Source organism: Rhizobium sp. 18055 (assembly GCF_902706285.1).
In the GTDB taxonomy this organism is placed as follows: Bacteria; Pseudomonadota; Alphaproteobacteria; order Rhizobiales; family Rhizobiaceae; genus Rhizobium.
The window spans coordinates 57,190-114,860 of record NZ_CACSKD010000006.1; the positions used below are offsets into that span (position 1 = coordinate 57,190).

The following is a 57,671-nucleotide window of genomic DNA, read 5'->3' on the forward strand; positions in this document are numbered from 1 at the left end:
CTTCAGGGATTGGACGAATGCGGGAAAATCCTCTGGCGCCACCTCGTGGGTGCAGTAGCTTCCAGGCAAAGCAAGCGTCTTCAGCCAGTGGCCGTGGATGATGGGGGACCGTGAATGCTTGACGGGAAAGCCTGTAACGAAGGCGCGGGGCGCAAATGTTTCACGTGAATCATCCATCGATCGCACCCAGCTCTCTCAGCTTTTCCAATAGCGCCAACATCGGCAGGCCCAATATGGTGAAGTAGTCGCCATCGATTTTCGAAAACAGCTGCAGCCCCTCCCCTTCAAGCTGGTAGGCCCCGACGCTGCTCAGGGCCCGGTCTCCCACCCGCTTCAGATGTCGCGCGATGAAATCATCCGTAAGCGCGCGCATCGTCAACTCGGCATGCGCGACATACTCCCAGATGATATCGCCGTTATAGGAGATTGCCACTGCGCTGTTGAGCCGGTGCATATTTCCGGACAGAGCCTTGAGATGATCAGTCGCGTCATCGAAGTTTTTTGGCTTGTGAAACGTCCGGTGCCCGAGCGACATGGTTTGATCCGAGCCGATGACCATGACGTCAGGAAAGCGATCGCTCACTTCCTTTGCCTTGGCCTTGGCGAGCACAAGCGCAATCGCATCGGGCGTTGCGCCCTCCTGCTCGAGCGGTGCCTCGATCGCCCGCTCATCGACCTTGGCGGGATGAGCCTCGAATGACAGCCCTGCATTTTCCATGAGCATCCGGCGAAACGGACTTGATGATGCGAGAATGAGTTTGGGTATCATGGTTCCCTCGGCGCAGTTGATTGCCGCAGCGCTTAACGCAGCTTCGGGCGGAGAGCAACGATCGCGGCGGCGGTCTCCTCGATGGAGCGGCGGGTCACGTCGATCATCGGCCAGTTGTGACGCGCGCAGAGTGAGCGTGCATATTTGAGCTCTTCCGATATCGCGGCGCGATCGGTGTAATCGCCCCGATCAAAGCCGGGCGTCGCTCCGAGAATGCGATTTTCACGGACCTGCGAGATACGATCGGTCGTCGCGATAAGGCAGACGATCAGAGGCTTGGTGGTTTCGAACAGACTTTCAGGAAGCGGCACGCCATGGACGACAGGGATGTTGGCGGTCTTGATACCGCGATTGGCGAGATAGATGCTCGTCGGTGTCTTCGAGGTGCGGCTGATGCCGATGATGACGACGTCGGCGTCATTATAGTCATCCGGCATCTGGCCGTCGTCATGGTCCATGGTGAAGTTGAGTGCCTCGATGCGCGCGAAGTATCCCGCATTCATGACATGCTGGGCGCCGACGCGGCGAAGCGACGGCGCACCAAGATAAATCTGAAATGCGTTCAGCACCGGTTCGAGCACATTCACCGATGCGACGCCCATTTCGCGGCAACGCTCATCGATCAGGGTGGCGAGCTCGCGATCGACGATCGTGTAGAGAACGATGCCCGGTTCGCTGTCGATCGCCTGCAGGACGGTCAGGAGCTGCTTTCGATTGCGGATCAGCGGGTACACATGCTCGATCGGCTGCGAGGACTTGAACTGGGCCGATGCTGCGCGCCCGGCCGAGATCAGTGTTTCCCCCGTTGAGTCAGAAATCAGATGCAGATGGAAGAAGTTCGTTCGGTTCTCCACGCTATTTTCCGCTGCCTGTTGAAAACACTGGATGACGGAGAGCTACGGGAGCCGGCAGGGGTAAGGCAAGGGAAAACATGCCTAGTTTTCCACATTTCGGATTCTCGGGAGCGGACTGGAAGGGGGCTGTTGGTTCTGTGGAAAGCTTTCATCTCACTCTATGATACCCACAGCTTGTCCACAGGACGGGTGATTTCTCTGACCAGCGCATCGAATTGGAATCCTTGGCTGTTTTCGCGTGATCCACGATCTTTTGGAGATTGCGTCACTAACTCTCCCGCATCGGCGGCCTCTGAGTGACAAATGGTATCGGGCGTGGATGGATTTTAATCCTTGATAGTCACCGACTCTAAGAAATAGAAACCTTAGAAAGATCTTTGTTTTTTTATAGGGAAGAAGCGCTTGAGCGAAATGCGCCGGAAGGTAATCCAGGTTTTGGAGGGGGAAACTCTGAGCCCACCGCCAATCTGGCTGATGCGGCAGGCCGGTCGGTATCTGCCGGAGTATCGGCAGGTGAGAGCCAAGGCCGGAAGTTTTCTCGATCTCTGTTACACCCCGGATCATGCCGTCGAAGTCACGCTCCAGCCGATCCGTCGTTTTGCTTTTGATGCTGCCATTCTGTTTTCCGACATTCTGGTGATACCGGATGCTATGAAGCGCAATGTTCGTTTCACCGAAGGCCACGGACCTGAGATGGATCCCATCGACGTCGATGGGATTGCAGGTCTGGATGGAGACCGCGTTTTGGAGCACCTGGCGCCGGTGCTGGAGAGCGTCAGGCGTCTTCGTGGGGAGCTACCACAGGAGACGACCTTGCTGGGCTTCTGTGGCGCTCCCTGGACCGTTGCGACTTACATGATCGCCGGCCACGGGACACCGGACCAAGCCCCTGCCCGCTTGTTCGCTTATCGGCATCCGAAAGCTTTCGAAGATTTACTGATGTTGCTGGCCGATGTTTCGGCCGACTACCTGGTGGCGCAGATCGACGCCGGTGCCGATGCCGTGCAGATTTTCGATTCCTGGGCAGGCGTGCTCGGCGAACGTGAGTTCCAGGCATTTGCTGTCAAGCCGGTGGCGCGAATGATCGCCTCGGTCAAGGCCCGTCGGCCGAAGGCGAAAATCATCGCTTTTGCGAAAGGCGCTGGTTATCTGCTGAAGGATTACCGGCAGAAGACCAAGGCGGATGCCATCGGTCTCGATTGGTCTGTGCCGCTCGACTTTGCGGTGGAGTTGCAGAAGGATGGTCCTGTCCAAGGAAATCTGGATCCCATGCGAATGGTCGCTGGCGGTGTTGCGCTCGAGGAGGGTATCGACGATATCCTGCAGCGGCTTGGCAACGGGCCGCTGATCTTCAATCTCGGGCACGGCATTACCCCGCAGGCCGATCCCGAGAATGTCAGGCTGCTGGTCGAGCGTGTTCGCGGCGGAAGGGCCTGAAGATGGAACGACAGATCGACGAGAAACCGGGTGCCTATGCCCGCCGGCGCGCTTTTATCGCAATCGCATTCTTTGCGCTCCTCGCCGTTGGCCTTTTCGTCTGGAATCCGGATACGCTTTACCTCTGGATCAAGGCACTTCACATCATTGCGGTGATTTCCTGGATGGCCGGGCTGTTCTACATGCCCCGGCTGTTTATCTATCACACCGACGCCGAGCCCGGTTCCATCCAGTCCGAGACATTCAAGGTGATGGAACGCCGCCTGCTGAAGGTGATCATGAACCCCGCGATGATGCTGACCTGGATTTTTGGTCTGTACCTGTCGTGGTCGGTCTACGGTTTTCAGGGCGGATGGTTGCACGCGAAGATCGGGCTTGTGGTGCTGCTGACCGCCGTGCATGTGTTCTTCAGCCGTGCAGTGAAAGCATTCGAGCGTGACGAGAACCGACGTTCTGCGCGCTACTGGCGGTTCATGAACGAGGCGCCGACGGTTCTGATGATCGTGATCGTGATCCTGGTTGTTGTGAAGCCATTTTGACGCAGCCTGGCCGTCGGTTAAATTTGTTTCATTTTAAGCATCCCCCTTGCGGCGACGTGTGTGACTCGCTATTTTCCGTTCACTTCATCCTTGTGGCATGTATGTAAAGTTCAATCGTCTGCGGATTCCTCGCAGGACCGATTACCACCTCGACATCGCCTTTCCCCTCAAAATTATAGAGTAATGGTCACTTCATGTCTGAAATGAAGCTTCAGGAACTTAAGAGTAAATCCCCGACGGATATTCTGGCATTTGCCGAATCGCTCGAGGTAGAAAACGCCAGCACCATGCGCAAACAGGAGCTGATGTTTGCGATACTCAAGGTTCTTGCCAGCCAGGATGTGGAAATTATCGGCGAAGGCGTGGTTGAAGTGCTGCAGGACGGCTTCGGCTTCCTGCGCTCCGCCAATGCCAATTATCTGCCGGGTCCGGATGATATTTATATCTCCCCGTCGCAGATCCGTCGTTTCTCGCTGAAGACCGGCGATACCGTCGAAGGTCCGATCCGCGGGCCCAAGGAAGGCGAGCGCTATTTTGCCTTGCTGAAGGTCAACACGATCAATTTCGACGATCCTGAAAAGATCCGCCACAAGGTCCATTTCGACAATCTGACGCCGCTTTACCCGAATGAGCGCTTCAAGATGGAGCTGGAAATTCCGACGACGAAAGATTTGTCGTCACGCGTCATCGATCTGGTGGCACCACTCGGCAAAGGCCAGCGTGGCCTGATCGTGGCGCCGCCGCGCACCGGCAAGACCGTGCTTTTGCAGAACATTGCGCATTCGATTACCGCAAACCATCCAGAGTGCTATCTCATCGTGCTGCTGATCGACGAACGTCCGGAAGAAGTGACGGATATGCAACGGTCGGTGAAAGGCGAAGTGGTGTCCTCGACCTTTGATGAGCCGGCGACGCGCCACGTCCAGGTCGCCGAGATGGTCATCGAGAAGGCCAAGCGCCTTGTCGAGCACGGCCGTGATGTTGTCATCCTGCTCGATTCCATCACGCGCCTTGGTCGCGCCTACAACACTGTTGTTCCGTCGTCCGGCAAGGTGCTCACTGGTGGTGTTGATGCCAACGCTCTCCAGCGCCCGAAGCGCTTCTTCGGTGCTGCCCGCAACATCGAAGAAGGTGGTTCTCTGACGATCATTGCGACAGCGCTGATCGACACCGGCAGCCGCATGGACGAGGTCATTTTCGAAGAATTCAAGGGCACCGGCAACTCGGAAATCGTGCTTGACCGCAAGGTCGCCGACAAGCGCATCTTCCCGTCCATGGATATCCTCAAGTCCGGCACGCGTAAGGAAGATCTGCTTGTTCCACGTCAGGACCTGCAGAAGATCTTCGTATTGCGCCGCATCCTGGCGCCGATGGGGACGACCGATGCTATCGAGTTCCTGATCGACAAGTTGAAGCAGACGAAGAGCAACTCCGACTTCTTCGAATCGATGAATACCTAATCATTAGCCGGATTCCACCCGAAGAGCCGGCCTGTCATGGCCGGCTTTTTTCGTTCTGCCTCGTGTCTTCGACACGCCGAAGGTTTGTCGCGTCGTTCGCCAGATATCGTTCGGCAATCGATTCGGTCTCGTATCAATTGGAGCGTTCATTCATGGGTGCGTCTTCGCAAACCATCTTTGCCCTATCGAGTGGCGCTGTCCCCTCTGGTGTTGCCGTCATCCGGTTGAGCGGCCCTGATGTCAGGGACATTCTGGCGCGGATGGTGCCGGCGGCGGTTCCTCCCCGCCATGCCTGCCTGAGAAAGATTCGTAGCCGTAACGGTGAGGTACTGGATATTGGTCTGGTCCTGTTCTTTCCCGGACCACAGTCATTTACTGGCGAAGATGTTCTGGAGTTTCATCTGCACGGAGGTCGCGCTGTCGTTGATGCCGTCTACAGAGAACTCAGTTCCCATGATAACCTTCGGCAAGCGGCAGCGGGTGAGTTTTCTCGTCGCGCTTTCGACAATGGAAAGCTGGATCTCCTTGAGATTGAGGGCCTTGCCGATCTGATTTCCGCTGAAACGGAGATGCAGCGCAGGCTTGCCGTTGAGCATAGCTCTGGCGGACTCTCCGCAATGTATAATTCCTGGGCGGATCGTTTGACGCGCGGGCGGGCACTGATCGAGGCGGAGCTGGATTTTCCCGATGAGGATGATGTTCCTGGCTCTGTTTCCGATCAGGTCTGGTCGGACATGTCGCTACTTGCCCGGGAGATCCAAGAGCATCTGAAGCTGGGAACGGCGGGCGAGATCATCAGAGATGGCTTTAAGGTGGTGATTGCCGGACGTCCGAACGCCGGTAAGTCAAGCCTGATGAATGCGCTTGCCCGGCGAGACATTGCCATCGTCACGGATATCGCCGGAACGACTCGTGACGTATTGACCGCGGATCTGGATATCGACGGCTTCCTGGTCAAACTCTACGATACAGCCGGCCTGCGAGAGACCGCGGAAATTGTGGAGCGCGAGGGAATTCGCCGGGCGTATCATGCAATAGGCGAAGCGGATCTATTACTGTATGTCGAGGACTCGTCCGTCGCATCGTCTGATGAAGTGGTACCTAACGGGGCAGTATTGATCGGTACAAAGGCAGATCTGCATCGCGCTAGTTTGAGGCGCTATGATTTGTGCGTCTCAACGGAAACCGCTGACGGCCTTGATCAGTTGAGGCGAATGATCGGCGAACTGCTGCGGGCTAAGATACCGCCGCATTCATTGGCGATCCCGACGCGGGCCCGTCACAACGATTCGCTAACGGAATGTATAGCTGCGATCGACAGATCGCTTTCTGACCGCAAACGCGATCTGGCTCTCAGGGCCGAGGACTTGAGATCGGCCGGAATGGCGCTTGGCCGCATCACCGGCCGCGTGGATGTGGAGAGCCTTTTGGATGTGATCTTCGGCGAATTCTGTATCGGCAAATGATTCACGTGAAACACCCTGGATGGGCGAAACACTAGGTTTCACGTGAAACATCTTGACTCCAGCCTTGCCTTACCGCATCACCAACCGATCTCAGGAGCACTCGAATGAATACCTTCGATGTCATCGTCATTGGTGGCGGGCATGCGGGCTGTGAAGCTGCCGCCGCGGCAGCGCGAACAGGCGCCAGCACCGCTTTGGTCACCCACAGAAAAGATACGATCGGTATCATGTCCTGCAATCCTGCAATCGGCGGTTTGGGGAAAGGTCATCTGGTGCGAGAAATCGATGCCCTGGATGGTCTGATGGGCCGCGTCGCGGATTCCGGAGGCATTCAGTTCCGAATGCTCAATCGCAAGAAGGGTCCCGCCGTCCGTGGTCCTCGGACGCAGGCGGACCGAAAACTCTATCGTGAAGCGATGCTCGCTGAGATCTCGTCAATTCCGAACTTGACAATTATTGAAGGCGATGCTTTCGACCTCTCTATCAAAGACGGGCGCGTTGCCGCCGTCGTTATGAAAGATAGCCGGATTCTCAGTACGGGTGCGGTGGTTTTGACGACAGGTACATTCCTGCGTGGTTTGATCCATATTGGCGACCAGAAAATCCCGGCCGGCCGCGTGGGCGAAGAGCCTTCGCTCGGCTTGTCGAAGACATTGCTGGGCTTAGGGCTGCGACTGGGGCGTCTGAAAACGGGCACTCCCGCGCGCTTGAATGGCAAGACGATCGATTGGGCGGGCGTTGGTCGGCAGAGTGCGGACGAAGATGCTGTCCCCTTCTCGTTCATGACGGACCGAATTTCCAATCCGCAGATCGATTGCGGTGTGACGCGGACAACAGAGGCCACGCATCGGATCATTGTCGAAAACCTCAAGCGATCGGCGATGTATTCCGGGCAGATCGAGGGTGTCGGGCCGCGCTATTGCCCATCGATCGAAGACAAGTTGGTGAAATTTGGGGAACGTGACGGTCATCAAGTTTTCCTGGAGCCGGAGGGATTGGATGACGATACTGTTTATCCCAATGGTATATCGACGTCGCTCCCGGCTGAGGTCCAGGAACAGTTCATCCGTACAATACCGGGTTTGGAGCACGTTGATATTCTGCAGCCTGGCTATGCAATCGAATACGACCATGTCGATCCGCGCGAACTCAAGCCGTCTCTTGAAGTGAAAAAGCTTCGGGGTCTCTTTCTGGCAGGACAGATCAACGGCACCACCGGTTATGAAGAGGCAGCCGCGCAGGGTCTGGTTGCGGGGTTGAATGCAGCTCGGCTTGCGTCCGGTGATGAGGCGGTTCGTTTCAGCCGAACCGATTCCTACATTGGCGTGATGATTGATGATTTGACATCTCGTGGGGTCGCCGAGCCTTATCGTATGTTTACGTCGAGGGCTGAGTACCGGCTTTCGCTACGCGCCGACAATGCGGACGTCAGGCTGACGCCGATGGCCATACGATTGGGCATTGCGTCAGCGGTGCGGCAGGACAGGTTCGAACGTTATTCGACGGCACTCGATGCCGGGCGGGCCCTGTTGTCTTCTCTCTCGGTCACCCCGAATGAAGCACGTCGCGTTGGTTTGAAGCTCAATCTCGACGGTCAGAGGCGGACCGCCTATGAGCTTTTGTCGTTCCCCGACTTTGAACTGTCTGATCTGAAGGCCGCTTGGCCGGAGTTGGATGCGATCGATTCGCGGGCTGGGGAAGCTTTGGAGATCGAGGCGAACTATGCGGTCTATATGCAGCGGCAGCAGGCGGATGTGGCGCATATCAAGCGTGATGAGACCCGGCTGATCCCGTCGGACTTTGACTTCGATCGGCTGGCTGGACTGTCCAACGAGTTGAAGCATAAGTTGGAGAAGGTGCGACCTTATGATGTAGCACAGGCTTCACGTATCGACGGAATGACCCCAGCTGCCATTTCTCTGCTGTTGGTTCATCTGCGGCGAGCGGACGCTGCTGCCTGATTTTTTGCACTTACACGATTAGAGAGTCCCCCTATGGATTTGAACGGCCGGCGTGTTTCACGTGAAACACAGGAGCGTCTTGAACACTTTGTGACTTTGTTCCAGAAATGGAGCAAGGCGATCAATCTGACGGCGCCGTCAACCGTCGGAGATGCCTGGCGGCGTCATGTAGCCGATAGCGCTCAGATATTTCAGCTGCAGCCGGTCGGCAAAAGCTGGGTGGATCTGGGTAGCGGCGGTGGGTTCCCCGGTGTGGTGACGGCCATTTTCCTCGCTGAGCTCGGCGAAGGATGGGTCCATCTGGTGGAGAGCAACAATAAGAAGGCAGCTTTTCTCCGCGCTGCGTTGAGAGAGACCGGCGGCCGAGGCTCCGTTCATCCGATCCGGATCGAAGATGCCGCGGCTGCGGTCCCGGTCTGCGACTTTGCGTCTGCCAGGGCTCTTGCCGAGTTGGATCTGTTGTTCGACTATGTCGAGCCATTTGCTCAGCGAAACGCGGAAATGCGGTCGTACTTCCATAAAGGCAGGGACTACCGATCCGAGATCGCGAAAGCACATGGCCGCTGGCAGTTTGATCTGGTAGAGCATAAAAGCGCTGTCGAGCAGGATTCAGTCGTGCTAGAAGTATTTAATCTCCAGCGTTTGGTTTAACAGATCGGGCATTGCGACAATGGTTGCTGAACGAAATCGGATTATTACCATCGCAAATCAGAAGGGTGGCGTCGGAAAGACAACGACGGCCATCAACCTGGCGACTGCGCTCGCAGCCATCGGTGAACGGGTCCTCATCGTTGATCTCGATCCGCAGGGCAATGCAAGCACCGGGCTCGGGATTGACCGGAAGAACCGTAAGCTTTCATCCTATGACCTGTTGATTGGTGATCACGGCATTCTGGATGTTGTGCAGCAGACCGCGGTCCCCAATCTGTCTATCGTACCATCGACCATGGATCTCCTGGGGATCGAGATGGAGATCGCGCAACAGAGCGATCGTGTCTTCAAGTTGAAGAAGGCATTGGCTGAGAAGGAGGCTTTTCAGTTCTCCTATATTCTGGTCGATTGCCCGCCTTCTTTCAATCTGTTGACGATGAATGCCATGGCGGCGGCGCATTCTGTGCTGGTTCCACTTCAGTGTGAGTTCTTTGCGCTTGAGGGGTTGAGTCAGTTGCTGGAGACCGTCGATCAGGTTCGCCGGAGTGTCAATCCGCAGCTGGATATCCAGGGTATCGTTCTGACGATGTTCGACTCCCGGAATAATTTGGCGCAGCAAGTGGTGAACGATGTTCGGACCCATCTGGGTGAGAAGGTGTATCACACTCTGATACCGAGGAATGTCCGTGTCTCGGAGGCGCCTTCCTACGGCAAGCCTGCAATTCTATATGATTTGAAGTGTGCGGGCAGTCAGGCCTATCTGCAACTTGCATCCGAAGTGATCCAGCGAGAGCGCCAGCGTCTGGCAGCTTGAGTGACGTTTTTACCCGCAGTGTGAGTGTCTTGCGATGAATGATGATGTCTCGAAGAGAAGGTTGGGACGCGGGCTGGCTGCGCTGATAGGCGAGATGGACCAGCCGGTGCCGGTGGACGCCAATCAGCGGTCGGTCAGTGCCGACCGGCTGATTCCGATCGAGTTCATTACCCGCAACCCTCGCAACCCTCGGCGGTTTTTCGATGATGGCGAGCTGCACGACCTTGCGAGCTCGATCAGACAGCATGGTATCGTTCAGCCGGTCGTGGTCAGGACGCTTGCTGACAGCAGATACGAAATCATAGCCGGCGAAAGACGTTGGCGCGCGGCTCAGCTGGCTGGGCTCGTCGAAATCCCGGTCATCGTTCGCGATGTCGACGACAAGACAGCTCTCGAGATTGCAATCGTCGAAAACGTTCAGCGGTCTGATCTGAATGCTTTGGAAGAGGCGCTCGGCTATGAGCAACTGATCGCAGATTATGGATATACGCAAAACGACCTCGGCGAGATCATCGGTAAGAGCCGCAGCCACGTTGCCAATTCTCTCCGGCTTTTGAAGCTGCCGGAACCTGTACGCGACCTGCTGGCAGCCGGTAGTCTTTCTGCCGGGCACGCGCGCGCGCTCGTTTCCACCTCCGATCCGACCGTGCTGGCCCGCACGATCGTGTCCAAGGGTATGTCGGTACGCGATGCGGAACGTCTGGCGCAGAACGACATAAAGGCGCAGTCCGAGCCAAAGACGGCTGGGCACCAGCGTGACCAAAAGGACTCCGATACGATCGCTTTGGAGCGGACGCTGTCTGATACCCTCGGACTTGACGTTATAATCAATCACAAGGCCAATGGCGGGCAGATCCGAATTTCCTATAAGTCATTGGATCAATTGGAAGAAATCTGCCGATTGCTCGAGCGTCGTTAGGCGAAGCTATTTTCTGCCGGATTGCAGCGTGGTTGAGAGCAATGTCTGCAGGGCGATCGTGTCTTCCAATGCAGCGCGTCGTCTGGTTTGCAAGATGGCCGCTTGCAGGCGGTTTGTTTCACGCGCAAGAGCCTCTGCTGACCATGCGCGCAATGCCTGCTCAATGATGGGCTTGCGCTTGAAGTGAAGGTGACGGCCGAGCGTTTGCATCACCTGCGATGCAGGAACGCGTTTTTCTTCCATCTCAGCCCGCATAGTGTCCATCAGCTGAAACTGTCGTAGGCAGGCCTGTATAACAAGAAAGATGGACGTTTTGGATGCCGTGATTTTCTGCATGGCATGAAGAAAATTGCCGGTGTTGCCACCCAGGATCGCATCGACGGCATCATCGACAGATACAGCGCTGGCATCGCCAATAATCTCGGTGACGTGATGCTCCTCGATCAGTTCGAGGTTCAGGCAATAGAGCGCAAGCTTCTTCAGCTCATTCCTTGAGGCAATCCTATCGCCACCAATAAGCTCCAGGAGCGCCTGACGGGCTCCCGTTGATATCCGTAGGCCGGCGCCCGCAAGTTCGGCGTCTATGAGGCTGTTCAAGGCGCGGGTATCGTCGGCGTAGCAGGGGATCGCCATGATGCTGCGGGCGGATTCGCCTGCCTTGCGCAGCAGGGACCCCTTCTTCAGGTCGCCTGCTTCAACAATGATGAAGGTCGCCTCCGGGGGCTTCTGGGCCAGGGACTGCAGCGCCTCAACGAGGTACTTCTCGTTGGCGGCGCCACGGATCCAGATCAGCTTATCGCCGCCGAATAGCCCTATCGCACCTGCCTCATCGAGTAGGCGTCCCTGATCCTTTTGCAGATCACCTATATCAAGTTTTATCAGCGAAAAAGGGTCCGTCAGATCGACCCCGGTCTTCGCCGCTATGAGACCGGCGCGCTCGGACACCAGCCCTCGATCCGGCCCATAAACGACAAATATCTGATAGTGGCGGGAGGATTTCTCAAGAAACCCTTCGAATTCATGCGACTTTATCTCCGCCACCTAACCGCTCCTCAGCGGCCGAGTGCCGCAGCGATATCGGCGGCAACAAATTCGGCCACTTGACGAGCAGCGCGATCCTCAGAGTCACGAATGGCGCGTTGCTTGGCAAATTCCTGGGCCGGGAAATCGATCAGGGCGGTTGCGGATTGATGGCCTGCCCGGATCACATGACCATCCTTGTTGGACTTCAGCGTGTAGTCAACGCTGACCGTTGTGCGACCTGCGCGCGATTCGTCGGACGAAGCCACCAAGAGTGTATCGATGACGCTCGATCGGGCGTTCAACTCGACCTTGTAGTCCGCCTTGTCAGGTTCGCCGGCACCACGCGATGCGAGGAAGATCAGGCGGTTACGGACCTCCTGCTCGACGCGTGATCCAGCTTCGGAAAATTCGACCGACGCCAGCTTTCCTGCGACGCCGGACGCTTCGGAATAGAGTGGGCGCACTTGGCAGGACGCCAGAAGGACCGTGGTTGCCAGCATTGCGGCAATCCCCGCGCAGCGAGCCAGCTTGGGAGCGATATTAAACGACAATGTTCACAATCCTTTGCGGAACCACGATAATCTTCTTCGGCGCCTGGCCATTGAGCACACGCTTGACATCATCCAAGGCAAGAGCGGCATCGCTGACCGTATTTTGATCTGCGTCGCGAGAAATTGTCAATTCGGCGCGCTTCTTGCCGTTGATCTGTACCGGCAATACGACGTCGTTTTCGATGACCAGGCTTTCGTCATACTGCGGCCAAGGTGCCTGGGCGAGGAGGCCCTGGTGTCCGAGTACTGCCCAGCACTCTTCGGCAAGATGCGGCGTCATTGGCGCGACAAGCTGCACTAGGATTTCGGCGGCATCGCGCACTGCAGCACTGTATTGCGGAGTCGCTTTTCCTGCTGCCACGGTTGTCAGTGGTCCTGCAATGGCGTTCACAAGCTCATAGATACGCGCCACGGCCTTGTTGAACCACAGCTTGTCGTAGTCGTTCTGGACGGCTTTCAGCGTCCTATGTGCAAGCTGAGAGATCGCCAGCGCGTCCCCATCCTTAGCCGGCATCGCAACAACACCGCTCATGGATTGTGCAGCTTCCGAGATCAGGCGCCAGAGACGCTGGGTGAAGCGGTGGGCGCCCTCGACGCCGGACTCGGACCAGATGACGTCACGTTCCGGCGGTGAGTCCGAGAGTACGAAGAAGCGGGCGGTGTCGGCGCCGTAGGAGGCGATGATGTCATCGGGATCGACGACGTTCTTCTTCGACTTCGACATCTTCTCGATCGAGCCGATGGAAATCTCTTCATCGCTGGAGAGCAGGAACGCCTGGCGCTTCCCGTCCAGTTCTTCGATCCTGATATCTGCAGGAGCAACCCACTCGCGGGTCATGCCGGAGCCACGGCTGTAGGTCTCATGAACGACCATGCCCTGGGTGAACAGGCCCTTGAAGGGCTCCTTCACATCGACGTGGCCCGTCGCGCGCATGGCGCGCGTGAAGAAGCGCGAATACAGCAAATGCAGGATCGCGTGTTCGATACCGCCGATATACTGGTCTACAGGCAGCCAGCGATTTGCAGCGGCGAAATCGGTCGGCTTGTTTTCCCACGGCGCGGTGAAGCGGGTGAAGTACCAGCTCGAATCGACGAAAGTGTCCATCGTGTCAGTCTCGCGACGGGCATCCTTGCCACAATTCGGACATGCCACATGGCGCCAGGTCGGGTGCCGATCAAGCGGATTTCCGGGCTGGTCGAAGGTCACATCTTCGGGCAGCTTGACCGGCAGATCCTTCTTAGGAACCGGCACGACACCGCAATCCTGGCAATGGATGACCGGGATCGGGCAACCCCAATAGCGCTGGCGGGAAATGCCCCAGTCGCGCAAGCGGAAATTGACCTTCCGCTCGCCCTGAGGCGCATTGCCCAGCGAGGCTGACGAAAGACGATCGGCAATGATGCCGAACGCTTCATCGGTCGTCTTGCCGTCAAGGAAGCGCGAATTGATCATCACGCCGTCGCCATCGTAAGCGACGTCACTGACAGTAAAGGTTGCGGCGTCGCCATCCCTCGGCATCACGATCGGAACAACAGGCAGATCGTACTTGCGCGCGAAATCGAGGTCGCGCTGATCGCCGGCAGGGCAACCGAAGATGGCGCCCGTGCCATAATCCATCAGCACGAAGTTTGCGATGTAGACCGGCAATTCCCACGAAGGGTCGAGCGGATGCTTGACGCGGATGCCGGTGTCGATGCCCTTCTTCTCGGCAGTCTCCAGAGCAGCCAGCGATGTGCCGGCGCGGCGAACCTCGTCGCAAAAGGCTTCGATAGCCGGATTCTTCGCCGCAGCATCCTTTGCGAGCGGATGGTCAGCGGAGATCGCCAGGAAGGACGCGCCAAACAGCGTATCCGGCCGGGTGGTGTAGACCGTTACTTCTGTTTCGCCGGCGGGCGCCGTCTCTGCGACGATTTCCCAGCGGATCGTCATGCCCTCGGAGCGGCCGATCCAGTTCTTCTGCATCAGACGGACCTTTTCAGGCCACTGATCGAGATCGTCCAGAGCGTCCAGCAGATCCTGGCTGAAGTCGGTGATCTTGAAGAACCACTGGGTCAGTTCGCGCTGCTCGACCAGCGCACCCGAGCGCCAGCCGCGACCGTCGATGACCTGTTCGTTGGCGAGAACGGTGTTATCGACCGGATCCCAGTTGACCTTCGACTGCTTGCGATAGACCAGACCCTTTTCCAGGAAATCGACAAACATGTGCTGCTGGTGCTGGTAGTATTCGACGTCGCAGGTCGCGAACTCGCGACTCCAGTCGAGCGACAGGCCCATGGCCTTCAGTTGTGCCTTCATCGAGGCGATGTTCTGGTAGGTCCAGGCAGCGGGGTGAACATTGCGCTCCATGGCGGCGTTTTCGGCCGGCATGCCGAAAGCGTCCCAGCCCATCGGATGCAGCACGTTATAGCCGCGGGCGCGCTTGTAGCGGGCGACGACATCGCCCATCGCATAGTTGCGGACGTGGCCCATATGGATGCGGCCGGACGGATAAGGGAACATCTCCAGCACGTAGTACTTCTCGCGCGGATCGGCATTGTCGGTCTCGAAGACCTTCTCTTCGTTCCACTTTTGCTGCCAGCGAGGCTCGGAATCGCGCGGGTTATAACGTTCGGTAGCCATGGTATTGGTATTTCCGGAAAATCAAGGGAAGTTGGGGGTGACCTTCACCATGAAACCACCGTAGCGTCAAGTTTTGCAGCCGCTGTTCGCGTCCGATCCCGCTCGGAGTGTGATAATTTCGAGCCTGCGGGCCTTGGCAATCATAGACCGGCCGTTTAGGTCATTTTCATCTTTCGAAAATTTGCCGAGGCGCAACGATGGAACTTCAAGAGCGACTGGACGATGTACGCGCGCGGATCGCGGTTGCAGAGCGTGACGTTGGTCGTGCTGCGGGTTCAACGCAGCTTGTTGCCGTGTCGAAGACATTCGATGCCGAGCAGATTCGGCCGGCCATTGCGGCTGGACAGCGCGTGTTCGGGGAAAACCGGGTTCAGGAAAGCCAGGGCAAGTGGCCGGAGCTGAAAGCGGAGACGTCGGGTATCGAGCTTCACCTGATCGGCCCGCTGCAGTCGAACAAGGCTGCGGAAGCCGTGGCGCTGTTCGATGTGATCGAAACGGTTGACCGCGAAAAGATCGCGCGCGCGCTGGCCGACGAGATGAAGCGGCAGGGCAAGTCCCCTCGCCTCTACGTCCAGGTCAATACCGGTCTCGAGCCGCAGAAGGCAGGCATTGCGCCTGACGATACGGTTGCCTTCGTTGCCTTGTGCCGTGGGGAGTTAGGCCTCGGCATCGATGGGTTGATGTGCATTCCGCCCGCCGATGAAAATCCGGGGCCGCATTTTGCCCTGTTGGCGAAGCTTGCGAAATCATGCGGCGTCGAGAAGCTATCGATGGGCATGTCCGGTGACTACGAACTCGCCGTTGCGTTTGGTGCGACGAGCGTTCGGGTCGGATCGGCCATTTTCGGCACACGCTGATACGCTGCTTTCGTCGGGCTTCCTCAGTGGCACTCCCTCCCCTAGATTAACGTGATGACTTGCGTGTCCTGGGGAGGAGCAGATGCGAGGAAGCTACCGGCAGGTCTATGCCGACTGGTGCGACGATCCATTGGCCTTCTGGCAGAAGGCGGCAGACGACATCGCCTGGTCCAAGCCGCCTGAACAGGTGTTCGCATCCGATCAGGGTCCATATGGACGCTGGTTTGTCGGTGGCGAAACAAACACCTGTTACAATTGCGTCGATAGGCATGTTCTCGCCGGCCGCGGCGGTGACACCGCCGTCATTTACGACAGCCCCGTCAGCGGCATCAAGCAGACATTTACCTATGACGCTGTCCTGATCGAAGTGCAGGCGATTGCCGCGACCCTGCAGCAATGTGGGATCAGCAAGGGCGATCGGGTCATTCTCTATCTGCCGATGGTGCCGGAGGCGGTCTTTTCGATGCTCGCCTGCGCGCGCATCGGCGCTGTGCATTCTGTGGTTTTTGGCGGCTTCGCGTCGCATGAACTGGCAGCGCGGATCGACGATTCGGGTGCGAAACTAATCATTACGGCAAGCTGTGGCCTGGAACCCGGCCGGGTGGTTGCCTACAAGCCGTTGGTCGATGAGGCGATTTCGATCGCCGCGATCAAACCTGCGCATTGCCTGGTGTTGCAGCGACCGCAGCTAGCGGCGGATATGGTGGATGATCGCGATCAGGATTTTGCGGAAACGGTAGCGCGCAATCGCGGCGTCGAGGTGGCCTGTGCTCCGGTTCTGGCGACTGATCCACTCTACATTCTGTATACCTCGGGAACGACGGGCCAGCCGAAGGGGGTGGTGCGGGATACAGGCGGCCATATGGTTGCCCTGCTTTGGTCGATGAAACATATCTTCGGCCTTAAACGCGACGAAGTCTTCTGGGCGGCATCGGATATCGGCTGGGTCGTCGGCCACTCCTATATCGTTTATGCGCCGCTTCTGGCTGGCGCGACGACGGTTCTGTTCGAGGGTAAGCCGGTCGGGACACCTGACGCGGGGACCTTCTGGCGGATCATCTCCGAGTACAAGGTGCGGGTGCTGTTTACGGCGCCGACGGCGTTCCGGGCGATTCGCCGGGAAGACAGCGAGGGTCGGTTTATCCAGGCTTTCGCGATGCCTGATTTTCGCGCGCTGTTTCTGGCCGGGGAGCGTGCCGATCCGGAGACGTTGAAATGGGCCGAGAGCATGCTTGGCGTGCCGGTGATCGATCACTGGTGGCAGACGGAAACCGGCTGGCCGATGGTTGCCAATCCATTGGGTCTGGAGGCTCTTCCAGTGAAGCACGGCTCACCCTCCGTGCCGATGCCGGGATACGATATCCGGGTGCTCGACGATGGCGGCGATCCGCTGCCGGCCGGCACACTTGGCAATGTCGTCGTCAAGCTTCCTCTTCCTCCCGGGTGCCTGCCGACATTGTGGAATGCGGATGAGCGTTTTCGCGCTGCCTATCTCGATGAGTTCAAGGGCTTCTACAAAACGGCTGATGCGGGGTATATCGATGATGACGGCTATCTCTTCATCATGTCGCGTACCGACGACATCATCAATTGCGCCGGCCACCGGCTATCGACCGGCGCGATGGAGGAGGTTTGCGCGGCGCATCCCGATGTCGCAGAATGTGCGGTCGTCGGCATTGCAGATCCCCTCAAGGGTCAGGTTCCCTGCGGCTTTCTGGTTCTGAAGAAAAGTGTTTCACGGGAAACATCGGTCATCGAAGCGGAGGTGGTGGCGCTGGTCCGCAACAGGATCGGCCCCGTCGCAGGCTTCAAGACGGCTATCGCCGTGGAGCGTCTGCCGAAAACACGGTCGGGCAAGATCCTGCGGGGGACGATCCAGAAGATCGCCGATGGTCTTCCCTGGACAATGCCGGCAACGATCGAGGATCCTGCTGTGCTTGATGAGATCACGGCGGCGCTGCGCCGGCGTGGTTGCGGCTCACTGCCAATGTGACGCCAATAAAAAACCCCGCCGAAGCGGGGTCCTGATCTGTGACTATCCGATATCTCAGTAGCGGTCGTCTTCGTCTTCCTCAGGCGTGGAAGACTTCAGCGACTTCAGCTTTGCAAACACGGCGTCGGCGTCAATTTCTTTTTCTTCTTCGCGCTCATAGCTCGGTGTCAGGCGCTCGGTTTCCTGCGCAGACTGCAGGGTGGCCCCAAGTTCGGCAGCGGTCGGCAGCGGACGACCCTTAGCGGCCTTTTCGACTTCCATGTCGAGGTCGATCTGGCTGCAGAGGCCAAGCGTGACCGGGTCCATCGGTGCGAGGTTGGCGGCATTCCAGTGGGTGCGCTCACGAATCTGTTCGATGGTCGACTTGGTGGTGCCGACCAGACGCGAAATCTGGGCGTCCTTCAGTTCCGGATGGTTGCGGACCAGCCAGAGGATGGCGTTCGGACGGTCCTGACGCTTGGAAACAGGGGTATAGCGCGGACCGCGGCGTTTTGATTCGGGAACGCGGACCTTCGGCTCGGAGAGCTTGAGCTTGTGTTCCGGGTTCTTCTCGGCGCGTTCGATTTCGTCACGCGACAACTGGCCGGTCGAGATCGGGTCGAGGCCCTTGATGCCTTGCGCAGCTTCGCCGTCGGCGATTGCCTTTACTTCCAGAGGGTGCAGTCTGCAAAACTGAGCGATCTGGTCGAAAGACAGAGCTGTGTTGTCGACGAGCCAGATGGCGGTCGCCTTCGGCATAAGCAGTTGTTGAGCCATAGGTATAGTCCTTCTGTCGTCCGCGCCGGTGTCGCGGTCCGTGGGTTGTCGCCACTATGTCCGGGAAATTATGCCGGTATATAACCGGAGTGACGCAGAATTGCAATTGATCGCGCGTGAAATGACCTTTGTCTAATTGCCGGGTCAATGTGAACTGTTATGAATGCTTGAAACCACCTGCAGCGCAGCTTTGTTGCCAGGTGTCCGCGTGAGGAGGAAATTTATGTCGGAGAAGATCTACCCGGTGCAAAAACCGGTTCAAAGCCATGCACTTATCGACAAGGCCAAGTACGAGAAATGGTACGAGGAAAGCGTCGAAAATCCCGATAAATTCTGGGGAAAGCACGGCAAGCGGATCGACTGGTTCAAGCCTTACACGAAGGTCAAGAACACCTCCTTTACCGGCAAGGTGAAGATAAAGTGGTACGAAGACGGCCAGACGAATGTCTCATACAACTGTATCGACAGGCACCTGAAAACCAACGGCAATCAGGTCGCCATCATCTTCGAGGGTGACAATCCCTACATCGACAAGAAGATTACCTATAACGAGCTCTACGAGCATGTCTGCCGCATGGCGAACGTGCTGAAGAAGCATGGCGTCAAGAAGGGCGACCGCGTTACCATCTACATGCCGATGATCCCTGAGGCAGCCTATGCGATGCTCGCCTGCGCTCGCATCGGCGCTGTGCATTCGATCGTGTTCGGTGGTTTCTCGCCGGAAGCGCTGGCGGGTCGGATCGTCGATTGCGAATCAACCTTCGTCATCACCTGCGACGAAGGCGTGCGCGGCGGCAAGCCGGTGCCGCTGAAGGAAAATACGGATACGGCGATCCACATTGCGGCGCGCCAGCACGTCATCGTCGAAAAGGTTCTGGTCGTTCGCCGCACCGGTGGCAAGACCGGCTGGGCACCTGGCCGCGATCTTTGGTACCATCAGGAAATGGCGACGGTAAAAGCGGAGTGCCCGCCGGCCAAGATGAAGGCCGAAGATCCGCTTTTCATTCTCTACACGTCGGGCTCGACCGGAAAGCCGAAGGGCGTGCTACACACGACCGGCGGTTATCTCGTCTATGCGGCGATGACCCATGAATATGTGTTCGATTATCATCCCGGCGATATCTACTGGTGCACGGCCGATGTCGGCTGGGTCACCGGCCATTCCTACATCGTCTACGGACCGCTGGCGAATTGCGCCACGACGCTGATGTTCGAAGGCGTGCCGAATTTTCCGGATCAGGGACGTTTCTGGGAGATTATCGACAAGCACAAGGTCAATATCTTCTACACGGCTCCAACAGCGATCCGCTCGCTGATGGGCGCCGGCGATCAGTTCGTGACGCGTTCGTCGCGCTCCAGCCTGCGGCTGCTCGGTACGGTCGGCGAGCCGATCAATCCGGAAGCATGGGAGTGGTATTACAATGTGGTCGGCGACAAGCGCTGCCCTGTCATCGATACCTGGTGGCAGACGGAAACCGGCGGGCACATGATCACTCCTTTGCCCGGAGCAACCGATCTGAAGCCCGGTTCTGCGACCAAGCCGTTCTTCGGCGTGAAGCCAGAACTGGTCGATAACGAGGGCAATGTGCTTGAGGGACCGGCGGACGGCAATCTTTGCATCAGCGACAGCTGGCCGGGCCAAATGCGCACCGTCTATGGCGATCATGAGCGCTTCATCCAGACCTATTTCTCCACCTATAAAGGCAAGTATTTCACCGGCGATGGCTGCCGTCGTGACGAGGACGGCTATTACTGGATCACCGGTCGCGTCGATGACGTGCTGAATGTGTCCGGCCATCGCCTCGGCACGGCCGAGGTGGAGTCGGCGCTGGTTTCGCATAGTCTGGTGTCGGAGGCGGCAGTGGTTGGTTATCCGCATCCGATCAAGGGGCAGGGCATCTATTGCTATGTCACGTTGATGGCCGGCAATGAGGGGTCCGACGAGCTGCGGCAGCAACTGATCAAGCACGTGCGCAACGAGATCGGCCCGATTGCCGCGCCCGACAAGATCCAGTTCTCGCCGGGGCTGCCGAAGACGCGGTCAGGCAAGATCATGCGGCGTATCCTGCGCAAGATTGCCGAGGATGATTTCGGGTCGCTGGGCGATACATCGACGCTCGCCGATCCTGCTGTCGTTGATGATCTGATTGCCAACCGACAGAACAAGGCGATTGCCTGATTCATCAAGCCGCTTCGGGCAACCGGGGCGGCTTCAATTCTCTTCTGGGCAAGGCGTCTTCGGCTTGCGCCCGCCGTCATAGGCGACCGCGATCCCCTCGCCCAACATGTATTGAGCCGGATTCCGCCCGTCCGACAAAGTGACGTTTGCGAGAATACGGCCGAAATACTTGTCGCCTGAAATTTTTGTCAGCTGCACTTGCGGCGAGTCTGCCATCAACTGTTCCAGCGCCTGACGGGCATCGATACCCGCCCGTCTGACGGCGGCACATCTGGAGTGCATCTCGGGTGTGTCGATGCCGCGTATGCGGACGTAGACTTCCATCGTCTGCTGCGGCCATGGGCGGGCTTCCACCAGCAATGTGTCGCCATCGATCACCCGCAGGATTTCCGCCGCCACCGGGCCATCGATCTCATCGCGCGCAAAGCTCGATGCCGGCGCTGCGATGAGAAACAAAACTATCATGACGGTGCGTGTGATCATGAGAGGAATAAATTCCGATAATCACCCGAAGTCAATAGGAATATTTACTTAGAAATCGATCGCTCTGCCGTTGATCTCCCAGTCACCGAAGCGGGCAGGGTCAGCGCCCCCTCTCCCGCCGATCTCGGCAGGCATATCGCCCGGTTGCGCGCCGCGGCGACGCTCTTCGGCTTCGGCAAGGGCCCGCTTGGCGGCAGGCGACAGTACCTTGCCCGGCGGCTCGGTGGTTTCGATGGCCGCAGTTTCGGTGTTGTCGTTATCCGCTTCTTGCATCACGCTCGTCTGCCTGAAAATATTGAAAATGACTGATCAATAACCAAATTATAGTGCGCTGGCGCCGCGATTGAAACCCTTCGATATGCGAACTGCGCACTTGCCGTAGATGGAGATACCGATGAACCTTGTTCGTACTGCCATGTTGCTTGCCTTCATGACCGCGCTGTTCATGGTCGTCGGCTTTATGATCGGCGGTCGTAGCGGCATGATGATCGCGTTCGTGGTCGCTGCCGGAATGAACTTCTTTTCCTACTGGAATTCCGACCGGATGGTGCTCTCTGCGTACCGCGCCCAGGAGGTCGATGAGCGCAATGCGCCGGAGTTTTTCGCGATCATTCGCGATCTCTCCCACAATGCTGGCCTGCCGATGCCGAAGGTCTATCTCTACGACAGCCCGCAGCCGAATGCCTTTGCGACAGGCCGCAATCCCGAAAATGCGGCTGTAGCTGCATCCACGGGCCTGCTCAGTGCATTGTCGCCGGAAGAGGTGGCCGGCGTGATGGCGCATGAACTAGCCCACGTTCAAAACCGCGATACGCTGACGATGACGATCACTGCGACACTTGCCGGTGCGATCTCGATGCTCGGCAATTTCGCGTTCTTCTTCGGCGGCAATCGCGAGAACAACAACAATCCGCTTGGCTTCGTCGGCGTGCTTTTGGCGATGATTGTGGCGCCGATGGCGGCGATGCTGGTGCAGATGGCGATCAGCCGGACGCGCGAATATTCCGCCGACCGGCGTGGAGCCGAGATCTGTGGCAACCCGCTTTGGCTCGCTTCCGCGCTCGGAAAGATCGCTCGCGGTGCATCGGCCATTCCGAACTACGATGCCGAGCGCAATCCAGCGACAGCCCATATGTTCATCATCAATCCTTTGACCGGTGCCGGTATGGACAATCTGTTTTCGACGCACCCGAATACGGATAACCGCATTGCCGCGCTGCATGAAATGGCAGGAAATATGACGAATGCCTCGACGCCGTCGGTTCGTGCTGCTAATCCGGTGCGCAAATCGCGCTCAGTTCCGGATGCCGGCCTTGGCCGCGGTGGCTCGCAACCGCCAAAGGGTCCCTGGTCTTGAGTTCAGACGGTAAAAACAAGCCATTTCGTTCGCAGAAGCCTTCCGCATCGGCGGCAGTGCCTGGTCCGGTAAAGCCCGGCCTGCAGGCACGTGCGGCAGCGTCGAAAATTCTGGCTGCCGTTATAGACCGGAAGCTGCCGCTCGATGGTGCGCTCGACCATGAGCATGGCAATCCCGCCTACAAGGCGTTGCAGGACGACGACCGCGGACTTGTGCGTGCTATTTTGAACACCACGCTCCGGCATCTGCCGCGCATCGAAGCGGCCATCGGCTCGTTGCTGGATTCACCTTTGCCGGAGGGCGCACGCTCTCTGCAGCATGTGCTTTCCATTGCCGCCGCCCAGATCCTCTATCTCGATGTTCCCGATCACGCGGCCGTCGATATCGCTGTGGAACAGGCGCACCTCGATCCGAGAAGCCGGCGGTTTGCCAAGGTCGTGAATGCCGTGCTGCGCCGCATGGGCCGGGAGAAACAGGAGATCCTGCAGCAGATCGAAGGGATACCGTCGATGCCCGGCTGGTTTCTCAAACGGCTTGAAAAGGCCTATGGCCGCGACGCGGCGCAGGCGATCTCGGATTCGCAGCTGCAGCCGGCGGCGATCGATCTCAGCGTCAAATCGGATGCGCAGGCCTGGGCCGAGAAGCTCAACGGTATCGTGCTGCCCACCGGCGGTATTCGTCTTGCCGCTTTTGACGGTGGTATCCCGTCCCTCCAAGGTTTCGAAGAGGGTGCCTGGTGGGTGCAGGATGCGGCCGCCAGCATTCCGGCGCAGCTGTTCGGCGATCTCTCGGGCAAGCGTGTTGCCGATCTGTGTGCAGCACCGGGCGGCAAGACCGCGCAGCTTATTCTGGCCGGTGGCGACGTCACCGCCGTCGAACAGTCGGAAAATCGCATCAAGCGGTTGCGCTCCAATCTCGATCGCCTCGGCTTGGCTGCGGATACGGTCGCCGAGGATCTGACGAAATACGCACCCGAAGAACTTTTTGACGCGATCCTGCTAGATGCGCCTTGCTCGTCCACCGGCACCACGCGTCGGCACCCCGATGTGCTCTGGACAAAGGGGCCGGAGGACATTGCCAAGCTTGCTGCTTTGCAGGAGCGCCTGCTGCGCTATGCGCTGCGATTGCTGAAGCCAGGCGGTGTGCTTGTGTTTTCGAACTGCTCGCTTGATCCGAGCGAGGGCGAAGAGGTGGTGGCGCAGGTGCTTTCCGATACGCGCGGCTTCGAGCGCGTGGCGATCGACCCGAGCCGTTGGCCGGGGCTGGAGCAGGCGATCAGCCCGCTTGGTGCGTTCCGAACCACGCCTGACATGCTGAAACTGCCTGATGGTTTCGCGCCGGGCCTCGACGGTTTCTATGCCGCCGTGCTGCGCCGTGTTGCCTGATCGAAAAGCAACTGGCATAGTTAAGCATCCATGCAGAATCAGCGACGGTCGGTGCCGTTTCCGGACTTGTCCGGGCAATCCTAACGATATGGGTCAATAGACAATAGCAATGCGATCCGGACGTTTTTCAGGTCTTTACCTCAGGGAGGCTTGGCGGCGGGTACGTTGCCGTGCAGCACTCGTGCGCCTGCGTCTGTTCCGCCATACGGTCTACGTTCCCGAGCGGCTGATTGTGGCGCCGACGGATCTCAGACCTGTCGATTCGCATGTTGCCGAGGAGATTATCAACGGCCGTTTTCCGCTTGTCGGCCGCATGCTGGAGACAGGTGGAAGATCTCCGTTTACGTTTAGTCTTCCGTCGCGCTCATTCGCCATCAGGCTTCACGGCTTTGGCTGGTTGCGCCATATGCGCTCCAAGAAGAACGACCTTCATTCGAATGTTGCGCGTGCCATCGTCAACAGCTGGCTGACCATTCATGGCGGGCGAATGGAAGGCATTGCCTGGGAGATCGATGTCACGGCGACCCGCGTCATTGCCTGGCTGTCGCATTCGCCCGTCGTTCTGCAGAATGCCGACCGCGGCTTTTATCGCCGGTTCGTGCGCTCGTTGGCGTTTCAGGTGCGATTCCTGCGGCGGATGGCAAAGTATGCCCCACCAGGCGAGGTTCGGTTTCGCGTGCGTCTTGCGCTTGCCATGGCTTCGATCTCGATGCCGGTGCGCGCCAGTGTGATCCGCAAATCCTCGGAAGCGCTCGACGCCGAGTTCGATAGCCAGATTCTGCCGGACGGCGGGCATGTCTCGCGCAATCCGCGGGTCGCGTTGGAGCTTCTGCTCGACCTGCTGCCGCTGCGACAGACCTACATCAATCTCGGCCACGATCTGCCGCAGAAGCTGATCTCGGGCATCGACCGCATGTATCCGGCGCTGCGCTTCTTCCGCCATCAGGACGGTGATCTCGCGCTATTCAATGGCGCGACATCGACGTCGGCCAATGAGCTGGTTTCGCTGCTGCGCTATGACGAGACCGCCGGTGAACCGTTCAAGGCGATGCCGCATTCGCGCTATCAGCGGCTGGCAGCCGGGCGCACCGTGGTGATCGCCGATACCGGCCTCCCGCCTGCTGGCGGCTTGTCGCGGACCGTTCATGCAGGTTGCCTGTCTTTCGAGATGTCGTCCGGTCGGCATCGTTTCATCGTCAATTCCGGATCGCCGAAGTTTGCCGGCAACCGGTATGTGCAGATTGCCCGGACGACCGCAGCGCATACGACGGTGACGCTGAACGACACATCCTCCAGCCGCTTTGCCGCTTCCGATTTCGTGTCCCATGTGATCACGGATCCGGTGAAGACGGTGCATGTCGATCGTGTTGCGGCCGATGACGGCCGGGATGTCGTCAAAGCGAGCCATGACGGCTATCTCAAGGCCTTCGGCGTGATGCACGAGCGCGAACTGACCCTGAATGCCACGGGCTCAATCATGACCGGCCTCGATCGTCTTGCCGTTGCCGAAGAACGCAGGGGCGAAGGCGACCTGCGGGCGGTGGCGCGCTTTCACGCGCATCCATCGATCAATCTGAAGCAGATGGACCGGGAGTCGGTTTTGATGACGGCACCCGATGGCGAAAGCTGGTTGTTCTCGTCGCCGGGAAATACCGTGCAGATTTCGGAGGATGTGTTCTTTGCCGATGCCTCCGGCATTTGCGCTTCAGACCAGATGGAAATCAGCTTTGCCTATCCGGAAAAGCCGGAAATTCGGTGGTTTTTGTCGCGCAGGAGCTAGTGGCTGTTTGCGCGCGGGCAAAGCTGTGCTAACGCGGCGCCATATTCCGTGCACCCCTTGCCGGGTGTCTCCCGAACATCGAACGGAGAAGCCCGATGGCCGTCGTTTCCAAGAAAATCCCCGCCCCTGACAAGGTTTCCGTCAAGACCGCCTTGCTGTCGGTATCCGACAAAACAGGTATCGTCGAGCTTGCGCGCGCCCTTTCCGATCAAGGCGTCCGGCTTCTATCGACCGGCGGAACCCACAAGGCGATTGCTGCTGCCGGCCTCGATGTCACCGACGTTTCCGACGTTACGGGCTTTCCAGAAATCATGGACGGCCGGGTGAAGACGCTGCATCCCAAGGTGCATGGTGGTCTGCTGGCAATCCGTGACGATGCCGAGCACCAGGAGGCGATGAGGGCACACGGGATTGACGGGATTGATCTCGCCGTCATCAATCTCTATCCGTTCGAAGACGTGCGCGCTGCCGGCGGCGATTATCCGACCACCGTCGAGAACATCGACATCGGCGGTCCGGCGATGATCCGCGCTTCGGCGAAGAACCATGCCTATGTGGCGATCCTGACCGATCCGGCTGACTATGCGGAACTGCTCGAGCAGCTTTCGGCGGATGCCGGACAGACAAGCTATGCGTTCCGTCAGCGCCTTGCCGCCAAGGCGTATGCCCGCACGGCTGCCTATGACGCGATGATCTCCAACTGGTTTGCCGAAGCGCTGTCGATCGACACGCCGCGCCATCGGGTGATCGGCGGCGTTCTCAGGGAAGAGATGCGCTACGGCGAAAACCCGCACCAGAAGGCTGCTTTCTACGTGACCGGCGAGCAGCGCCCTGGCGTTTCGACGGCGGCTCTGCTGCAGGGCAAGCAGCTCTCCTACAACAACATCAACGACACCGACGCCGCCTACGAACTGGTTGCCGAATTCCTGCCGGAGAAGTCGCCGGCCTGCGCGATCATCAAGCACGCGAACCCCTGCGGTGTTGCGACCGGATCGAGCCTCCTCGAGGCCTATCAGCGGGCGCTTGCCTGCGACAGCACCTCGGCGTTCGGCGGCATCATTGCCCTCAACCAGATCCTCGATGCCGAAACGGCCGAAGAGATCATCAAGCTGTTCACCGAAGTCATCATTGCGCCCGGCGTGACCGATGAAGCCAAGGCGATCGTTGCCCGCAAGGCCAATCTACGGCTGCTGGCCGCGGGTGGGCTGCCTGATCCACGTTCTGCCGGTCTGACGGCCAAGACGGTGTCCGGTGGCCTGCTGGTGCAGAGCCGTGACAACGGCATGGTCGAAGACCTTGAGCTGAAGGTCGTGACCAAGCGCGCGCCAACGGCCCAGGAACTCGAAGACATGAAGTTCGCCTTCAAGGTCGCCAAGCATGTCAAGTCGAATGCTGTTGTCTATGCCAAGAACGGCCAGACGGCCGGCATCGGTGCTGGCCAGATGAGCCGTATCGATTCTGCCCGTATCGCCGGCCTGAAGGCCGAGGAAGCTGCCAAGGCGCTCGGTCTGGCTGTTCCGATGACGCATGGCTCTGCCGTTGCCTCCGAGGCGTTCCTGCCGTTTTCCGACGGCTTGCTGTCGATGATTGCTGCCGGTGCAACGTCGGTGATCCAGCCGGGTGGCTCGATGCGCGATCAGGAAGTGATCGATGCGGCCAACGAGCACAACATCGCCATGGTCTTCACCGGCATGCGCCACTTCCGCCACTAAGTCGGAAACGAATACCGGCTACGCCCTGTCCGCCGGATAGGGCGTCCGGATCAGCAGGATCAGCCCGCCCGCCAGAAACAGAACCAGTGTCGCCATGCCCAAGCGCGACGAGCCGGTTGCGTATGTCATCACCGAAAACAAAAGCGTCGCCATGAAGCTGGTGGCGCGGCCAGACAGGGCATAGATGCCGAAATAGCGTCCGGCCTCGCTTGGGCTGACACTGCGCGCCAGATAGGATCGCGACGAGGCCTGCACCGGCCCGAACGCCAAGCCGATGAGCAGGCCGTAGCCGATATAGGCTTTCTCCGCCGCGGTGCCGAACAGGCCGCCGGAATCGGCAGTGGGCAGGGATATCAAACCGAAGAGCGTGTAGCCGGGTCCGGTCGAGACGATGCCTGCGGTGGCAAGCAGCAGCAGCGTCAGGCTGATGAGGATGGTGACCTTCGAGCCGATGCGCGCATCGACACGGCCGGCAATGATGCAGCCGAAAATCGCCACGACATTGAGAATGATGCCATAGATGCCGATCTCGATCGTCGCCCAGCCGAACATGCCGGCTGCAAAGGCGCCGCCAAGGATCAGCAGGCCGTTGACCCCGTCCTGGTAGACCATGCGGGCGATGAGGAAGCGCAGCAGCGGTTTTCGGTGCTTCAATTCGCCCAGCGTATGCCTGACCTCGCGAAGACCGGAGCGGACGGCTGTGGCAAACGGCAAACCGCGTTTGGCATCGGGGGTGAAGAAAAACATCGGCAGCACAAAAATCAGATACCAGACGGCCGAGATCGGCCCGGTGATGCGGGCGTCCTCGCCGGTGTGTGGATCAAGCCCGAACAGCGGATCGAGGCCGAGGATGGTCTTGCCGGTTTCCGGGCTTCCGGCCAGCAGCGCGACCACCGAGATCAGCACGATCATCCCACCGAGATAGCCGAGGCCCCAGGCGGTATTGGAAAGCTTGCCGACCTCTTCCCGGCCAACCAGGCGCGGCATCATGGAATCGTTGAAAACGATCGAGAATTCGGCGGCGATCGAGGCCAGGATCATGAAGATCACCGGATAGATGATCGGCGAGCCGGGCGCTGCAAACCAGAGGCAGCAGAGGCTGGCGATCTTGATCACCGCGAAGAAGCCGATCCAAGGCTTGCGGGCACCGGACTGATCGGCGATCGATCCGAGGATGGGCGAGAGGATGGCGATGATCACCGATGAGATCGTCGCCATGTTGCTCCAGAGCGTCTGGGCCGATACCGGGTCTGCCGTCAGCCTAGCCACAAAATAGGGGCCGAAGATGAAGGTGGTGACGACGGTGAAGAACGGTTGCGCCGCCCAGTCGAAGAACATCCAGCCCCAAATTCCCCTGCGCGACGCGCGCGGGGGCTGTGTTCCCGTTCCCGTCCAGTCAATGCGATTCACCGGTCTGCTCCTGATTTCGGAGCGGACTGTCTCACCTCACCCCGTCTCGCGCAAGATCGGTCAGCAGGCCGGCCGCCACGGTGATGCGGGCGAGGTTCGGATCGCCGCCGTCGCTGAGGCTCGATAGCTCCTCGGCGATGCGATTGATCCTGATCCGATCGCTGGCGTGCCATGCCTGCACCGGCAGCTTTTCCTTGCCGTGGTTGGACAAGGCGGAGGTGACGATGTCGCGCCGGGCGCCGGCGATCTGGTCGAGGCTTCGCGCCAGTGCAAGGTTCTCGTAATGATCCGAGGTGATGATCCGGCCACCTGCGGCAAGCAGTCGACCCACGCGGAAGGTCTGGCTGACGGCAAAGTAGCTCTCGGCGGCGCGTACCAGCGGTTCGCCTGTGCGCTCGGCGATCTGCATGATCTCCGGCACCAGCGCAAAGCCCATAAGATGGGCGATTTCACCCGCCAGTTTTTCCGGTACGCCCGCGCCGTGGTATTCGGTCTGCCGCGCTTCGAGTTCGGGCACGATCTGCCCGGCAAAGATCGGCTGAAGCTTCTTGAAGGCGGTCCGCAACCGTTCGATGGTTTCGGCTATGTCGCCCTTCGCCATCTGCATCTTGAGCAGCAGTCGCGTCAGAACCGTAAAGATATGGCTGATCTCCTCGTAGAGCCGGTTCTGCTGCTGCCCCGAAATCTTGCCGTCCAGCGCATCGGTTTCGGCCCATAGCCGCGCGAGGTCGAAACCATCGCGGGCAATGATGGCTGCTCTTACCACCTCTGACGCCGAAGCGGCCGTCGCATCCATCATGCTGACGGTAAAGCTCGGGCCGCCGCGGTTGATCGCCTCGTTGGCCAGGATCGTCGCAACGATCTCGCGCTTCAGGCGATGGTTGGTAATGTCGGATGCGTTCGACTTGCGCATCTTGGCGGGGAAGTAGTGCGATAGAGTCGCCACGAAATACGGGTCGTCGGGCAGGTTGCTTGCGGCAAGCGCGTCGAAGAGGACGATCTTGGCATAGGACAACAGCACGCCGATTTCCGGCCGGGTCAAAGGCTTGTTGGCGGCATAGCGCTCGGCCATCGTCGCTTCGTCGGGCAGCGTCTCGACCTTGCGGTTCAGCTGCTTGGCCGTTTCGAGAACGGCCATGAAGCGGGCGAGCTCCAATCCATTGGCTGTTCCCTTTCGCTCGGTGAGCGAGATCGCCAGCGACTGCAGATAGTTGTTGCGCAGCACGAGCGTGCCGACTTCTTCCGTCATCGAGGACAGAAGCGTGTCGCGCTTCGGCCGGGTCAGACGGCCGTCATGCATGGCGGCTGCCAGGGCAATCTTGATGTTGACCTCGACGTCGGAGGTGTTGACGCCAGCGGAATTGTCGATGGCGTCCGAGTTGCAGCGTCCGCCCTTCAGGCCGTAGGCAATGCGGCCGCGCTGGGTGACGCCGAGGTTTGCCCCCTCGCCGATGACCTTGGCGCGTACTTCATCGGCGCTGATGCGGATCGGGTCGTTGGCGCGGTCGCCGACATCCGTGTCCGTTTCGGACGCTGCCTTCACATAGGTGCCGATGCCTCCGAACCAGAGCAGGTCAACCGGGCTCCTCAGGATCGCGGCGATGACCTCGAAGGGGGTGGCGACCGTCTTGTCGATCCCGATCGCTGCCGCGGCTTCCGTTGTCAGCGTGACTGATTTCGCCGAGCGGGAAATGATCATCCCACCCTTGGAGAGCAGGCTCTTGTCGAAATCCTGCCAGCTTGAGCGCGGCAGGTTGAACAGGCGCTGCCGTTCGGCCAGCGTCCTCGCCATATCAGGGTCCGGATCGATGAAGATGTCGCGGTGGTCGAAGGCGGCCAGCAGCCGGATCTTCGGCGACAACAGCATGCCGTTGCCAAAGACGTCGCCGGACATGTCGCCAACGCCGGCAACCGTGAATGGGGTCGTCTGGATGTCGATGTCCATTTCGCGGAAATGGCGCTTCACTGTCTCCCAGGCGCCGCGGGCGGTGATGCCCATCTTCTTGTGGTCGTAGCCAGCCGAGCCGCCAGAGGCGAATGCATCGTCGAGCCAGAAGCCAGCTTCCTGTGCCAGTGCGTTGGCGGTGTCCGAGAAGGTCGCCGTGCCCTTGTCGGCGGCGACGACGAAGTAGGGGTCGTCGCCGTCAAGCCGCACGGTGTTTTCAGGCGGTATGATATCGGCACCGGAGATGTTGTCCGTGATCGACAAAAGTGTGCGGATGTAGGTCTTGTAGGCTTCGCGACCTGCATTGAAGATCTCATCGCGATTGCCGCCGATGGGTAGCTTCTTCGGGTAAAAGCTTCCCTTGGCGCCAACGGGAACGATGACAGCGTTCTTAACCTGCTGGGCCTTTACCAGGCCGAGCACTTCGGTGCGATAGTCTTCCGCACGGTCCGACCAGCGAAGCCCGCCGCGGGCCACTCTGCCGAAGCGCAGGTGGACGCCCTCGACCTCGACGCCATAAACGAACATCTCCCGGAAGGGACGTGGCGCCGGCAGACCGTCGATCAGATACGGATCGAGCTTGAAGGCCAGCATCGCCTTGGGCGAGCCATCGGGATTGCGCTGGAAGTAGTTTGTCCGCAGCGTGGAATCGACGACATTGACGTAGCGGCGCAGAATGCGGTCGTCGTCGAGACTTGGAACGTCTGCAAGGGCTGCCTCAATCCTGGCGTGAAGCTCGGTTGCCTTGCGGATGCGCGCCTTTTCGGCAAGCTTCGGGTCGAAACCATCGTGGAACAGCTGGAAAATCAGCGCCGATATGGCCGGGTACTTATCCAGCGTCGTTGCGATGTAATCCTGCGAGTAGGGTATGCCAGCCTGGCGCAAATAGCGTGAATAGGCCCGCAGAACGCTGGTCTCGCGCGCAGAAAGTCCGGCCGAAATGATCAGTCGATTGAAATTGTCGTTGTCGATAATGCCCGAGAAAGCCGCCAGGAACGCTTCTTCGAGGGTCGCGCCGTGGCGTTGCAGGTCGATGTCCGCGCCGCCTTGGGCTTCCAGTTCCATGTCGTGCAGGACCACGAGCGTTTCACTGCCGTCGGCCAATGTCACGTCGATCTCGAAGGTGCCTTCGCTGATGACATTAAAGCCGAGGTTTTCAAGCAACGGGACACGGCGTGACAGCGCAAGCTGGCCGGCGGCGTGGAAAATCTTCAGGCAAAGAAGCGGCGTGCCATCCTTGATGCGGGTATAGAACTCGATGCGGATCTGCTCGTCGGCGGCACACGCCGTGATATCGGCGAGATCGGCGAAGGTTTCCTCAGGAGAGAAGAGATCCTGGTAGGCGTTGCTCACCCGGATTTCCGGCGCCTTCGGGCCGGCCAGCATTGTGAATCGATCATCCCACCGCGCCGTGATGGCCCGGATCGCCTCTTCGAGCTTTGCCTGTGGAATGCGCGGCGTCTTGCCACCGGATCGACCGATAATGAAGTGGACGCGGGCAACGCTGCCCTCCGGGAAAGCCGGGTAATAGGCGGAAACGCGGCCATCATAAATAGTCTTCAGGTAGGCGCCGATTTTCTCTCGGACGATCGAGTCATATTCCTCGCGCGGGACGTAGACGATCACCGAGACGAAGCGGTCGAAGTGATCGATGCGAGGCAGCACCCGGACCCGCGGCCTGTCGGTCAGGTCGTTGATCTGCTCGGCAAAGCTTGCCAACAGGGTGGTGTCGATCTGGAAAAGATCATCGCGCGGGTATGATTCCAGCGTGTTGTCGAGCATGCGCCCGGAATGGCTCATCGGGTCGAAGCCGAAATGCTCCTTCACCTTGTCGATCTTGGAGCGCAGCAGCGGAATCTCGGTCGCCATCGATGTGTAGGCAGTCGAGGTGAACAGGCCGACGATGCGCAGCTCGCCCGTCACGTTTCCATCGGCATCGAACCGTTTCACACCGACGTAATCCATATAGGCGCGACGATGGACGACCGATTTGACGTTGGCCTTGGTGACGATCAGGAAATCGGGGCCATCGAGGAAGGCCAAAATCTCCGGCGTGGTGGTGACGGCATCGCGACCGGTCCGCAGCACCAGCACCTCGGGGTTGGAGAGAATGCCAAGGCCGGTGCCCTTGTCGCGCTCGACCTTGGCGCCGGTGCCCTTGCCGGAATAGACATATTCGCGCATCCCCAAAAGGGTGAAATTCGCATCGCGCAGCCATGTGAGGAAGGCGATGGCCTCGTCGCGATCTGCCTTGCGGCGCCCGACGTTGCGTACTGATAGCTCGTCGATGGCCGTGCCAAGCTTGTCCAGCATCGGCTGCCAATCGGAGACCGCCAATCGGACCTGCTCCAGAACCATCTGGACACGGTTGATCAGAGCGGTGGATTGCCCAGCTGTCAGCGGCGCGAGGTGCAGCTGGATATGGCTGACGCGGTTAGCCGGCTCGCCAGGCATACCGGGAGTATAGAGTTCCGGTGGCTTTCCTTCGTTCATCACAATGATGGGATGTACCGCCATGTACAGATCGCGATAGCTGCTGGTGACCTCGCCCATCACCGATTCGTAAAGGAACGGCATGTTGTGGTCGGTGACGGATAAAACAGAGACGGCCACACCATCGGGCTCGACATTCTCAAGCGTTGTCACGGTGACGCGTGGTAACTTGCCGGTCCATGCAGCAAGCTCTGCCGCGCAATGGACGGCCGAGAGTGCCAGCATCTCAGGCGTGTAGGATTCAAGATCGTCTCCGCTCGCGCGCCCGAAGAGGATTTCAGGTGCGAGGTAGTGCTCACCGGTCGCAGCGGCGATCTTGCTCGCGCTTTCGATCTGCTTGTCCCGTTTCGGATTGTTTCGAGCAGCCATTGACGATGTTCCCCCATTTCCTTGATTGCGGGCAAGTTAGCAGATGGTTCTGGAGAAAAATCGCTAAAATAAGGATATCGATTGCAGTTTTCGTTCGTTTTTTACTGCTCGTCGATCAGTTTCGTAAACTGATCACCCTGATACTCGATTGTGTGTGTCATCTACGTGAACTTTGATCATGCCGTGACGAACGGCTGTTGACAGGCGAACAGCAAAAAGCCGATCAACGCGGGATCGGAATTCGGATCAGAAAATCATGTCGCAGAATGCAGCAGGAGCGGTCATCGTCATATCGAGCCATGTCGTTCGTGGTTCGGTCGGCAATCGCGCAGCCGTGTTTGCGCTGGAGACGCTCGGCCACCAGGTCTGGGCGCTGCCAACCATTGTTCTCCCGTGGCATCCGGGACATGGACGCTCGACCCGTCTGACCTTCGCCGAGGCCGATTTCGATACTGCGGTCGACGATCTCATCCGCGCCCCTTGGATCGGCGAGGTCAAGGCGGTGCTCTCGGGCTATTTCGGCAATGCAGCCCAAGCGCGCTCCGTTGCCCGGCTGGTCGCGGCGCTGCGTGATCGCAATCCCGACCTGTTTTATGTCTGTGATCCCGTCATGGGCGATCTGGGCGGCCTCTACGTGCCCGAAGCGACCGCCGAGGCCATACGCGATCATCTGATCCCGCTGGCGTCGCTGGCGACGCCCAACCGCTATGAGCTTGCCTGGCTCTCCGGAGCGCCGCTGGAGAGCAATACCGACATCATGGAAGCGGCGCTCGCATTGGGTCCGTCGCGGATGCTGGTGACGTCGGCGGTGCCGATGATGTCCGGCGGGACCGGAAATCTCTATCTCTCGGGACGGCATGCGCTGCTTGCCGAACATCGCCTGATCGAAAATCCGCCAAATGGGCTCGGCGATCTGCTGGCCGCGTTGTTCCTCTCGCGATTACAAACCGGTATGGACGATGAACGGGCGCTGCAGCTTGCGACCGCCAGCGTCTACGAAGTGCTGGCGCGCGCTGTAAAGCGTGGCAGCGACGAGCTGACACTGGCCAGCGACGCCTCCAGCCTGTCGACGCCGATGGCCATGGTTCAGATGCGGCATCTGATGCATCCCGCGCAGCGACGGAAGCGCTGATCGCCGCGCTGTTGCTGGATTGTGCCATGCGATATTGATCTTGGCTCGATCACGCTGTAATCGAATAGCATGCAGCGTTTTCCAGACACACTTCTCGACGGCTACCGGAACTTCATGAACGGGCGTTACGCAGACGCCCGCGATCGATACAGGACACTGGCCGAGAACGGCCAGAACCCGAGTACGCTGGTCGTTGCCTGTTCCGACTCGCGCGCCGCGCCCGAGCTGATCTTCGATGCCGGGCCTGGCGAGCTGTTCGTCATCCGCAATGTGGCCAACATGGTACCGCCCTATGAGCCGGACGGGCATTTCCATGCCACGTCGGCAGCACTGGAGTTTGCGGTGCAGGCCTTGAAGGTGACGGACATTGTCGTGATGGGGCATGGACGCTGTGGCGGTATCCGCGCGGCGCTGGACCAGGACGGCGAGCCTTTGTCGCCGGGCGATTTCATCGGACGCTGGATGTCACTGGTGCGGCCGGCCGCCGAGCAGATCCAGAGCAATGATGTGATGACGCCGGGCGAGCGGCAGACCGCGCTCGAGCGGGTATCGATCCGTAACTCGATCGACAATCTCAGGACGTTTCCGGAGATCAAGGCGCTCGAGGAAGCCGGCAAGATCCATCTTCACGGTGCCTGGTTCGACATTTCAACCGGCGAGCTCTGGGTGATGGATGCCGAAAGCCGTGATTTCATCCGGCCGGAAGTCTGAGCTGCCAGAACGCTCCAGCAAACGAAAAAGCGCCGAAGTTTCCCTCGGCGCTCCTCAAGCCTATTTGAATAAATCTCAGTTCGCGTCGATCTGCTTGCCGATGTAGGCGATCGCCTGCTGGTAGACCGTGGCGGCATTCCAGCCTGAAATGGCTGCAAAATTGGTTTCGCCGGGCTGATAACCGGCGCCTGGCTGCCATCCGTGGCCTCTCAGGAAGTTTGCGGTCGACGCCAGTGCATCGGCGCGGGAACCGACCATATCGACACGACCGTCGCCATCGCCATCGGCACCGAAGAGCACGACGTTGCGGGGAAGAAACTGCGTCTGGCCGATTTCGCCATGGGCTGCACCACGGGCCTGTGGGCTGAGGAAGCCTTCACCCACGAGCTGAAGGGCAGCGTAGAGCTGATCGGTGAAGTAGGCCGAGCGGCGGCAATCATAGGCAAGCGTGGAGACCGCTGACATGGTGTGCTGCGTTCCCATGTAGTTGCCGAAGCCTGTTTCCATGCCCCAGATCGCGATCAGCGGGCCGGCGGGGACGCCATACTTGCGCTCGATTGCGGCAAAGAGCGCCGCGTTGGCGCGCTTCATGCCCTTGCCGCGCGAAATGATCGTCTGGCCGCCGCGCTTCTGCATGAAGGCATCGAAGGAGAGCTTGAAGCTCTTCTGGCCGCGGTCGGCCGAAATTGTCGGCTTGTTGTAGACGACATTGGCGAAGGCGCGGTCGAGAACCGAACGGTTGACGCCGTTGGCTGCTGCTTCCTGCTTGAAGGCAACGACCCAGTCGTTGAAGCCTGCGCCGGTGTTGCCGCATTGCGGTGCGGCGTTGGCAATGGATGGAACTGCCTGGAAAATGGCGAGCGCTGCCGCTGCCGCCAGAAAAAGTCTTGTCATGCGCATCAAATACCCCGATCCCGATCAGCCTAGCCTTGAACCGGGCGGGAGCCCCGTTATCGGCGATATTGTTATGGTTATCCTTTTGGCAAGCGCGGGACGCCAAGATGGTACCCCGCGCTTTTGGATAAGCCTTAACTTAAGTAACGGGCTTAACAAGACATGGTTAATAAAATATTCAGGCGGCCTGCTTGCGTGGCTTCACAAGTCCGCGATTGATCAGCAATTCTGCGATCTGGATCGCGTTCAGCGCGGCACCCTTGCGCAGGTTGTCTGAAACCACCCAAATATTCAGGCCATTTTCGACCGTCGCATCTTCGCGAATACGCGAAATGAAGGTCGCGTCCTCGCCGGCAGATTCGTAAGGGGTGATGTAGCCGCCGTCTTCATGCTTGTCGATGACGAGGCAACCGGGTGCTTCGCGCAGGATATCGCGGGCCTGATCGGCGGTGATCTCGTTTTCAAACTCGATGTTCACCGATTCGGAGTGGCCGATGAACACGGGTACGCGCACGGCCGTGCAGGTGACCTTGATCTTCGGGTCCAGCATCTTCTTGGTTTCCGCCAGAACCTTCCACTCTTCCTTCGTGTAGCCGTCTTCCATGAAGCTATCGATATGCGGAATGACGTTGAAGGCGATCCGCTTGGTGAACTTCTTGGTTTCGACCGTACCGGCAACGAAGACAGCGCGGGTCTGGGTGAAGAGTTCGTCCATGCCTTCCTTGCCGGCACCTGATACCGACTGGTAGGTCGAGATGACGACGCGCTTGATCTTGGCGAAGTCATGCAGCGGCTTCAGCGCCACGACGAGCTGCGCCGTCGAGCAATTCGGATTGGCAATGATGTTGCGCTTGGTGAACTGGGTGATCGCATCGGGGTTCACCTCAGGCACGATCAAAGGAACATCCTGATCGTAACGCCATGCGGAGGAGTTATCGATGACGATGCATCCCTGGGCACCGATCTTTGGCGACCACTTCTTGGACACTTCACCACCAGCCGACATCAGGCAGATATCGGTGTCCGAAAAATCGTAGTTTTCGAGGTTCATGACCTTCAGCGTCTTGTCGCCATAGGAGACTTCGAGGCCCTGCGAGCGCGCGGACGCGAGTGCGACGACTTCATCGGCAGGAAAACCGCGTTCGGAGAGGATGTTGAGCATTTCCCGGCCCACATTTCCGGTCGCGCCCGCAACTGCAACTTTAAAACCCATTTCTCAAGCTCTCTTTCTCATCTCTCCTCTTGTTCGGTGAGGGGGGAAGGCGCGGAACGATCGCGGCTTCCTGTCCCCAGCCGAGCCGGGGAGAGAGCGGCAGGCCAGAGACGTCAGACGGTTTTCGTCGTCGTTTTGGCCTTGGTTTTGGAAGAAACCGGAACAAGGATTCCCATCCGGGCAACTGGTGCCTGGTCATTGCAAACAGCAATGGCGTGTTCTTGACGAACCATGGATTTTCCTTTTCCACCGCTGCTCATAAAAGGTTTTCGAGAGGAGTCAAGGTTTTTGAGTGAAAAGCCGCCCGTGGCGATGTCACAGGCGGCCTGCCTTCGGGTCTACTTTCGGTCCATGTTGCGTCCGCGATCCGCGCTCACGGTAACGGGGCGCATGCCGCCGCTTTGAGCAGCATTGGCGGAGCTTGCCTTGCCGAGCTTGCGCTTGCGTTCAAGATGATACGCATAGGCGAACTGGATGGCGACGCCGAGTGCAACGAAGATCGGTCCGACGATCTTGTCGCCATTGTTGATGTAGAGAACGACCTGACCGACCATCGCCAGAATGGTGCCGGCGACAAAGATGTTGAGCGAGTGGCGACCGAAAATCACCAGCGGATTGTCCTCCGGCCGACGCAGCAGGCTGGAGATGGCGTTGATGTTGAGAACCAGATAGGTCAGCGCGAGGACATGCAGCAGCCGTGGCAGCGACAGGAAGGTCTTGTCGAAGCCTGTTATGACCGGCGGCAGGCCGAGCGATGCCAGTGTGTTTCCTATACCCCACAGCTGGCCGACGACCCAGGCGAAGGAGAGGGCGACATAGCCTGCGGCCAGCGCCATCAGCAGGGGATGCTGCGGTAGCTTGCCGCCGCGACGGACATGCATCATGCCGACGATGCCGATCGTGAAGAGAAACTGCCACGACAGCGGGTTGAGGAACCAGTAGCCTTCGATCAGCATGTTGTGCGGGGCGATTTCAAAGATGCCCGACAGCAACCAGACGGCACCCGAAACGGCCAGCGCGAGCAGCGGGCTCCTGGCTTCCAGCAATAGGATGATCGGGATCATCAGCATCAGGGCGCCGTACATGGGCAGGATGTTGTTATAGCCGATCTGGTGTCCGAGCAGCAGTAGCGACGGAATCCCTGCCTGCGGATTTGTGAGGACCGCGAGGATATTGATCTCGCAGAGAAGTCCGGGCCGGTGGAACAGCCATGCACCCGTGAGAAACAGCGCCAGCGTCATGAATGTCGTGATCATATGGGCGAGGTAGAGCGTGAAGGCACGCTTCGTTGACTTCTTGGCGGTCTCGAACCAGGCGCCAATCTTGAAGCGTGACCCGTAGGCGATACCGACGGCGATCCCTGAGATCAGCACGAAGGCTTCGGCTGCATCCGAGAAGCCGTAATTCTTGGTGGTCAGATGCTCGAAGATCTGGCCGGGAACGTGATTGATGAAGATGGTGATCAGCGCCAACCCGCGCAGAACGTCCAAGCGCGTGTCACGTTTCGATGGTGCCGCGGTCGCAATCGTGCGTCCTGCACCGAACGTAATTTCGGGCGTCTTTACCATTGACCTCTCCATGCTTCCATTTTGCAAACGCAGTTGCGGCCAAAAGGTTTCCCCTTTGGCCGCAACGAATCGCCGGATGGCTTGCCTGAAAAGTGCTGTTATCCGACCGGATATCCCTCTTCGGGATCGGTGACTTGACGTCCGTTGACCGTCAGATCGTATCCTCTCGGATGGGACGATTTTGAGACCGAAATGAGGTATTTGCTCCCGGCGTGTTCCATTTCTGCGGAGAAGCCTTCCCAGGTGCTCGGCAGTGCCGGGCTGACATGGATGCGGCCGTTCTTGAGACGAATCCCGAGAATGCCCTCCACGGCTGCGCGGTAGAGCCAGCCGGCCGAGCCTGTATACCAGGTCCAGCCACCGCGACCGGTCAGCGCGCCGTCGCCATAGACGTCGGCGGCAATCACGTAAGGTTCGACACGATAGTGTTCGGCCGAGGCCGGGTCCTTGGCATGGCTGATCGGGTTCAGCAGGTCGAAGCAGCGCAGGGCGTCGTCGCCGCGATTGAGTTCGGCCAGCGCCATGACCACCCAGGTGGCAGCATGGGTGTACTGGCCGCCATTTTCGCGGACGCCGGGCGGATAGGCCTTGATATAGCCCGGGTCCTTGGCCGAGTTGACGAAGGGCGGGGTGAACAGGCGGATGATCCGCGCGTCGTTGTCGACCAGCTTTTCGAGAACCGAGTCCATGGCCATGGCGGCATGAGCCGGATCGCCTTCGCCTGACAGAACGCTCCAGGACTGCGCGATCGAATCGATCTGGCACTCAAGGCTTTCGGTCGAGCCGAGCAGGCTGCCGTCGTCGAAGGTGCCCCGGCGATAGTGGGCGCCGTCCCAGGCTGCCGTCTCGAGTGCCGCCTTGAGCTCGGTCAGGTGCTTGCTCCAGCGCTCGACACGAGCCGTATCGCCACGTTCCTGGGCGACAGTGGTGAATGAGCGCAGGGCGCCGGCCAGGAACCAGCCAACCCACACGCTCGTGCCCTTGCCGCCGATGCCGACGCGGTTCATGCCGTCATTCCAGTCTCCGCCGAGGAACAGCGGCAGGCCGTTTTCTCCCTTGCGGGCGATGGCGAGATCAAGCGCGATGGCTGCATGCTCGTAGATGCTGACCTTCTCCTCGGAGGTTTCCGGCCGGTAGAACGAGTCGTGCTGGCCCTGAAGCAGTGCTGGTCCCTCGATGAACGAGAGTTGCTCGTCAAGAACGCTCTTGTCTCCCGTCACCGTGCAATAGTGGTGCACGGCATAGGCCAGCCAGACGACATCGTCGGAGATCAGCGTACGGACACCGGCGCCCGTTCCCGGCAGCCACCAATGCTGGACGTCACCTTCGCGGAACTGACGCGAGGCGGCGTTGACGATCTGCTTGCGGGCGATAGACGGCTCGTGAAGCACGAATGCCAGCGTATCCTGCAGCTGATCGCGAAAGCCGAAAGCGCCGCTGGCCTGGTAGAAGGCGGTGCGTGCCATGATGCGGCAGCCGAGGCTCTGGTAAGGCAGCCAGGTGTTGATCATGGTGTTCATCGCCTGATCCGGCGTCGAGATCTGCAGCTTGCCGGTGAAGCCCTGCCAGAAGCTGCGGTTCGCCTGAACCGCGTCATCGAACTGGGTCTTGCGGATATCGGCAATCAGCGCGCGGGCTTCTTCCTTGGTTGCCGTGTCGCCGAGGTACAATACGATATCGCGCTCCTCGCCGGCGGCGAGATCGATATCGATCGCCAGCGCTGCCGCTGGGTCGCCATCCAGATCGACACTGCTCGACAGGTTGGAAGCCGGGCTGATGGCTGCTGGCGTCTGGATGTTGCCAGCCTTGCCGATGAATTCGCGGCGGCTCGCCGTATAGCCAGCGAGCGCTTCGCTGGCAGCAAAGAAAGCAACACGGCCGGAATAGTCGATGCTGTAATTGTTGCTGGCAAAGAGGGCGCCCGTCTCGGCGTCATGTTCGGAGAGGATGAACGGTGCCGTCTTCTGCGGGTTGTTGCCAAGCACCCACTCGACGTAGCCGTAGAGACGAAGCTTGCGTGCACCGCTGCCATTGTTGCGCAGCCGCAGGCGCTGCAGCTTCACCGGCCTCTCGCGATCGACCGTCTGGGTCAGTTCCAGATCCACATCGTTCTGGACGCTGGAGAAGACCGAGTAGCCGAGGCCGTGGCGGGCCTCGAACTGGATGTCAGACCGGTTCGACAGAGCCGCAAACGGGGTCATCACCGCGCCGCAGTCACGATCGACCAGGTAGATCGCTTCGCCCGGACGGTTGACCACCGCGTCGTTCGACCATGGCGTCAGCTGGTAGTCGCGCGAGTTGGTGCTCCAGGTGAAGCCGGCGCCTTCGGCCGAGACGTGGAAGCCGAACTTCTCATTCGAGATCACGTTGATCCACGGCTGCGGCGTTGCGTGGCCGCCTGGAATGCGCACGACATATTCGCGCCCATCGCCGGAGAAGCCGCCGATACCGTTCCAGAAGTTGAGATCGCCGTGTTCTTCGATCACCAGCGTGGACACGGACGCCTTGGCGACCGGCGCCGTGCGCTTGGAGCGGGACTTGGACGTATTGGTCTGCTCAAGCTGCAGCTGCTCTTCCTTGGTCGGGGCAAACAGTGCCACGGCACGGTTGATCTGATCGATGATCTTGCCGTTCTTGGCGTGGAAGGTGACACGCGAGGCGGAGATCAGCGCGTGATAGGTCGATTCCTCCATCAGATCCTTGCGGACGGTGAAGATGTGCTGGCGCAATCCATCGGCTTGGCCGAGACGGCGCACGTTTTCGGCCATCTGGTCGACGGCGTGCTGCATGTCCTGCGCATAGGATGAAGCGCGCTCGTTCATGATGACGAGATCGGCGGTGACGCCGCGCGAGCGCAGGTATTCCTGTGCCAGCAAGGCTTCCTTGGCGATGTCGAGATCCATGTCGTCGTTGATGCGCAGGGTGAAGATCGGGAAGTCACCCGAGATCGCCAGCGGCCAGAGAGACGATTGGGACTGCATGCCGGCCTGTACCGCGGCTGCATCCGCACGCAGATACATGTCGGGATAGACCAGGTGACGGCCGAGATGCTGGAAGGCGGATGCCTGCTGCGAGGTGACGCCGACGTGGCGCATCTGCACCTGCGTGCGTGTCCAAGCCTGGACGAGTTCGTGGTTGAAGGCGTCCGCATGGCGATAGCGATCGATCGCCTGATCAACTTCGTTGCGGGTCGGTGCGGCGATCGTCCAGAAGATGACGCTGACCTTCTTGCCGGCCGGTACACGCACGGTGCGACGGAGCGAAAGGACCGGATCGAGCGTGAAGCCGTCGGTGCCCGACAGCGTGGCGCCCTGATCGAATGCCGCAGCATTGCCCAGGGTGCGGCCACGGCCGAGGAACTTGCGGCGGTCGGTCTCGAACTCGGTGTGGCGGGTCGCGCCGGCGTTGTCGACGATCAGGTGGGCGACCGCCATGTTCGGCTCGTTGGCGTCGCGCTTGTTGCGCTCGACACGAATGACGTCGCCGCGCTTGCCGATCTCCGTCTTGACGAACATTCGGGCGAAGGCCGGATGGGCGTTGTCGGTATCGTCGCTGGCAAGAACCGGCTCGAGGTAGGAGGTCACTTCGATGAAGCGGTCTTCCGAACCGGTGTTGAGCAGCGTCAACCGGCGGCCTTCGGCATCGTGCTCGGTGGCAACGATGCATTCGACTTCGCTGGTCAGTTCGCCGACCGTCTTGGTGAACTCGGCCTTCTCATCGGCAAAGAGAACCCGGACCTGCTCGCCTTCAATGCTTTTCGGCTCGGCGGTGGCAGACCACCATTCGTTGGTGGTGGTGTCACGCAGGAAGATGAAGGTGCCCCAGCGGTCCTCGGTCGGGTCCGGCTTCCATCGGGAAACCGACTGGCCGTTCCAGCGCGAATAGCCGGCACCGGTGGCGGTCAGCATCAGCGAGTAGTGGCCGTTGGAGAGGAAGACGAGTTCGCGGTCGCGGGCTGCAGGATCGAAGATCTTGCGGATTTCCGGGCGCAACAGGTCATCCTGGATGCTGGCGGGTGTATCGGACTCGTGTTTGCCGCTCATCATCGGGATGTCGCGCGGCGCCTTTTCCTGCAGCATAAGTTCTGCCGCTTCGATCACCGGATCGGAGTGGAAGAGTTCGCGCAGATGGCCGTTGAAGGCGACGTTGGCGACCGCTGCAATCGACATGCCATGGTGGTGGGCATAGTAGTTGTAGACGATCGCGCAGGTCTTGCCTTCAGGAACGCGGGTCGGGGTGAAATCGACGGCGTCATGGAAGCCATACTTTCCAAGCGCGCCGAGCTTGCGCAGGCGCTCGAGGTTTTCAACCGCTGCCGGCGGGTTGTACTGGCTGGCGAGGATCGATGCGTAAGGCGCGATGACGGCGTTGTGGCCGAGGCCGCGCTTCAGGCCAAGCGTCGGGACACCGAAGTTGGTATACTGGTAGTTGAGGTTGTGGTCGCGGGCGTTGAACGCCGCTTCCGAGATGCCCCACGGGATACCCAGCTTGCGAGCGTAGTTCATCTGCTCGACCACGACCAGGTTATTGGTCTGGTTGAGGATACCACCGCCACGCTCCTGCATGACCAGAGGCGGCATCAGATATTCGAACATCGAGCCGGACCAGGAGACCAGCGCGCCGCGCGAGCCGACCGGCACGACCTGGCGGCCGAGGCGGTACCAGTGTTCTGTCGGCAGGTCGCCCTTGGCGATGCCGAACAGGCTGGTGAGGCGGCATTCCGATGCCAGCAGGTCATAGCAGGCCTGATCGAGCTCGCCGCTTTCGACGCGGTAGCCGATCGAGAGCAGGCGACGTTCCGGGCGGAACAGGAAGCCGAAGTCCATGGAGAAAGCGAGATCGCGGGCCTTGTCGCGCAGTGCCGTCAGGCGCGGGCGCAGGGCATCGATGTTGGCGAGGTCGAAGGTGCTGTCGGAAATATGCGCTTCGCAGACCTTGACCAGCGATTCGGCCCACTGGGTGACCTCGCCGCTGAGCGCCGACTTCACTTCGTGGTCGAGATTGGCCGCCAGCTTCTGGATGTCGCGGGCCAGCACCGAGAGGTTGATGATGCGGATGGAGGCGAACTCATGCTCGCGCTTGACGGCTGCGAGCGCGTTCTGGAAGCCGATGATGCGTTCCTCCAGACGGCGGCGCAGCGGGCGGACGGTCTTGCGATCATCCGGCAGTTCGGCCAGCACTTCGGCGAGAATGCCCGAGGTGTCGCCGACACCGTCGAGGTTGCCCTGCATATGCGCTGACGGTGCCTCGGCCCAGTTGCGGCAGGCCGACGAGATGGCGATCAGGTGGCCGGCGAGATTGCCGCTGTCAACAGCGGATACATAGCGCGGTCCAAGCGTCTCCAGGGTGTCGGTGTGGTACCAGTTGAACAGATGGCCGCGGAACTTTTCCATCTTGTCGACGGTGGCAATGGTTTGCTCAAGGCGCTCGATGGTTTCCTCGAACGAGAACCAGCCGAACTGCCGACCGGAGACGACCGAAAGCAGGTAGACGCCGATGTTGGTTGGCGATGTCCGTGTGGCGACGATGACGTGCGGGGTTTCCTGGACGTTGTCAGGCGGCAGGAAGTTCTGCTCGGCGGTGGTGAACGTCTCGAAATAGCGCCATGTGCGGCGGGCGATCTTGCGCAGGTCGTTGGAAACGGATTCTGCCACTTCCAGCCGGTCTTCGGTTTCGGCGGACTGGCTGACGTAATAGGCGACCAGCGGCGACAGGACCCAGAGTGCGGCGAAGGGAATACCGACCAGGAATGCCTTGTCGCCGGATAGGACTGCGAAAGCGAGGCCGAGCAGGGCCAGCACAGGTGCGTGCCACATGGCCCTGTAATAGGACCTGACGGTGCCCTGCTTGCCGGCCTGAACGCTGGCTGCTGTCTTCCACTGCAGCATCAGCTTGTGGCTGACAAACAGGCGGTAGAGCGACCGGCCGATGGCATCCGCCATCATGCAGGCACCGTCGGCGATGAAGACGATGCGGAGCGCGACCTGGGCGTTGGCTGCGCGGATATCGGACCAGACGGTGTAAAGGTGGGCGCGGGCAACGATATCGCTGGTGCGCGGGATAATGCCGTTGATAAGCGACAGCGTCGGAGCAACGAACAGGCAGAAGATCAGTACGATCTGCCAGATCAGGGCGCCGAGCGGATCCATGAAGTACCAGCCAAGTACGGATGCGAAGAACCAGGCGATCGGGGTCAGCGAGCGGCGCAGGTTGTCGAACATCTTCCAGCGGCCGAGCGCGGTGACGCCGTGCGTGGTGCTGAACATGTAAGGCAGGAGCTGCCAGTCGCCGCGCGCCCAGCGATGCTGGCGCGAGGTTTCGACTTCGTAGCGGGTCGGGAAATCCTCGACGAGCTCGAGATCGGTGACCAGCGCGCAGCGGGCCATAGAGCCTTCGAGAAGGTCGTGGCTAAGAACGGAGTTCTCCTCGATGCGGCCCTTCAGGGCAGCTTCGAAGGCATCGACGTGGTAGAGGCCCTTGCCGGTAAAGGTGCCCTCGCCTGCAAGGTCCTGATAGACGTCGGAGACGGTGAAGACGTACGGGTCGAGACCGCGGTTGATCGAGAAGACGCGCTGGAAGACGGAAGCGTCCTCACCCGTCGTCAGCGACGGCGTGACACGCGGCTGCAGAACGCCATAGCCGCTTTCGACGCGGCCGGTCTCCGGATTGATCACCGGGCGGTTGGTCGGGTGGTAGAGCTTGCCGACCAACTTGGTGACGGTATCGCGCATCAGGCGCGTATCGGCATCAAGGGTCATCACATACTGGACGTTCTCGGGCACGATGTTGGCGCCCGGTAGATAGGTGGTGTCGCGGTCGCCGCGCAGCAGCATGTTCAGCTCATGCAGCTTGCCGCGTTTGCGCTCCCAGCCCATCCACGCGCCTTCCGAAGGATTGTAGAGGCGGCGGCGGTGCAGGAGGTAGAAGCGGGTCTTGCCATCATAGGCATAGCGGGCCGAAAGGTTGGCGACTTCGCGGCGGGCGTAGTCGAGCACTTCGAGGTCGGCGGTCGTTTCCTCGACCTGGCTGTCCGGCCAGTCGCTGAGCAGCGCAAAGTAGATCTCGCCGCGCGGATTGGCGAGGTAGTGCACCTCGATGTTGCGGACCAGTTCGTCAACGCTGTCGCGGTTGGAAATCAGGCAGGGGACGACCAGCAGCGTGCGGGCGTCCTCGGGAATGCCTTCCTTGAACTCGTAGCCGACGAGGCGTGCCGGGGTGACGAAGAAGGACAGTACCGTATTGAACAGGCCGGTCGCGCCTTCGGAGGCCGGTAGCGAGAACATGATCAGCAAAAGGATGATTTCGGCTGCGCCCATGCCGGCGCCAGCCATGAAGCGTCCGACGACGACCATCGCAAGGACGGTCAGCAACAGCACTGGGACGGCGATCGACAGCCAGTTGAAGCGCCGCACGGCGCGGACGAAATGCTGCACAAGCGTCGGCCTGTAGGTCGCTCTCGCCTCCAGCTTCGGACGCTGAGCGCCGGCGAGGAAACCACCGACGTTCGGCTCATGCGGCTGGTCTTCGCCGGAGGCTTTCGCCTCTTCCGTCATGTCGAGCGCCAGCTGGGCGATCTCCATTTCGGTCATGGTCGAGCGTTTGGCGAGCTTTTCGATCTGCTTGCGGTACTTATTGCGCGAGCCGGAATCGAGAAGGCCGTAGTCGGAATTGTCCCATAGGAGCTTATCGACATGGCTGACCTGCTCGACCCAGACGGACCATTCGGTATCGTCGATCTCGCGCAGGCTGCGGATGATGTTGCCCATCGTCACGTTGCCGGAGGACAGGCGGCTGTGTTCAGCCATCGTCGTCGCTTCGGTGTCGCGGCCGAGCGCTTCCAGGCGCTCGTCGAGCCAGGAGATGGCAACGCTCGAGGTCTGCGAGCCGTCGCGCATGCGGTAGAGGAACTGCGTCGAGAAGGTGTTGTCTTCGGCGAGCGGTTCCAGGGTTCGCAGATATTCGGCGGCCTTTGCCGGGTCGGTCAGGCGGACCAGTTCATCGGCCGCCTCGTTGGCGCGGCGGCGCATGCGGCGGCTGCGTTCAACGCGGATGGAAATGCGGCGCAGGTTTTCGACCAGCACATAACGCACCAGCGAAGGCAGCGCCCATAGCTCGCCGATCCGCAGGGTTTCATGTTCCTGGAAGCCATCCACCAGCGCCGTCAGGCTTTCCTGCGAGATGGTGCTGTGGGTATGCGCGACATAGAGCCAGGCAAGTGCCAGCGTACGCGGGATCTGGGTGCCGTTGACATCGATCGTCGGCAGCTCGCGATAGAAGCGCTTGGGGAAGTCACGGCGGACTTCCTGGATCGCTTCCTCGACAATGTAGTGGTTATCCAACAGCCATTCGGCGGCCGGCGTGATGGTCTCGCCGGCCTCCACATCTGCCGCGGTCGTGCGGTAGACGCGCAGGATTTCCTTTTCGTTCTCCTTGTGCCGGGCGAAGAAGTCGAAAGGCGCAAAGGCGACCAGCGAATTAACGCCTGAGGTAGCAGCGGATGCGCCCATCGCCTTTATGTCTTCAATCGACATGTAGGTCGAGCGGATCGAGTCGTTATGATCGATCTGCTTGGTTTCGGACTCGCGGGACGGGCTCGGAGACGTGGGGGAAATAGACATGGGTTCGGTTCTGGATCCAAACAAAGTTATGGGTAATTAGGGCTGCCTTGTGCACTGCCAAATATGACTGCCGCATGAACAATGCCGGTCTTTCTCAGAGGGACCGGAAACATTGGCAGCAACGATCGAACGGCAATGCGAATCGATTTAGACGCAAAATGTCGAGCGGCAGGGCAAGAAGGTGATGAGATTGAATTGTGCCTCCCCGCAAAGCCAATCGGGAAAGTTGGACACTATTGCGACAATTCAAGTCAAGATGTTTCGACATGCCGTGCGCGCACGAAAAATCCGGCGCCTTTCGGACGCCGGATTTGTTTGATTTTGTTGGATTTAAGCGCGGCGCAGCAAGCGCGCCACAAGCGACACAACAAAAAGCACGAGGAAGATAAAGAACAGAACCTGGGCGATCGATGCCGAAGCGCCGGCGATGCCGCCAAACCCCAGAACACCTGCGATCAGCGCCACCACAAGAAATACGAGTGCGTAGTAAAGCATTGTGCCATCTCCTTGGTCGTTGCTGACCAGATAACGGCGGCTCGCCACATTTGTTCCGTCCTGGTGGAGAATGGCTGTCTCGACAACCTATCCGATGATCCCGCAGACCACGGCGGCCAGGAATACGAACGCAGCGACAACCAGCGCTGCATTGACGGCGAGATGAATACGGCTACGGGCCGTCGCCGGCTTCTTCGATCGTGCAGAACCGTACTGGTCCGCATGAGTATGCGAGATACCCAAGTCTGCCATGTTTGCCTCCGCCTGTTTGTTGCTCTTCTATGGAGCTTAGTTTCTTATATAGTCTATCTGGTTGGTAGAGATAAAATTCCACCAGATGCGTTCTGGTGAGAAAATCCATGCTGCCGTCCGAGCTAACAGATCGTGTGCCAAGCCCAGATCAGCGAGCGCTCGACGGCGCTATCCTTGTAGGGGGTATTTTTCTTGGCTTCGGCCTTGCGATTCCGCTTTGCCATTTTGAACAATGCACTTGCGCGCTTCGCGGACTTTGCCGGAGGAGCGAAGTAACCCATGGTCATGCCGCCGAGAAAGAACATGCTCATCTCCATGATCACGAAAGCTAACAGACGTTAACAGGATCATGACAGAAGCAAGGCAGCTGTCAATAGTCTAGTCGATTGGTCGTGTTTTAACGGAGCGTTATTGTTAACGCTCCGCCGATTGTTAAAAGTTTCAATAGCTTGAAAAGGCTGGCCGTTCAGGCTTTCACGAAGCCCTTGCTGGCGATCATTAAACTTCTCGTGTAGTCCTCGTGAACCTCGGCCCTGGCGAGCTCGGAGGCGGTCAGACGTTCAACGACGGCCCCGTTGCGCATCACGGCGAGGTTCTCGCACATATGGGTGATGACACCGAGATCATGGCTGACCATGACGAATGTCAGCTTTCGATCGCGCCGCACCTGCTCCAGGAGGTTCAGCACTTCGGCCTGCACGGAGGCATCGAGCGCCGAGGTGGGCTCGTCGAGCAGGAGGATTGCAGGTTCAACGATCAGTGCGCGGGCGATGGCCACGCGCTGGCGCTGGCCGCCGGAAAGCTGGTGCGGATAGCGGAAACGGAAACCGTTGCCGAGACCGACCTCGTCCAGCGCGCGAGCGATGCGTGTTTCACCATCCGAGATGCCGTGGATTGCCAGCGGTTCCAGCAGCAGGCGGTCGATGGTCTGGCGCGGGTGCAGCGAGCCGTAGGGATCCTGAAAAACCATCTGGACCTTGCGGTAGAAGGCCTTGCTGCGCTTCGAGCCCGTCAATTGTTCGCCATGGATGCTGATGCCTCCGCTCTTCACCGGTGCGAGCCCAGCGACGGCGCGCAACAGGGTCGATTTTCCTGAGCCGGATTCGCCGACGAGGCCGAAGGACTGGCCCTCGGCGATCTCGACGCTGACGTCCTTCAGCGCGTGGAAGTGGTCGTAGATGACGGTGATGTTGTCGATGGAGAGTGCAGCACTCATAGCGCCCACTCCGGCTTGCGATCCAGCACCGGCAGCGGGTGCCTGTTTTCACCGATCAGCGGCATGCAGTTCAAGAGCCCTTGCGTGTAAGGATGCTGTGCGTTTTTCAGCTCGGAAGCCTTCAGTTCCTCGACGACCTTGCCGGCATACATGACGATGACGCGGTCGCAGAAGGAGGAGACGAGGCGCAGGTCGTGGGAGACAAAGATCAGCCCCATGCCGCGATCGGAGACCAGCCGGTCCATGATGCGCAGCACATCGAGCTGGACGGTGACGTCGAGTGCGGAGGTCGGCTCGTCGGCGATCAGCAGTTCCGGATCGGCGATCAGCATCATGGCGATCATGGCGCGCTGCCCCATGCCGCCGGAGACTTCATGCGGATAGAGATCGAAGACGCGTTGCGGCTCGCGGATCTGTACGGCTTCCAGCATGGCGAGCGCCCGGTCGCGGGCCTCGCCCTTGCCGATCTTCTCGTGGGTGCGCAAGGTTTCGCAGATCTGCTTGCCGATGGTCATGACCGGATCGAGCGAATATTTCGGGTCCTGCAGGACCATGGCAATCCGTTTGCCGCGCAGCAGCCGTCGCTGCTTGGGCGAGGCAGACAGCAGGTCCATGCCGTTGAAATCAAGCGTATCGGCGGTGACGACGCCGTGGCCGGGGGTGAGGCCCATGATGGCGCGGCCGGTCTGGGATTTTCCTGAGCCGGATTCGCCGACGATGCCGAGACGTTCCTTGCCGAGCGTGAAGGAGACGCCGCGCACCGCCTCGATGACGCCGGTTCGGGTGGGATAGCTGACCTTGAGGTTCTTGACGGTCAGGAGATCGGTCATTGTCCGCTCTCCTTCGGGTCGAGCGCGTCACGAAGGCCATCGCCGAGCAGGTTGAAGCCGAGGCTGACAACGAGGATGGCGATGCCGGGCATGGCGGCAACCCACCATTGATCGAGGATGAAGCGACGACCCGAGGCAATCATCGCGCCCCATTCCGGCAGCGGTGGCTGGGCACCAAGGCCAAGGAAGCCGAGGCCGGCGGCCGTCAGGATGATGCCGGCCATGTCGAGCGTGACGCGCACGATCAGCGAGGAGATGCAGAGCGGCATGACGTGGCGCACGACGATGCGGAGCGGCGAGGCGCCCATCAGTCTCACGGCAGAGATATAGTCGGAACGACGTACCGTCAGCGTCTCTGCGCGGGCGATGCGGGCGTAGGGCGGCCAGGATGTGATGGCGATGGCGATGATGGCGTTCTGGATACCGGGGCCGAGTGCGGCAACGAAGGCAAGTGCCAGCACCAGCTTCGGGAAGGCGAGGAAGATATCGGTGATGCGCATCAGCACGGCATCGACCCAGCCGCCGGCATAGCCGGAGACCGTGCCGACCAGCAGGCCGATCGGTGCGGAGATGACCGCCACCAGCACCACGACCATCAGCGTCAGCCGCGAGCCGTAGATCAGACGCGAGAAGATATCGCGGCCCTGGTCGTCGGTGCCGAGGATGAAGCCTTCGCTGCCGGGCGGCAGCAGCCGTGAATTGCGGAGGTCACCGATGACGGGAGAATGGGTTGCCAGCACATCGGCGAAGGCTGCCATCAGCAGCAAGGCGATGATGATGACGAGGCCGACGACGGCGAGGCGATTGGCGGTAAACTGCCGCCAGGTGACATAGGCGCGGCCGAGACGGGCCTGGGTGCGCGATTGCGGCCGATCGGAGAGCAGCCAATCGCGGCGGCTCATCGGGGCTGTGGGGTCTGCTTGAATGCTCATCGGCTCCGGGTCCTGGGATCGAGGGTCCGATAAAGAAGATCAGACAAGAGGTTGATGCCGATGAAGACGGTGCCGATGACGATGGTGCCACCGAGAACGGCGTTCATGTCGGCATTCTGCAGCGAATTGGTGATGTAGAGGCCGATGCCGGGCCAGGAGAAGACCGTCTCGGTCAGAACCGAGCCTTCGAGCAGGCCGGCATAGGAGAGCGCGATGACGGTGACCAGCGGCACGGCGGCGTTGCGTAGCGCGTGGCCCCAGATGACGCGCGTTTCCGACAGGCCCTTGGCGCGGGCGGCGACCACATATTCCTGGCTGAGTTCGTTCAGCATGAAGCTGCGGGTCATGCGGCTGATATAGGCGAGCGAGAAGTAGCCGAGCAACGAGGCCGGCAGGATGATGTGGCGGAAGACGTCGTAGAACACGTCCCACTGCCCCTGCATGGCACTGTCGAGCAGGTAGAAGCCGGTGACCGGTGTGAAGCTGTACTCGAAAACGATGTCGATGCGGCCGGGGAAAGCCACCCAGCGCAGCTTGGCATAGAAGATGACCAGCGAGATCAGCGACAGCCAGAAGATCGGCACGGAATAGCCGATCAGGCCGATGACGCGGACGATCTGGTCGACGAAGCTGCCGCGCTTGACGGCCGCAAGCACGCCCAGCGGTACGCCGATCACCGAGCCGATGATGGTGCCGAGTGTGGCAAGCTCGATGGTTGCCGGGAAGACGCGCTTGATATCGACCATCACAGGATTGGTGGTCAGTACCGAGGTGCCGAAATCGCCGGCGAAAATGCCTTTGAGGTAGAGGTAGAACTGCTCGTAGAGCGGCAGATCGAAGCCCATTTCACGGCGCACGCGTTCAACCACATGGGCCGGCGCGCGGTCGCCGAGGATGGCGAGAACCGGATCGATGGGCACGACGCGGCCGATGAAGAATGTCACGGCCAGGAGGCCGAGATAGGTTGTGACGGCGGCAATGATGAAGCGGCCGACAGCCTTGGCGAAAGGAAGAGCACGGCCGGGTTTCGGCCGTGCTTCCGTCTTTGTTTCGACGATGCTCAATCTATCAATCCTGCCGGATCATTCCTTGCCGATCGTGCCGACATAGTTGGTGTCGAAGCTCGGCCCGAGCTTGAAGTTGGTCACACCCTTGCGGTAGCCGGCGACTTCGGTCTGCTGGAAGATGAACACGAACGGGCTGTTGGCCAGGTACTTCTTCTGAATGTCCTGGTACATCGCCGCACGCTTGGCACTGTCACGCTCAAGCAGGGCAGCCTTGGCTTCCTTGTCCAGCTCAGGCGCTTCGAAGGTGTTGCGCCATGCGAGTGTCTTCACCGTGCCGGCGTCCGAGTTGTCGGGGTTGCTGGTGAAGGTGTCGGCATTGGAGTTCGGGTCGAAATAGTCCGAGCCCCACTGGCCGATGTAGATATCGTGCGTGCGGGCGCGGAACTTGGTCAGCGTCTGCTTGCCGTCGCCCGGGATGATGTCCATCTTGATGCCGGCCTGTGCGACCGACTGCTGGATGGATTCGGCAATGCCGGTCACCGGCTGGGTGTTACGGACGTCGATGGTGACAGAGAAGCCGTCCTTCAGGCCTGCCTTGGCGAGCAGTTCCTTGGCCTTGGCAACGTCGAGCTTGTAGGGGTTCTCGTCGAGTGCGCCGAGCTGGCCCTTCGGCAGGAAGGTCTGGTGGATCTCGCCGATGCCCTTGATCAGCGTTGCGCCGATCGCGTCGTAATCGACCAGGTATTTGAAGGCTTCCTGGACTTCCGGCTTCTTCAGGTTCTCGTTCTTGGAGTTGAGGCTGATGAAGTAGACGGTGCCCTTCGGCGCGCTTTCGCTGGCGAGATCGGCATTCTTGGCAACGGCGTCGAGGTCGCCGGGCTCGAGGTTGCGGGCAATGTCGATATCGCCGGCTTCAAGCGCCAGGCGCTGGGCCGAGCTTTCCTTCATGAAGCGGTAGATGACGCGGTTGAGTTTGGCCTTGTCGCCATAGTAGTTGTCGTTGCGCTCGAGCACGACCACTTCGTTGGCGCGCCATTCGCGCAGCTTGAAGGCGCCGGAGCCGGCATAGCCGGTCTTCAGCCATTCATTGCCGAAATCATTGTCGTACTTGTAGTCGGCAGATGGCGTCACCGGCTTGACGTGGTCGAGAACCAGCTTCTTGTCGACGACGGAAGCGACCGTTGCCGTCAGGCAGTTCAGCACGAAGCTCGGCGCGTAAGGCTTGTCGACCGTGAAGGTGAAGGTGCTTTCGTCGGTTGCCTTGGCCTTTTCGGTGACATTGTCGCCGGTGATGCCGAACTGGGTGATGATGAAGGCCGGGCTCTTGTCGAGCTTGACGGCACGCTCAAACGACCATGCGACGTCTTCGGCGGTGATCGGGTTGCCGGAGGCGAACTTCATGCCGGACTTCAGCTTGAAGGTATAGGTCAGGCCGTCGTCGGACACCGTCCAGCTGTCGGCGAGGTCACCCTTGACCTTCGACGTGTCGGTCATGTCGAGGCGCACGAGCAGGCTGTAGGTGTTGCTGGTGACTTCGGCGGTCGACAGCTCGAAGGCTTCGCCCGGGTCCATGGTGATGATGTCGTCGATGGCGAAGCCTTCGACGAGCGTGTCCTTCGGGGTTTCAGCGAAGGCGGCAGGTGCTGCCATCATCAGGATGGAAATTGCGGCGCCGGCAGAGAGCGCGCGGAAATTGCGGTTAAATTTATTCATCGTCATAATTCTGGTCCCCTGTTCATTTTTTGAATTTGATCGAAGCACGTCAGCAGTCTCAGGCGCCCTCTTCTCCCCACGCCGAAGACAGGATTCGAAGCCAGTTTTCGCTGGCCATTTTTTCAAGATCCGCGCCACCATATCCAGCACCTCGAAGTGCATCAATCAGCTTCTGGTTGCCGGCAGCGTCGCCGATCTCGTCAGGGATGGTAGCGCCATCGAAATCCGATCCAAGCGCCACGCAATCGATGCCGACGCGTTCCACGAGGTAATCGATATGGCGGATCATGTCGCTCAGCGGCGTGTTGCCATCGGAGCGGGCGTCGTCGCGCAGCATGGCCGTCGCGTAGTTCAGGCCGACGAGGCCGCGGCTTTCCTTGATCGCGTCGAGCTGCTTGTCGGTCAGGTTGCGCGCTACGGCTGTCAGTGCGTGGGCGTTGGAGTGGCTTGCGACCAGCGGCTGATCGGTGGTCCTGGCCACGTCCCAGAAGCCCTTCTCGGTGATGTGAGCGAGATCGAGCATGATGCCGAGGCGGTTGCACTCGCGCACCAGTTCGAAGCCGGCGTCGGTCAGGCCAAGACCGGTGTCCGGCGACATCGGAAACGCGAAAGGAACGCCATGGCCGAAGATATTGTGCCGGCTCCAGACCGGGCCGAGCGAACGCAGGCCGGCCGCGTAGAAGACTTCGAGTGCCGCCAGATCAGCGCCAATCGCTTCGCAGCCTTCCATGTGCATGACAGCGGCGAACACGCCGTCTGATATGGCCTTGCGAATATCCTTCACCGTCCGGCAAAGCCGCCAGGCGCCGGCGCGATCAAGCCGAAGGGCGATGGCGGCCATTTCATTGGCGATCCGCAGCGATGGCAGCGGATCGAGCGGGGCTGCGAGCGCGGTGAGGTAGTGGCCGTTCTTGTCGGGATCGGCGAAGACCAGATCGCCCGACGGGATGTAGATCGCGCAGAGGCCGCCAACGAGACCGCCAGCCTTGGCGCGGGGCGCGTCGATGTGGCCCGTCTCAATTCCGTTTGCGAACTCGGCGACGGGATCGCCGCCCTCCCGCTCATTTGACCAAAGCCGGAGAAGAACGTCGTTGTGACCGTCGAATACGAATTGCATGTCAGTTCCTGTGAGCCCGGTTCCTGTGAGCACGGGCGGGCGATATGAAGCGGGCAGAATAGAAAGGCTGGGAAAATACGCCACCCCTTTTTTGAGAATATTTCTGATTGCAGCCGGGTGGTTAACGCGTCTGCAATTCCCGGCCGTTGACGAGCCAATGCGCTTTGGCAATAAACGCAGCCGAAGCGGCCCGGCCCGATGAAAACAGCTTTTGTGCTGACTATATCATGCCGCAGAAAAGGCAGCCGATCGGTTGCCTCTGGTGGAGAGCGTGATGTCTATTTCAATGTATCGCCTGACAGTTCCTGTGTTTCAGCGTGGCTTGACCACGTTGAGTGCTTATCTCGACAAGGCCGAGAAATTTGCCGCCGAGAAAGCGATCGATCCGGTGGAACTGGTCGCGACGCGGCTGGCACCCGATATGCTGCCGTTGTCCGGCCAGTACCAGCGTGCGACCGACAGCGCCAAGCTCGCCGTTGCGCGGCTGACCGGGTCCGAGGCTCCGAAATTCGAGGACAACGAGACGACGATTGCCGAGCTTCGCGCACGGGTGGCGAAGACGGAAGCCTATCTGGCGACCGTTGCAACAGAGGCATTTGAGAATGCCGAGACGCGCGAGGTGATCATTTCGTCCGGCGGCAACAAGGTGGTGTTCCGCGGTGACGACTATGTGATGAACTTCGCGCTGCCGAATTTCTATTTCCACGTTTCGATGGCGCACGCGATCCTGCGCAATCGGGGTGCGCCGGTCGGCAAGCTGGATTATCTCGGCAGCTTTTCCTGAGGCTCTTCAGGGCCGGTAACGCACCGGCCCTTTTTCCGTCAGTTCGGTATAGGCAAGCGTCTGGTCGAGATGGCGTGCGCGCAGAGACAGCAGCTTCTCCGCATAGGCAAGCCGGGTTGATGCGTGCGCCGGCTCCTCAGCGATGTTTTGAAGCTCCATCGGGTCGTTCTTCAGATTGAAGAGCAGCGGCGGCAGCCCGTTAAAATGCACGAATTTGAAGTTCTCATCCCTGATAACGGCGAGATTGCATGCGTTTGATCGCAGGCCGAAATGGCGTTCGGCTCGTTGATTGGCGATATCGCGGAAGTCGAACTCCCAGAATACTGCATCCCGCCAGTTCGCTGGCTTGATGCCCTGCGTGAACGGCAGCAGAGACCGGCCATCGAGCCCGTTGCCCGGTTCGATGTTCAGGCGATCGCAGAGCGTCGGAAAAATATCCGCGGCACTGGTGAACTGCTGCGCGGTCGTTCCGTGTGACGACGATTGCGGATCGCGGATGATCAGCGGGATATGGTAGCTCCCGTCGAAGAAGCCGCCCTTTCCGAACGTCCAGTGATCGCCAGCCATCTCTGCATGGTCAGAGGTGAAGACGATGACGGTGTCTTCCCAGGCGCCGGCTTCCTTCAGCGCCTGCCAGATCCGGCCAAGCTGGGCGTCCACCTCGGCGATCATTCCATAGTAGATGGCGCGGATGGCGGAGATGTCGTCGGCACTCCAGTCGCTCACCGGGCCGGTCGCGCCGTGGATGAAGCTGCGCTTGTCGTTCGAAGGCATGGCATAGGAGACATAGGGATGCGACTGCGCCTCGGCCTCACGACTTTCTGCACGCGCGAATCGAGGGCCATCGGCCGGTGCGACCATATCGTTGAACGGGGCCGGGGCTGAAAATGGCGGATGCGGACGAAGGAAGGACACATGCGCGAACCATGGCGAATCCTGCTCGCCGAGCCAGCGGATGAATTCGCCCGTCAGGAAAGCCGTTTGCGTTTCGTCCTTCGAATAGGCGGTCGGTGCATTGGAGATCTTGCCGGGCTCCGCGCCGACGGGCGTGTGGATATCCCGGCTGGTGGCGTTTTCATGGCCGCGAGCGCGCAACCAGGACAGCCACTGCTTTTCATGCTCGGGCAACAATTGTCTGGCGGTGAAGCCCGGCAGCAGGCCCTCATAAGTGGCCAGGTGCGGGTCGTTGGGATCGAGGCCACGCGGGTCGGGCGCGGTATCCGTGTAGCCGAACAATGTCGGTTCGTAGCCGGCGCGCCGAGCCGCCAGGGCAAGGTTGTCGAAGCGGGCATCCAGCGGCGAGCCGTTGCGGCAGACCCGGTGGTTCATCTGGTAGAGGCCGGTGTATAGCGTGGCGCGCGCCGGCGAACAGGGCGCAGCACCGGCATAGTGGCGGGCAAATAGCG

At 59.9% G+C, this 57,671-nt stretch carries 44 protein-coding genes (2 of these 44 only partly in view); 18 read left to right on the forward strand and 26 right to left on the reverse strand.

The genetic code is table 11. The features are described 5' to 3' along the window. The 3 genes in view from GVL52_RS12665 to GVL52_RS12675 are tightly spaced (at most 32 nt apart) and all read right to left on the reverse strand, a layout consistent with a single transcriptional unit that may run on beyond the window. Nucleotides 1–177: the start of a shikimate dehydrogenase gene (locus GVL52_RS12665; protein WP_160007536.1), read on the reverse strand. It extends 681 nt beyond the left edge of the window; 177 of the gene's 858 nt are visible here — the first part of the coding sequence; it begins with the start codon at nt 175–177; the stop codon falls past the left edge of the window. After that, nucleotides 170–769, reverse strand: a complete 600-nt coding sequence (locus tag GVL52_RS12670; RefSeq protein WP_160007538.1) for a Maf-like protein — start codon at nt 767–769, stop codon at nt 170–172. Before GVL52_RS12670 ends, GVL52_RS12665 begins: the two co-directional genes overlap by 8 nt. Nucleotides 770–801: 32 nt before the next feature. Continuing rightward, nucleotides 802–1,623: a pyruvate, water dikinase regulatory protein gene (locus GVL52_RS12675; protein ID WP_160007540.1), complete on the reverse strand. Its 822-nt coding sequence runs from the start codon at nt 1,621–1,623 to the stop codon at nt 802–804. Between the two features lie 402 nt (nt 1,624–2,025). On the opposite strand from GVL52_RS12675, the gene hemE reads away from it, so the two are divergent. The 8 genes from hemE to GVL52_RS12715 all read left to right on the forward strand — a co-directional run bounded on the left by hemE (nt 2,026) and on the right by GVL52_RS12715 (nt 10,870). After that, complete coding sequence (gene hemE, locus GVL52_RS12680; protein ID WP_160007542.1) at nt 2,026–3,060, forward strand: uroporphyrinogen decarboxylase; 1,035 nt, start codon at nt 2,026–2,028, stop codon at nt 3,058–3,060. A 2-nt stretch (nt 3,061–3,062) separates the two neighbouring features. After that, nucleotides 3,063–3,599: a protoporphyrinogen oxidase HemJ gene (gene hemJ / locus GVL52_RS12685; protein ID WP_160007544.1), complete on the forward strand. Its 537-nt coding sequence runs from the start codon at nt 3,063–3,065 to the stop codon at nt 3,597–3,599. A gap of 194 nt (nt 3,600–3,793) precedes the next feature. After that, nucleotides 3,794–5,059 (forward strand): transcription termination factor Rho, encoded by a 1,266-nt coding sequence (gene rho, locus GVL52_RS12690; protein WP_160007546.1) that lies wholly within the window; start codon nt 3,794–3,796, stop codon nt 5,057–5,059. Between the two features lie 152 nt (nt 5,060–5,211). Beyond that, nucleotides 5,212–6,525 carry a tRNA uridine-5-carboxymethylaminomethyl(34) synthesis GTPase MnmE gene (gene mnmE, locus GVL52_RS12695; protein WP_160007548.1) on the forward strand — a complete coding sequence of 438 codons (1,314 nt, stop codon included), beginning with the start codon at nt 5,212–5,214 and terminating at the stop codon, nt 6,523–6,525. Between the two features lie 104 nt (nt 6,526–6,629). Next, nucleotides 6,630–8,486, forward strand: coding sequence for a tRNA uridine-5-carboxymethylaminomethyl(34) synthesis enzyme MnmG (mnmG, locus tag GVL52_RS12700; RefSeq protein ID WP_160007550.1), 1,857 nt, complete (start codon nt 6,630–6,632; stop codon nt 8,484–8,486). A 33-nt stretch (nt 8,487–8,519) separates the two neighbouring features. Further along, nucleotides 8,520–9,137: a 16S rRNA (guanine(527)-N(7))-methyltransferase RsmG gene (gene rsmG / locus GVL52_RS12705; RefSeq protein ID WP_160007552.1), complete on the forward strand. Its 618-nt coding sequence runs from the start codon at nt 8,520–8,522 to the stop codon at nt 9,135–9,137. Nucleotides 9,138–9,156: 19 nt separating this feature from the next. Next, nucleotides 9,157–9,951, forward strand: a complete 795-nt coding sequence (locus tag GVL52_RS12710) for a ParA family protein (protein ID WP_160007554.1) — start codon at nt 9,157–9,159, stop codon at nt 9,949–9,951. A 34-nt stretch (nt 9,952–9,985) separates the two neighbouring features. Then, the gene (locus GVL52_RS12715; RefSeq protein WP_160007556.1) at nt 9,986–10,870 is read left to right on the forward strand and encodes a ParB/RepB/Spo0J family partition protein; all 885 of its coding nucleotides are present in this window, start codon (nt 9,986–9,988) and stop codon (nt 10,868–10,870) included. Between the two features lie 6 nt (nt 10,871–10,876). Here the strand turns inward: GVL52_RS12715 and holA are convergent, their stop codons facing one another. From holA to leuS, 3 genes are read right to left on the reverse strand one after another with little or no spacing between them, the layout of a single operon-like run. After that, complete coding sequence (gene holA / locus GVL52_RS12720) at nt 10,877–11,911, reverse strand: DNA polymerase III subunit delta (protein WP_160007558.1); 1,035 nt, start codon at nt 11,909–11,911, stop codon at nt 10,877–10,879. Nucleotides 11,912–11,922: 11 nt separating this feature from the next. After that, nucleotides 11,923–12,444, reverse strand: coding sequence for an LPS assembly lipoprotein LptE (lptE, locus tag GVL52_RS12725; protein ID WP_160007560.1), 522 nt, complete (start codon nt 12,442–12,444; stop codon nt 11,923–11,925). Next, nucleotides 12,434–15,064, reverse strand: a complete 2,631-nt coding sequence (gene leuS, locus GVL52_RS12730) for a leucine--tRNA ligase (RefSeq protein ID WP_160007562.1) — start codon at nt 15,062–15,064, stop codon at nt 12,434–12,436. The genes lptE and leuS overlap by 11 nt, the downstream gene beginning before the upstream one ends. 197 nt (nt 15,065–15,261) lie before the next feature. Between leuS and GVL52_RS12735 the strand changes: the two genes are divergently transcribed. Both GVL52_RS12735 and GVL52_RS12740 read left to right on the forward strand, forming a co-directional pair. Then, a complete protein-coding gene (locus tag GVL52_RS12735) occupies nt 15,262–15,921 on the forward strand; it encodes a YggS family pyridoxal phosphate-dependent enzyme (protein WP_160007564.1) in 660 nt (219 codons plus the stop codon). 82 nt (nt 15,922–16,003) lie between these two features. Continuing rightward, on the forward strand, nt 16,004–17,914 hold the full coding sequence (locus GVL52_RS12740; protein WP_160007566.1) for a propionyl-CoA synthetase: 1,911 nt from the start codon (nt 16,004–16,006) through the stop codon (nt 17,912–17,914). A gap of 54 nt (nt 17,915–17,968) precedes the next feature. On the opposite strand, the gene GVL52_RS12745 is transcribed toward GVL52_RS12740, so the two are convergent. Next, nucleotides 17,969–18,670 (reverse strand): DUF1013 domain-containing protein, encoded by a 702-nt coding sequence (locus GVL52_RS12745; RefSeq protein ID WP_160007568.1) that lies wholly within the window; start codon nt 18,668–18,670, stop codon nt 17,969–17,971. A 223-nt stretch (nt 18,671–18,893) separates the two neighbouring features. Between GVL52_RS12745 and acs the strand changes: the two genes are divergently transcribed. Next, a complete protein-coding gene (gene acs, locus GVL52_RS12750) occupies nt 18,894–20,849 on the forward strand; it encodes an acetate--CoA ligase (protein ID WP_160007570.1) in 1,956 nt (651 codons plus the stop codon). Between the two features lie 33 nt (nt 20,850–20,882). Here the strand turns inward: acs and GVL52_RS12755 are convergent, their stop codons facing one another. Both GVL52_RS12755 and GVL52_RS12760 read right to left on the reverse strand, forming a co-directional pair. Then, nucleotides 20,883–21,332, reverse strand: a complete 450-nt coding sequence (locus GVL52_RS12755; RefSeq protein WP_160007572.1) for a thermonuclease family protein — start codon at nt 21,330–21,332, stop codon at nt 20,883–20,885. A gap of 48 nt (nt 21,333–21,380) precedes the next feature. Next, nucleotides 21,381–21,605: a DUF1674 domain-containing protein gene (locus GVL52_RS12760; RefSeq protein WP_160007574.1), complete on the reverse strand. Its 225-nt coding sequence runs from the start codon at nt 21,603–21,605 to the stop codon at nt 21,381–21,383. Nucleotides 21,606–21,726: 121 nt separating this feature from the next. Between GVL52_RS12760 and htpX the strand changes: the two genes are divergently transcribed. The 4 genes from htpX (at nt 21,727) to purH (ending at nt 27,566) form a co-directional block, all read left to right on the forward strand. Beyond that, on the forward strand, nt 21,727–22,689 hold the full coding sequence (gene htpX, locus GVL52_RS12765) for a zinc metalloprotease HtpX (protein ID WP_160007576.1): 963 nt from the start codon (nt 21,727–21,729) through the stop codon (nt 22,687–22,689). Further along, entirely contained in the window at nt 22,680–24,074 is a 1,395-nt protein-coding gene (locus GVL52_RS12770) for an RsmB/NOP family class I SAM-dependent RNA methyltransferase (protein WP_200847816.1), read from the forward strand. Before htpX ends, GVL52_RS12770 begins: the two co-directional genes overlap by 10 nt. 109 nt (nt 24,075–24,183) lie before the next feature. Then, complete coding sequence (locus GVL52_RS12775) at nt 24,184–25,854, forward strand: heparinase II/III family protein (protein WP_160007580.1); 1,671 nt, start codon at nt 24,184–24,186, stop codon at nt 25,852–25,854. Between the two features lie 95 nt (nt 25,855–25,949). Beyond that, the gene (purH, locus tag GVL52_RS12780; RefSeq protein ID WP_160007582.1) at nt 25,950–27,566 is read left to right on the forward strand and encodes a bifunctional phosphoribosylaminoimidazolecarboxamide formyltransferase/IMP cyclohydrolase; all 1,617 of its coding nucleotides are present in this window, start codon (nt 25,950–25,952) and stop codon (nt 27,564–27,566) included. Between the two features lie 18 nt (nt 27,567–27,584). Here the strand turns inward: purH and GVL52_RS12785 are convergent, their stop codons facing one another. Together GVL52_RS12785 and GVL52_RS12790 are read right to left on the reverse strand one after the other, a co-directional pair. Next, nucleotides 27,585–28,976 (reverse strand): MFS transporter, encoded by a 1,392-nt coding sequence (locus GVL52_RS12785; RefSeq protein ID WP_160007584.1) that lies wholly within the window; start codon nt 28,974–28,976, stop codon nt 27,585–27,587. Between the two features lie 31 nt (nt 28,977–29,007). Beyond that, nucleotides 29,008–33,783 carry an NAD-glutamate dehydrogenase gene (locus tag GVL52_RS12790; RefSeq protein WP_160007586.1) on the reverse strand — a complete coding sequence of 1,592 codons (4,776 nt, stop codon included), beginning with the start codon at nt 33,781–33,783 and terminating at the stop codon, nt 29,008–29,010. Nucleotides 33,784–34,039: 256 nt separating this feature from the next. Between GVL52_RS12790 and pdxY the strand changes: the two genes are divergently transcribed. Together pdxY and GVL52_RS12800 are read left to right on the forward strand one after the other, a co-directional pair. Beyond that, nucleotides 34,040–34,915: a pyridoxal kinase PdxY gene (pdxY, locus tag GVL52_RS12795; protein WP_160007588.1), complete on the forward strand. Its 876-nt coding sequence runs from the start codon at nt 34,040–34,042 to the stop codon at nt 34,913–34,915. A 69-nt stretch (nt 34,916–34,984) separates the two neighbouring features. After that, complete coding sequence (locus GVL52_RS12800) at nt 34,985–35,626, forward strand: carbonic anhydrase (RefSeq protein ID WP_160007590.1); 642 nt, start codon at nt 34,985–34,987, stop codon at nt 35,624–35,626. Nucleotides 35,627–35,701: 75 nt separating this feature from the next. On the opposite strand, the gene GVL52_RS12805 is transcribed toward GVL52_RS12800, so the two are convergent. The 14 genes from GVL52_RS12805 to GVL52_RS12865 form a co-directional block, all read right to left on the reverse strand. Further along, a complete protein-coding gene (locus GVL52_RS12805; protein ID WP_160007592.1) occupies nt 35,702–36,526 on the reverse strand; it encodes a lytic transglycosylase domain-containing protein in 825 nt (274 codons plus the stop codon). A 172-nt stretch (nt 36,527–36,698) separates the two neighbouring features. After that, the gene (locus GVL52_RS12810; protein WP_160007594.1) at nt 36,699–37,733 is read right to left on the reverse strand and encodes an aspartate-semialdehyde dehydrogenase; all 1,035 of its coding nucleotides are present in this window, start codon (nt 37,731–37,733) and stop codon (nt 36,699–36,701) included. Nucleotides 37,734–37,846: 113 nt separating this feature from the next. Continuing rightward, a complete protein-coding gene (locus GVL52_RS12815) occupies nt 37,847–38,047 on the reverse strand; it encodes a hypothetical protein (protein ID WP_160007960.1) in 201 nt (66 codons plus the stop codon). Nucleotides 38,048–38,071: 24 nt separating this feature from the next. Next, a complete protein-coding gene (locus tag GVL52_RS12820) occupies nt 38,072–39,301 on the reverse strand; it encodes an OpgC family protein (RefSeq protein WP_160007597.1) in 1,230 nt (409 codons plus the stop codon). A gap of 98 nt (nt 39,302–39,399) precedes the next feature. Next, nucleotides 39,400–47,919: a glucoamylase family protein gene (locus GVL52_RS12825; protein ID WP_160007599.1), complete on the reverse strand. Its 8,520-nt coding sequence runs from the start codon at nt 47,917–47,919 to the stop codon at nt 39,400–39,402. 330 nt (nt 47,920–48,249) lie between these two features. After that, the gene (locus GVL52_RS12830; protein WP_160007601.1) at nt 48,250–48,414 is read right to left on the reverse strand and encodes a DUF1328 domain-containing protein; all 165 of its coding nucleotides are present in this window, start codon (nt 48,412–48,414) and stop codon (nt 48,250–48,252) included. Between the two features lie 87 nt (nt 48,415–48,501). Beyond that, on the reverse strand, nt 48,502–48,666 hold the full coding sequence (locus GVL52_RS30395; RefSeq protein WP_200847810.1) for a hypothetical protein: 165 nt from the start codon (nt 48,664–48,666) through the stop codon (nt 48,502–48,504). Between the two features lie 122 nt (nt 48,667–48,788). Further along, nucleotides 48,789–48,971, reverse strand: coding sequence for a hypothetical protein (locus GVL52_RS12835; RefSeq protein ID WP_160007603.1), 183 nt, complete (start codon nt 48,969–48,971; stop codon nt 48,789–48,791). 161 nt (nt 48,972–49,132) lie between these two features. Then, a complete protein-coding gene (locus GVL52_RS12840; RefSeq protein ID WP_160007605.1) occupies nt 49,133–49,882 on the reverse strand; it encodes an ABC transporter ATP-binding protein in 750 nt (249 codons plus the stop codon). Then, a complete protein-coding gene (locus GVL52_RS12845) occupies nt 49,879–50,712 on the reverse strand; it encodes an ABC transporter ATP-binding protein (RefSeq protein ID WP_160007607.1) in 834 nt (277 codons plus the stop codon). The genes GVL52_RS12840 and GVL52_RS12845 overlap by 4 nt, the downstream gene beginning before the upstream one ends. Beyond that, nucleotides 50,709–51,644 carry an ABC transporter permease gene (locus tag GVL52_RS12850; RefSeq protein WP_160007609.1) on the reverse strand — a complete coding sequence of 312 codons (936 nt, stop codon included), beginning with the start codon at nt 51,642–51,644 and terminating at the stop codon, nt 50,709–50,711. The genes GVL52_RS12845 and GVL52_RS12850 overlap by 4 nt, the downstream gene beginning before the upstream one ends. Further along, on the reverse strand, nt 51,641–52,708 hold the full coding sequence (locus GVL52_RS12855) for an ABC transporter permease (RefSeq protein WP_160007611.1): 1,068 nt from the start codon (nt 52,706–52,708) through the stop codon (nt 51,641–51,643). The genes GVL52_RS12850 and GVL52_RS12855 overlap by 4 nt, the downstream gene beginning before the upstream one ends. An 18-nt stretch (nt 52,709–52,726) precedes the next feature. Continuing rightward, a complete protein-coding gene (locus GVL52_RS12860) occupies nt 52,727–54,370 on the reverse strand; it encodes an ABC transporter substrate-binding protein (RefSeq protein ID WP_160007613.1) in 1,644 nt (547 codons plus the stop codon). 52 nt (nt 54,371–54,422) lie between these two features. Beyond that, entirely contained in the window at nt 54,423–55,481 is a 1,059-nt protein-coding gene (locus GVL52_RS12865; RefSeq protein ID WP_160007615.1) for a dipeptidase, read from the reverse strand. Between the two features lie 274 nt (nt 55,482–55,755). Here GVL52_RS12865 and GVL52_RS12870 point away from each other — a divergent pair, with 274 nt between their 5' ends. Beyond that, nucleotides 55,756–56,265 carry a DUF1993 family protein gene (locus tag GVL52_RS12870; protein ID WP_160007617.1) on the forward strand — a complete coding sequence of 170 codons (510 nt, stop codon included), beginning with the start codon at nt 55,756–55,758 and terminating at the stop codon, nt 56,263–56,265. A gap of 6 nt (nt 56,266–56,271) precedes the next feature. Here GVL52_RS12870 and GVL52_RS12875 read toward each other — a convergent pair whose 3' ends face one another. Beyond that, nucleotides 56,272–57,671: the 3' portion of an alkaline phosphatase family protein gene (locus GVL52_RS12875; protein WP_160007619.1), read on the reverse strand. It continues 121 nt past the right edge of the window; only the last 1,400 of its 1,521 coding nucleotides appear in the window; its start codon lies off the right edge, out of view — the gene reads right to left on this strand; its stop codon occupies nt 56,272–56,274.

Excerpts from the sequence above, each read along its gene's own strand:
- GVL52_RS30395 (WP_200847810.1), bottom strand. The coding sequence starts at position 48,666 with ATGGCAGACTTGGGTATCTCGCATACTCATGCGGACCAGTACGGTTCT.
- GVL52_RS12845 (WP_160007607.1), bottom strand. The coding sequence starts at position 50,712 with ATGACCGATCTCCTGACCGTCAAGAACCTCAAGGTCAGCTATCCCACC.
- GVL52_RS12840 (WP_160007605.1), bottom strand. The coding sequence starts at position 49,882 with ATGAGTGCTGCACTCTCCATCGACAACATCACCGTCATCTACGACCAC.
- GVL52_RS12870 (WP_160007617.1), top strand. The coding sequence starts at position 55,756 with ATGTCTATTTCAATGTATCGCCTGACAGTTCCTGTGTTTCAGCGTGGC.
- GVL52_RS12740 (WP_160007566.1), top strand. The coding sequence starts at position 16,004 with ATGCGAGGAAGCTACCGGCAGGTCTATGCCGACTGGTGCGACGATCCA.
- GVL52_RS12800 (WP_160007590.1), top strand. The coding sequence starts at position 34,985 with ATGCAGCGTTTTCCAGACACACTTCTCGACGGCTACCGGAACTTCATG.
- GVL52_RS12850 (WP_160007609.1), bottom strand. The coding sequence starts at position 51,644 with ATGAGCATTCAAGCAGACCCCACAGCCCCGATGAGCCGCCGCGATTGG.
- GVL52_RS12775 (WP_160007580.1), top strand. The coding sequence starts at position 24,184 with ATGCGATCCGGACGTTTTTCAGGTCTTTACCTCAGGGAGGCTTGGCGG.
- GVL52_RS12790 (WP_160007586.1), bottom strand. The coding sequence starts at position 33,783 with ATGGCTGCTCGAAACAATCCGAAACGGGACAAGCAGATCGAAAGCGCG.
- GVL52_RS12865 (WP_160007615.1), bottom strand. The coding sequence starts at position 55,481 with ATGCAATTCGTATTCGACGGTCACAACGACGTTCTTCTCCGGCTTTGG.
- pdxY (WP_160007588.1), top strand. The coding sequence starts at position 34,040 with ATGTCGCAGAATGCAGCAGGAGCGGTCATCGTCATATCGAGCCATGTC.
- GVL52_RS12670 (WP_160007538.1), bottom strand. The coding sequence starts at position 769 with ATGATACCCAAACTCATTCTCGCATCATCAAGTCCGTTTCGCCGGATG.
- GVL52_RS12805 (WP_160007592.1), bottom strand. The coding sequence starts at position 36,526 with ATGCGCATGACAAGACTTTTTCTGGCGGCAGCGGCAGCGCTCGCCATT.
- GVL52_RS12860 (WP_160007613.1), bottom strand. The coding sequence starts at position 54,370 with ATGACGATGAATAAATTTAACCGCAATTTCCGCGCGCTCTCTGCCGGC.
- leuS (WP_160007562.1), bottom strand. The coding sequence starts at position 15,064 with ATGGCTACCGAACGTTATAACCCGCGCGATTCCGAGCCTCGCTGGCAG.
- rho (WP_160007546.1), top strand. The coding sequence starts at position 3,794 with ATGTCTGAAATGAAGCTTCAGGAACTTAAGAGTAAATCCCCGACGGAT.
- GVL52_RS12710 (WP_160007554.1), top strand. The coding sequence starts at position 9,157 with ATGGTTGCTGAACGAAATCGGATTATTACCATCGCAAATCAGAAGGGT.
- hemJ (WP_160007544.1), top strand. The coding sequence starts at position 3,063 with ATGGAACGACAGATCGACGAGAAACCGGGTGCCTATGCCCGCCGGCGC.
- htpX (WP_160007576.1), top strand. The coding sequence starts at position 21,727 with ATGAACCTTGTTCGTACTGCCATGTTGCTTGCCTTCATGACCGCGCTG.
- GVL52_RS12755 (WP_160007572.1), bottom strand. The coding sequence starts at position 21,332 with ATGATCACACGCACCGTCATGATAGTTTTGTTTCTCATCGCAGCGCCG.
- rsmG (WP_160007552.1), top strand. The coding sequence starts at position 8,520 with ATGGATTTGAACGGCCGGCGTGTTTCACGTGAAACACAGGAGCGTCTT.
- purH (WP_160007582.1), top strand. The coding sequence starts at position 25,950 with ATGGCCGTCGTTTCCAAGAAAATCCCCGCCCCTGACAAGGTTTCCGTC.
- GVL52_RS12810 (WP_160007594.1), bottom strand. The coding sequence starts at position 37,733 with ATGGGTTTTAAAGTTGCAGTTGCGGGCGCGACCGGAAATGTGGGCCGG.
- GVL52_RS12825 (WP_160007599.1), bottom strand. The coding sequence starts at position 47,919 with ATGTCTATTTCCCCCACGTCTCCGAGCCCGTCCCGCGAGTCCGAAACC.
- GVL52_RS12820 (WP_160007597.1), bottom strand. The coding sequence starts at position 39,301 with ATGGTAAAGACGCCCGAAATTACGTTCGGTGCAGGACGCACGATTGCG.
- GVL52_RS12745 (WP_160007568.1), bottom strand. The coding sequence starts at position 18,670 with ATGGCTCAACAACTGCTTATGCCGAAGGCGACCGCCATCTGGCTCGTC.
- GVL52_RS12835 (WP_160007603.1), bottom strand. The coding sequence starts at position 48,971 with ATGTTCTTTCTCGGCGGCATGACCATGGGTTACTTCGCTCCTCCGGCA.
- GVL52_RS12830 (WP_160007601.1), bottom strand. The coding sequence starts at position 48,414 with ATGCTTTACTACGCACTCGTATTTCTTGTGGTGGCGCTGATCGCAGGT.
- GVL52_RS12735 (WP_160007564.1), top strand. The coding sequence starts at position 15,262 with ATGGAACTTCAAGAGCGACTGGACGATGTACGCGCGCGGATCGCGGTT.
- acs (WP_160007570.1), top strand. The coding sequence starts at position 18,894 with ATGTCGGAGAAGATCTACCCGGTGCAAAAACCGGTTCAAAGCCATGCA.
- GVL52_RS12760 (WP_160007574.1), bottom strand. The coding sequence starts at position 21,605 with ATGCAAGAAGCGGATAACGACAACACCGAAACTGCGGCCATCGAAACC.
- GVL52_RS12715 (WP_160007556.1), top strand. The coding sequence starts at position 9,986 with ATGAATGATGATGTCTCGAAGAGAAGGTTGGGACGCGGGCTGGCTGCG.
- mnmE (WP_160007548.1), top strand. The coding sequence starts at position 5,212 with ATGGGTGCGTCTTCGCAAACCATCTTTGCCCTATCGAGTGGCGCTGTC.
- mnmG (WP_160007550.1), top strand. The coding sequence starts at position 6,630 with ATGAATACCTTCGATGTCATCGTCATTGGTGGCGGGCATGCGGGCTGT.